Origin of the sequence: Burkholderia sp. Bp9016, from assembly GCF_003857765.1 — a bacterium.
In the GTDB taxonomy this organism is placed as follows: domain Bacteria; phylum Pseudomonadota; class Gammaproteobacteria; order Burkholderiales; family Burkholderiaceae; genus Burkholderia.
Map to the genome: position 1 here is coordinate 1 of NZ_QTPY01000028.1, position 56,427 is coordinate 56,427.

Here is a 56,427-nt window from a genome sequence, read left to right on the forward strand (position 1 = left end):
GCAGAGAAGCGAGATTATGAACCGCTTTTTCCAGATCGTCAACAACTTTTTTAACTGCTTCGTCGCAACGGCTGGGGGTTCAACTCCGTGTGCGCCAAGGCTTTGCAACAACCTCGACCGCACCGCTTCCCTTCTTCCCCCGCGCCGTGTTTCCGTTAGCGCGAAAGAGGCGTGATTCTATGCACTCACCGCCGATCGCGCAAGAGGTTTCTCGAAAAAATTCAAGGCCCCGCACGCTGCCGCGTGCGGGGCCTTGAATAGAGGCACCCGAATCGTCAGGCCGCTCGTACCTGGCGCGCAACTATCTCCATATAGTGATCGAGACTCGGCGTCGCCTTGCCTTCTTCCTTGGCCGTATCGTCCCAGCGACGCAGACGCAGCGCGTCCTCCGCGAACGGGCGCTGCAGGAATGCCGCCGTCTCCTCTTCACTGAAGATACCGCCCTGCAACCCGAGGCTGCGCACCGAGTCCGGCGACAGGCTCTCGAAGTATCCTGCGTCCGTCCGGCACAGACACCGCTTCGCATCGACATGCAGGCGGATCGGCTCCAGCACCGCATCGGGAAACAACGGTCGCAGGAACGGCAGCACATAATACTGATGCAGATCGTCAATCCCGCGCGCGCTCGGCGTCTCGCCCTGCCGATTCAGCAGATGCCCGAGGTCGTGCAGGAATGCCGCCGCGACCAGCGCTTCATCGGCGCCCGCCTCTTCCGCGAGCAAGCCACTCTGCAACGCATGCTCCAGCTGCGTGACCGGTTCGCCGCTATAGGCAACATGGCCGTGCTCGCGATACAGCCCGTGAATCTCTTCGACAGTCAGTGCCATCCGCTCACTCCCAAGGCAGCGAAAACGTCTTCAAGTTCGTGAAGCTTTTCATCGCCTCCTGAACGCCTTCCTTATAGCCAAGCCCCGAATCCTTGATCCCGCCGAACGGCGACAGTTCGATCCGGTATCCAGGCACCTCCCAGACGTTCACCGTGCCGACGTTCAACTCGTTCACGAACCGCACGACCGCGGCCGTGCTGTCCGTGCAGAGCCCCGACGACAACCCGAACGCCGTCCCGTTGCAGATCCGGATCGCATCGTCGATCGTGTCGAACGCGATCACGGGCGATACCGGGCCAAAAGTCTCCTCGCGCACGATCGTCATCGACGGATCGACGTTGTCGAGCACGGTCGGCGAATAGAGCGCGCCGCGCCGCACGTTGCCGGTCAGCAGGCGCGCGCCTTGCGCAACGGCCTCACTCACCCGAGCCTCGAACAGCCGCGCCGCCGCGTCGTCGATCACCGTGCCCATCTCGTTCGCGGAATCGAACGGATCGCCGTAAGTCCAGGCGCGCGTCTTCTCGACGAGCAGATCGGTGAATGCCGGCGCAATCGAGCGCTGCACCAGCATGCGCTTGACGGCCGTGCAGCGCTGGCCCGAATTCCGGTACGAACCGAGCACGGCCAGCGACGTCGCCCGCTCGAGATCGGCATCGTCGAGCACGATCAGCGGATCGTTGCCGCCCAGCTCCAGCACGATGCGCCGGTAGCCGGCCCGAGCGGCGATCGCCTTGCCGATCGACACGCCGCCCGTAAAGGTAATCAGCGACGCATGCGGATGCGTGACGAGTTCGTCCGCGATTTCGCGCGGATCGCCGGTCAGCACCTGCAGCATCGGTTTGGGCAAACCGGCCTCGTAGAGCAGGTCCGCCAGATAGAACGCCGACAGCGGCACTTTCTCGGACGGCTTCACGATCACCCGGTTGTTGGTCGCGATCGCCGGCGCGATCTTGTGCGCAACCTGGTTCATCGGATGGTTGAACGGCGTAATCGCGACGATCACGCCGTCGAGCGGCTGCCGCTGCGAAAACACGCGGCGCGCCTTGCCGTGAGGTGTCAGGTCGCACGAGAAGCTCTGCGCGTCGTCACGCAGCGCTTCGATCGACGCGAACTTCAGCACGTCGGCGACACGGCCGATTTCGTAGCGCGAATCCCGTTTCGACAACCCCGATTCGAGCGTGATCAGATCCGATGCTTCCTCGGTACGCTCGCGCAGCAGCGCGGCCGCGCGCTCGAGGATCTGCGAACGTTCGTAGCGCGTGAGCGTCGGCCGGTACGCCATCGCGTAGTCGAACGCGGCACGCACGTCGTCGACGCTCGCCAGCGGCGCCGTCCCGACACGCGTGCCGGTATACGGATCGGTGACGTCGAACACGCGCTCGCGCGTCGCGCGCGTGCCGCACCAGCGCAGCGCCTCGGCGCGAAACGCGGGGTGATCCTGTCGGGGATGAGCCATCATGATGGGATCCGGTTCAGCACGAAATCGAAAACGTCGAAGTTGCGCGGACGACGCGCAGGGTCGTCCCGCTCGATCCGACGGTTGAACAGCAACGGCACTTCCTGCTCGGACACGCCGCCGTGCGAACGCAGCGGGACGGTCAGGCCGGACAGATCGTGTTCGCGCTCGCGTGTGCCGAGCGTCATGTCGCGCCGTGCGATCACGACGAGGTCGCCGATCCGGTCGGGCGGCAACTCGAAGCGCGCGGCCGCTTCCGCGTTGTCGAGCACGAGCTCGACGCCGTCGAGCCCGCCCACGCGCCACATCGCGTCAGCCCGGTCGACGCCGGACGCCAGGTACACAGTGGCGAACGACCCAAGCGCGCCGTGGTGCACGACATACGGGTCGGTGATCGGCAGGATCACGCGCACGGCTTGCGCCCCATACCAGCCGTCGAACGCATCCTGCAGATAGATCACGTTCGGGCGGCCCGTCGCAGGATCGTGCTTCGCGTTCATCCCGTGATCGGCGGTCAGCCCGATCGCCCAGCCGAGTGCATCGAGTTGCGCGAGGTAACCATCCATCATCGCGTAGAACGCATTCGCGCCGGCGCTGCCCGGTTCGCACTTGTGCTGCACGTAGTCGGTGGTCGACAGGTACATCAGGTCGACCTGACGCGTCTGCGCGAGCCGCACGCCGGCCGCGAACACGAATTCCGACAACGCCGCGCTGTATACGTCGGGCGACGGCAGTCCGACCCAGTCGAGCACGTCGACGATCCCGTTTTCCGCGAGGTTGGCCTGCGCGGCCTTCTCCGCGGAGAAGCAGATGCCTTTCATCTGCCAGCCGAGCAGCCGGCGCAGCTTGTCCTTCGCGGTGACCACCGCAACCCGCGCACCTGCACCGGACGCCGCCGCGAGCAGCGTTCCGGCCCGCAGGTAGGCCGGGTCGTTCATCATCACTTCGGCGCCGCGACCACCGTCGGCGGCCGGATCCCAGAAGTAGTTGCCGCAGATCCCGTGGACCGACGGCGGCACGCCGCAGACGATCGACAGGTTGTTCGGGTTGGTGAAGGTCGGCACGACGCAGTCCGCGCGCCACGCGGTGCCTTCCGCGATCATCCGGCCGATGAACGGCGAGACGCCTGCTTCCACCGCACGTTCGAGATAGTCGTACTCGCAGCCGTCGACGCAGACGACGACGGTCGGTTCGACCGGCAGGCGGTAGCGCCGGCCGTTCACTTCGACGGAACGTCCCGCGAGATCCGTCGACGCCTTGCCCGTAGCGGCTTGCTCGCCGGGCTGCCGCAATGCGAACGCGGCGTTCATGATACCGCCCGCTTGCCGCGCGGCACGCGCGCAGCGATCAGGAGCAGCGCCGCGAGCGACGCGCCGAGCATCAGCAGCGACAACGCCGATGCGGGAAGGTAATAGCCGCGCTCCACCTGGCCGATCACGACGATCGGCACGGTCGCGAAACCGGGCGGATAGACGGTCAGCGTCGCACCGAGTTCGCCGAGCGACAGCGCGAAACCGAGCGCGAGGCTCGCGCGCAGCGCCGGCACGAGTTGCGGCAGCAGCACGCGACGCAGCACCATCGCGGGCGGCGCACCGAGGCTCGCCGCGGCTTCGCGCAGCACGGTCAGTTCGGGACGCAACGCGGCAGCCGCGCACCGATAGCAGAACGGCAGGATCAGCGCGAGCTGCACGAGCACGACGATCGCCGCCGAGCTCGACAGGTCGAGCGGCTTCTGGTGATACGCGATCAGCACCGCGAGCCCGAGCACGACGCTCGGCACGCCGTTCGGCACCATCACGAGCGCGTCGACAACCGCACCGAGGCCGCGCCGGTCGCGCCCTTCGAGCGCAAGCGCGAGCCACAGCCCGAGGATCGTGCCGATCGCCGACACGCCGAAGCCGATTTCGAGGCTCGTCAGCAGCGCGTCGTATTCCGGCGACCCGAGCCGTTCGAACCAGCGCAGGCTGTAGCCGGCCGGCAGGATCGTGCCCGACCATTGCGTCGATACGCTCGACAACGCGACGACCACCACCGGCAGCACGAACAGCCAGAAGCACGCGAACGCGGCCAGCGCGAGCGCCGCACGCGACGCATGCTTGAGCAGCGTGTCGCCCCAGCCGATCTGGTGGCGCGGCACGGCTTGCCCGATACGGAATTCAGCGGACATCGTTCCCTCCCGTCGCACGCCGGTTCACCCGGCGATAAACCGCATACAGCGCCAGCGACAGCGCCAGCATCACGACCGCGCCGGCCGACGCGGTCGGCAGATCCAGGTCGACGGTCGCGCTGCTGTAGATCGCGACCGGCAGTGTCACGAGCCGCGCGCTGCCGAGCACGAGCAGGATCCCGAACTCGTTGAGCGTCAGCAGGAAGCACAGCACGGTGCCGGCGGCGATGCCCGGCCACGCGATCGGCAACACGACGCGGCGCGCGAGCATCCAGCCGGACGCGCCGAGGCTGCGCGCCGCTTCGATCAGGCGCAGGTCGAGCGTCGCGAACGACGCGAGCGTCGGCCGCACGACGAACGGCGTGTAGAACACGGTCTGCGCGAGAATCACGCCGCCGATGCCGAACAGGAAGTCGAGCGGCGGATTCTCGAGATGGAACAGGTGCTGCAGCCCGATGCTGACCGAGCCTTGCGAGCCGTACAGGAAGATCAGCGTGAACGCGACGAGGAACGACGGGAACGCGACGTACAGTTCGAGGAAGCGCGTGACGAGCGACGCGCCCGGGAACGGCTTGAAAAACAGCAGCGCGGCGAGTAGCACGCCGAGCACCGACGCGGTGCCGGCGCTTGCGAACAGCACGCCGATCGTCGTCAGCAGCACGTTGCGCGTATCGGGGTTGTCGAAGAACGTCCGGTACGCGGCGAAACTCAGCCCGTGATCGCCCGACACGCTCAGCAGCACGAGCCGGATCAGCGGATAGACGACGAGCGGGCCCAGCACGACGATCGCGAGTGCGGCCAGGTGCAGGTCGCCCATGCGCTTGCGGCGCCGCGCGACGGCGGCGTGCGCCGCGGCCGACGCGAGCACGTGCGGCGGCAGGCCGGCTTCAGGGCTCGATAAGGACGACATCGTCTGCCTCGCAATGCAGGGAAACGCGCGCACCGCGCTCGGGAGCCGCACCGCGGCCGCGTTGCATCGTGACGCGCACGGGTTCGCCGGGCGCCGCGTCGATCACGACCGAGATCGACAGGTCCGCACCTTGCCACTCGACGGACGACACCGTGCCGTGCAGGCCGCCGGCCGCCGGCGGCATCACGGTCAGGCGCTCGGGGCGCACGCATGCCACCTTGTCGCGCACGTCGTGGCGCGGATCGCCGAGCGGGAAAATCACGCGCGGCGGCAACAGGTTGGCCGGGCCGAGATAGCGCGCGACGTAGCCATCCTGCGGCGCGTCGTACAACTGCTGCGGCGTGCCGAGCTGCGCGATGTGGCCGTCGCGCATCAGCAGCGCGCGGTCGGACAGCACGAGTGCGTCGTCGCGGTCGTGCGTCACGCAGACGACGGTCAGGTTCGGCAGGCGCTCGTGCAGCGCCTTCAGTTCGCTACGCACCGATGCGCGCAGGTTGGCGTCGAGCGCCGACAGCGGCTCGTCGAGCAGCAGCACGTCCGGCTCGATCACAAGCGCGCGGGCCAGCGCAACGCGCTGCTGCATCCCGCCCGACAACTGCGCGGGCAGGTGGTGGCCGGCATCGCCGAGCTGCACGAGCTTCAGTGCGTCGGCGACGCGGCGCGTCACTTCCGACGAGGCCATTCCGCGGGCGCGCAGCCCGAATGCGACGTTCTCGAACACCGACAGGTGCGGGAACAGCGCGTAATTCTGGAACAACAGACCGAGGTTGCGCTTGTGCGGCGGCGCATGGGTCAGGTCGCGTCCGGCCACGGTCAGCGTGCCGGTCAGGCCGTCGGCCTTCACGAACCCGGCGATGAAGCGCAGCAGCGTGGTCTTGCCGCAGCCGCTCTTGCCGAGCACGGTCAAAAATTCACCGGCGCCGATCGACAGCGACAGATCTTCCAGCACCGTGCGTGCGCCGTAGCGCACGCTCAGGTGTTCGATCCGCACGCCGCCCGGCGCGCCGGACCGCAGCGTTGCATGCGGCTCGGCGGCGCCGAATGCACCGGGATGGGTCAGGGTGGTTTCCACCGGGTTCATCCTCTCGCTCACTATTACAGGCGGCGTACGCCGATCACTTCGGCTTGACGACGTCGAGTTGCTTGCCCGAGCTGCCGATCACGTCCTTCTTCCAGCGCTCGATCCACTCCGGCTTCTTCGCCATCACCTGATTCCAGTCGACCGAGATCAGCTTCACGCCCGCAATCGCCTTCTTCACCGCTTCACCGTTCTTGCCTGTCAGCGGCACGTCGGTGCGGCCCGGGATGCCGTACATGTCCGGCACCTTCGACTGCACTTCCGTCGACATCAGGTAGTCGATCAGCTTCTTGCCGGCGTCCTGGTTCGGGCCGCTCTTGATCAGGCCGATGCCGTACGGCAGCTGGAACGTGGTCGGCTGGTCGCCAGCCTTCGCAGCCAGGAAGATCGGCTTGACGGACAGCGCGCCATGCTCGGCGTCGTCGAGGTCCATCTGCAGGTCGCCGTTCGCGACGCTGATCTCGTTACGCGACAGCAGCACGTTCAGATAGCCGGTGCCCTTGGTGTGGAACTTCACGCTCTGCGACAGCTTCGCGAGATAGTCGAACGCCTTGTCCTCGCCCATCAGCGTGGTCGTCAGGATCAGCACGGCCATCCCGTCGCCGGCAGTGGCCGGGTTCGAGTACGCGACCTTGCCGGCGTAGCTTGGCGACAGCAGGTCGGCGAACGTCTTCGGCTGGTTCTTCACGACGTCCGGGTTGATCGCGAACGAGAAGTAGTTGTTCACGAACGTGGCCCACGTGCCGTCTTCCGCCTTCGCGATCGCCGGCACGTTCTTGTAGTTCACGCTCTGGTACGGCTGCAGCAGGCCCATCTGGCCGGCTTGCTGGATGAACGGCGGCAGCGTGACGATCACGTCCGCCTTCGGCGAATTCTTTTCGATGTTCGCGCGGTTGACGACTTCGCCGCTACCCGCCGTCACGATGTTGACCTTGACGCCCTCCTTCTTCTCGAATGCCGGCAGCACGTCGCGATACAGGTTCTCGAGACCGTCCGCCGTATACAGCACGACCGCGTTCGCGGCATGGGCGGGCATCGCCACGCCTTGCAGCAGACCGGCGGCACAGGCGGCCAGCGCGAGCTTGCGGAACGCGCCGGCAGCGGCGCGCGAGGAATTCTGCAGTGTCATCTCACTTCTCCGTAGGCGGAACACCAAGCGGCCGGGGCACGATCCGGCTCTTTCAGTCGGGCAGACCGACAACCGGCCGGCCTCGCTGCCGCGCTGCAGGTGGTTTCGCGCGGCAACCGAAGGATCACAGCGTTCGATGACAAACCCGTGACGAGTGCCACAATTTCCAAAAAATGACACATTTTGCCAATATCATGCAAGTCATTCAGAAACGCCGACCGGCGTTTCGTCCGACCATTGCAGGAGAAAAACCATGTCAGCCCCGATTCTGCTCACGCCCGGCCCGCTCACCACCTCCGCCACAACACGCCACGCGATGCAACATGACTGGGGCTCGTGGGACGCCGCATTCAACGCGTTGACCGCCAGCGTTTGCGCGGATCTCGTCGCGATCGCGCGCGGTGGCGACGAGTATGTATGCGTACCGATGCAGGGCAGCGGCACGTTCTCGGTCGAAGCCGCACTCGGCACGCTCGTGCCGCACGACGGCGTCGTGCTCGTGCCCGACAACGGCGCGTATTGCGCGCGCATCCTGAAGATCCTCGGCCGGCTCGACATCGACGCGATCGCGCTCCCGTTCGGCGAGGACGCAGCCGTCGACCCGGCGGCAGTCGAAGCGGCGTTCGCGCGCGAGCCGCGCATCACGCACGTCGCACTCGTGCACCTGGAAACGAGCGCCGGGATCCTGAATCCGCTCGACGCGATCGCGGCCGTGTGCCGGCGGCACGGCAAGCGGCTGATCGTCGATGCGATGAGTTCGTTCGGCGCGCTGCCGATCGCGCTCGCGGACAGCGGAATCGACGCGCTGATCTCGGCAAGCGGCAAGTGTCTGGAAGGCGTGCCGGGGATGGGGTTCGCGATCGTACGGCGCGACGCGCTCGACGCCTGCGAAGGCAACTCGCCGTCGCTCGCGCTCGACCTTCACGACCAGTACGCGTATCTGCGCAAGACGGGCCAGTGGCGCTTCACGCCACCGACCCACGTGATCGCCGCGCTGCGCGCCGCGCTCGACCAGTACCTCGCCGAAGGCGGCCAGCTCGCGCGCGGTGCGCGTTATGCGGAAAATTGCCGGACACTGGTCGAATCGATGCGCGCACTCGGCTTCATGCCGTTCCTCGACGCGAGCGTGCAGGCGCCGGTGATCGTCACGTTCCACGCGCCCGACCATCCCGCCTATGATTTCCGCCGCTTCTACGACGCGGTGCGCGACGCGGGCTTCATCCTGTATCCGGGCAAGCTGACGCAACTCGAGACGTTCCGCGTCGGCTGCATCGGCGCGATCGATGCCGGCGACATCCGGCGCGCGGTGGCGGCGATCGCGCAGGCGGTCGAATCGCTCGGGATTGCCATGCAGCGCGCGTGACGCTCGTGCCAGCCGGACGCTCAAACAAAAAAGCCCGGCGGCCTTTGAGGCCGCCGGGCGAACGCACCGAGAGTGCGTGGAGCCGTACTTACAGTTCGATCCGCTTGATGTCGCCGACGACGAAGATGTACGACAGCGCGCCGATCAACGCGATCACGCCGATGAACACAAGCGCGCCGACGAACGACCCGGTCGATGCGACGATGAAGCCGACGACGAGCGGCGTGACGATCCCCGCGAGGTTCGCCGCGAAGTTGAAGATGCCGCCCGTCACGCCGAGCAGGCCGTCCGGCGCGATGTCCGACACGAGCGTCCAGCCGAGCGCAGCCATGCCCTGCGCGAAGAACGCGACCGACATGATCGCGATCACGGCCTCGTTGCTCTGCACGTAGTTCGCGAGAATGATCGTCGAAGCCAGCAGCAGGCCCGCGATGATCGGCAGCTTGCGCGCGAGGTTCGCCGACTTGCCGCGACGCAACAGCCAGTCGGAGAAGATGCCGCCGAACATCACGCCAACCGACGCGGCGATGAACGGCATCACCGCGAAGAAGCCGATCTTCAGCCAGCCCATGTGGCGTTCGGTTGCAAGATAGGTCGGAAACCAGGTCAGGAAGAACACGAGCGTCGAGTTGCCGGCGAACTGGCCGAGGCAGATGCCCGCGAGCTGGCGCTTCTTCAGCAGCCGGCCGGCCATCGACCAGCTGAACTGCTTCTGTCCGCCCTTGCCGCCCTTTTCAGCTGCGCCGCCCTTGCGTGCGCCGTGCACGAGACCGCCGCCCGCTTCGATGTACGCGAGTTCCTCGGCGTTCGCGCCCGGATGGTTGCGCGGCTCGTGATAGAACTTCCACCAGACGAGACCGAACACGATGCCGATCGCGCCGACGACCCAGAACAGCGAGCGCCAGCCGAACGCGCCCATCAGCGCGAACAGCACGGGGCTGAAGAACGCGAGGCCGATGTATTCGCCGACGGTATAGGTGCCCGTCGCCATCGCGCGCTCGCTCTGCGGAAACCACGTCGCGACGACGCGGCTGTTGGTCGGGAAGCACGGGGCCTCCGCGACGCCGAGGCCGAGGCGGCACGCGAGCAGCGTCCCGACGCCAGGCACGAAGCCCTGCAGGAACGTGCACAGCGACCACAACGTCATCGACCAGTAATAGGTGACCTTGCTGCCCAGGCGGTCGAGAAAGAGACCGCCCGGCACCTGCGCCGCGACATACGTCCACGAGAACGCGGAGAACATGACGCCCATCACCGCAGCGTTGATGCCGAGTTCCTTGGTGAGCTGCGGCGCAGCGACCCCCAGCACGGTCCGGTCGAGGTAGTTGATCATCGTGCCGATCGCGAGCAGCGCGAGAATCTTGTAGCGCGCCGACGTTCGCCGGACCGTGCCGGCCGCCTGCGCGGGCGGGGCGTTCGTGGGAGTGGTGTGCTGCATGGTCGTCTCCTGGTCTCTCTTTACGTATAGATAGGGTCAGCGTGCGACGAGCGACTGAAAGTGGTCGAACATCCGCTCGGCGTCCGGCGTGCGTCCGGTAAAGATCTCGAACGCGTCGACCGCCTGATACACGGCCATCCCGCCGCCCGGCAGCGTCGCGCAACCGGCCGCGCGCGCGGCACGGATCAGTTCGGTTTCGAGCGGGAAATACACGATGTCGGCCACCCACATCCCCGCGTGGAGCATCTCGGCCGGCAACGGCAGGCCGGGGTGCTTGGCCATGCCGGTCGGCGTCGCGTGGATCAGGCCCGTGGCCGCCTGCATCGCGGCCGCGAGATCGCTGCCCGGCGTGACGCGCGCCGCGGGAAAGCGCTGCTGCAACTCGGCCGCGAGGCCGGAGGCGCGCGTACCGTCGACGTCGAAAATCGTCAGCTCGGCCGCGCCCATCTGCAGCGCGGCATGCGCGACGGCCGCGCCCGCGCCGCCCGCGCCGAGCTGGACCACGCGCTCGAGCGTCGCGTCGGGCAGCCCGCGCCGGAACGATTTCGCGAAGCCCGACCAGTCGGTGTTGTAACCGATCCGCTTGCCGTCCTTGAACAGCACGGTGTTCACCGCGCCGAGCGCGCGTGCGTCGTCCGACAGCGCGTCGAGGTGCTCGATCACGCGCTGCTTGCACGGATGCGTGATGTTCAGTCCGTTGTAGCCCATCCGCTGCGCGGCATCGAGCAATTGCGGCAGTGCGTCGACGGTCAGGCCGAGCGCGTCGAGATCGATGCGCCGGTATACGTAGCCGAATCCCTGGCGGAATCCTTCTTCCTCATGCATCGCAGGCGACAGCGAGCCGCCGATACCCTGGCCGATCAGGCCGATCAGAAAGGACGGGCGGCTCATCGTGCGGCTCCTCGGGCAAGAAGGGTTGACAGGCGCTGCAGCGCAAACAGGTAGCCGTCGGTACCGCAGCCGCAGATCACGGCTTCGGCGACCGCCGATACGTACGAGTGGTGACGGAATGCCTCGCGGCGATGCACGTTCGAGATATGCACCTCGATCACGGGCTTCGCGATCGCGGAAAGCGCGTCGGCCAGCGCGACCGACGTATGCGTGTAGGCAGCCGGGTTGATCACGATGCCATGGGTGTCGTGGCGCGCGGCATGCAGCCAGTCGATCAACTGGTGCTCGGCGTTCGACTGACGAAAGTCGACCTCCAGCCCCAGCCCCTCGGCCGCCGCATGGCAGCGCTGCTCGACGTCGGCCAGCGTTTCCGCGCCGTAGATATGGGGCTCGCGGGTCCCCAGGAGATTCAGGTTCGGGCCGTTCAGCACCAGCACCTTGTACTTGCTCATGACGATTCTGCTCCAAAAACAGGGACTGAACATGATCGGCTCAGCCCCGTGACATCGGGAAGTGACGCTAGTGTGCGCCGGCACACGCACACTGTCTTTTCGGGTTTTCGCTAATTTGTACCATCTAGTTAGTTTGTATAATCCGTCTCACTTCCCTAGTAAATTCGGGATATGGCGCTTTCCCGGAACTCAACGACTGGTTCATTCGGGTCCGATTCCGCCGACGCCATACCCCGCTCATCCGCAGGATTCGCCCATGCAGCGCTCGATCGCCACCGTGTCACTGTCCGGCACGCTCGCCGAAAAGCTCGCCGCCATCCAGGCAGCCGGTTTCGACGGCGTCGAAATCTTCGAGAACGACCTCGTCTACTTCGACGGATCGCCCGCCGACGTCAGGCGCATGGCCGCCGATCTCGGTCTAGACATCGTGTTGTTCCAGCCGTTTCGCGACTTCGAAGGCGTGAGCGCCGCCCAGCTCGCCCGCAATCTGGACCGCGCCCGGCGCAAGTTCGACGTGATGCACGCGCTCGGCACCGACCGCATCCTGGTGTGCAGCAACGTGTCGCCCGACACGATCGCCGACGATGCGCTGCTGGCCGACCAGCTCGGCGCGCTGGCCGAGGCGGCGCGAGAAGCCGGCGTGATCGTCGCGTACGAGGCGCTCGCGTGGGGCCGCGTCGTGAATCGGTACAGCCATGCGTGGCAGCTCGTGAACGCGGTGAACAGCCCGCACCTCGGGCTCGCGCTCGACAGCTTCCATACGTTGTCGCTCGACGACTCGCCGGATGCGATCGCCGACATCCCCGGCGACCGGATCGCGTTCGTTCAGATCGCCGATGCGCCGAAACTGGTGATGGACGTGCTCGAATGGAGCCGCCACTACCGTTCGTTCCCCGGCCAGGGCGACTTCGACCTCGCGCGCTTTACGGCCCGCGTGATCGAGTCCGGCTACACGGGGCCGCTGTCGCTCGAGATCTTCAACGACGGTTTCCGCGCCGCGCCGACCGCGATCACGGCCGCCGACGGCCATCGTTCGCTGCTCTATCTGGAAGAGCTGACGCGCGCGCGGCTCGCACAGGACGGCCGTGCGCCGGCGGCCAGCCAGCCGCTGTTCGCGCCGCCGGCACCGGCCGCGCACGTCGGATTCCAGTTCATCGAATTCGCGGTGGACGCGCAGGCGGCGGCCACCGTCGGCGAATGGCTCGGCCGGATGCGCTTCCGGCTCGCGGGCCGCCATCGATCGAAGGATGTGACGCTGTTTCAGCACGGCGCCGCGTCGATCGTGCTGAACGCCGAGCGCGACTCGTTCGCCGATGCGTTCTTCCAGCAGCACGGGCTGTCGCTGTGTGCATCGGCGTTCCGCGTCGACGACGCAAAAGTGGCGTTCGAACGCGCGGCCGGCTTCGGCTACGCGCCGTTTTCCGGGCGCGTCGGCCCGAACGAGCGCGTGCTGCCGAGCGTGCAGGCGCCGGACGGCAGCCTCGAATATTTCGTCGACGAGGCGCCGAACGCGCCGACGCTCTATGAGTCGGATTTCGTGCTGACCGACATCGACGGCCCGAGCGAGGTCGGCCCGCTGACGGGTATCGACCACGTGTGTCTCGCACTGCCGGCCGACGCGCTCGACACGTGGATCCTGTTCTTCAAGACGGCATTCGGCTTCGAAGCCGAGCGCAGCTGGCTGGTGCCCGACCCGTACGGGCTGATGCGCAGCCGTGCGGTGCGCAGCGCGGACGGCTCGGTGCGGATCGCGCTGAATGCGTCGGTCGACCGCCATACGGCCGTCGCGGAATCGCTCGACCGCTATCACGGCACGGGGCTGAATCACGTCGCGTTCCGGACCGACGACATCGTGAAGACGATCGCCGCGTTCGCCGCCGACGGCGTGCCGTTCCTGCGGATTCCGGCGAACTACTACGACGATCTCGCCGCGCGCTACGCGCTGCCGGACGAACTGATCGACACGCTGAGCGCCCACCACCTGCTGTACGACCGCGACGAGCACGGCGGCGAATTCCTGCATGCGTACACGGAACTGGTCGACAACCGCTTCTCGCTCGAAATCGTCGAGCGGCGCGGCGGCTACGACGGCTACGGCGCGGCGAATGCGGCCGTGCGACTTGCCGCGCAGGCTCAGCGCAGGAAATAAGGGAATGAGTGGAGTGTCGTTTTGGCGCCGAACCGGACGGAAAAACGGTGCGGCCCGGCGACGCACGCCGCCTTGCGCACCATCATGGTGAATTCCGGGGTTTCGCCCGCCCGGCAAGGCGCCCCGCTTGCGGCCGGAGACGGCCGCCCGGCGGGGGTTACATCCGGTAACGCTCGCCGCAGTGCAGCATCCGCGGCAGCACCGCGGTTTTAAGAATCGCTTAAGTCTTCGTCGGCACCATCCGCAACCAGTACCCGATGGATATCCCGAAATGGAGGACAGCGATGAGCGCCGTAGAAGCACCCGCGGGCCGCCCGGCCGCACCCCCTGCGAAGAAGACGATGCTGCGTCGTCTCCTCAGCCATCATGAAATCGCGACGCTGCTCGTGCTGCTGCACGCGCCGATCAGCGCAAACGCCAAACCCGAATTGCCTGCGTTGCAGGAAGCCGGCCTCGTCGAGATGGTCAAGCTCGACGCCGATACGGCACCGAGCTTCCGGCTCACCGAAGACGGCACAGCCATCCTGAAAGGGCTCGGCTACCGCTGAGCCGCCGCTTTCCCGTTCCAGCCCTCCCCCCTTCCACGCACGCGGCCGGCGAGTCGCATCATCCCGACCGGTCCTGCAGCATCAGCCGGTATTCGGTCGGCGTCATGCCGACCGTCGCCTTGAACTGGCGCGTGAACGCGCTGTGATCCGTATAGCCGCATAACGCCGCGACGTCAGTCACCTTGTCGTGCGTGACGAGCAGCGCCGTGGCCGCGTCGAGCCGCGTTTTCAACAACACCTGACGCGGCGTCAGGTGAAACACCTTGTGGAAGTAGCGTTCCAGTTGCGCGACCGACATCCCGGCCATCTGCGCGAGCTGCTTCAGGTTCAGCGGCTGCACATAGTGATCCTGGATATGCTGGACCACGTCGGCGAGCTTGCTGTACGCCGGATGCGACCCTTCGTGCGCTTTCAGGTCGCGCGAGATGCCCGCGAGCCCGACCACCTTGCCGGCCGCATCGCGCAGCGGCTCCTTGCAGGTCAGGCACCAGCCCGGCTGACGCCCCGGGTACAGATGCAGCTCGAGCTGGTCCGTCAGTTGCTGGCCGGCGTTGATCGTCGCCATGTCCTGCTCGAAATAGGTGCGGCCGAAGCGGCGCGGAAACGCTTCGTCGGTCGTCTTGCCGAGCAGGTCGCGCTTGTCCTTGTAGCCGCAGCGCATCGCGAGCGTGCGATTGACGAGCGCGTAGCGACCGTTCGCGTCCTTCACGAAGAACGCGACGTCGGGCAGCGCGTCGAACACCGGTTCGAGCAGGCGGAAGTGCGCGAGCATCGCGCCGAAATCGGCATTGCCGGGCTGGTAGCGCAACGTGTCGGACAGGCTCATGGGCGGTACGGCAAGCAAGGTCGTCATCCCGGCATCTGAAAAGCGAGTGGCTGATGGCGTCGATTATAGGAGCGCCCCCTCGAACGCGTGGCGGCGATCCCGGGAGGCAATGCAATCCGCCGGCACGGCAGATCGCGGTGGATAGTCGTCGGCTGGCGATGGCTGACTGGGCCGGGTGCTGCATGCGGTTGTATGCGCAACGACTCCGCCGCGCGTGTGTCGAGCTTTGACGCACGCTTCGCACCTTCCGCACCTTCCGCACCTTCCGCACCTTCCGCGCGTTTCGCGCGTTTCGCGCGTTTCGCGCGTTTCGCGCGTTTCGCCGCGTCACACCACCTCTGCGCCGCGATGCCTGCGTACCGCATCGGCGCCCGGCCGCGCGCCCCCGAACCCGCCATCCTAAAAATGCCGACGCATCGCGTCTTGGCGCGTTTGCGCATCAAGGATGACGATTTAAGCATATATCAGGGTATTCGACGATATGCCGAAATCGTCGCCGGCTGCGTACCGAACGCGCAAGACGCGCGTATTTTCGCTACCTAGACTTCGCTCAACGGTCACGAGACGATATCCCGCCGCCGCCATGCACGCCGATTCCGGCACAGTGCGCAGCGTCCGGCGAGCCCGCACGGCTTTCATCCAGGCCGGCCAACCGATACGTCTCGCCCGGCTTACCGCACCGGCCAGCCAGCCGGCGGCGGCCCAACCACGCCATCAAGGGGAAGTGAAAGTGAAGCTGAAGGTATCGCACGTCGCGCTGGCCACCGCCTGCGCACTGTCGGGCGCACACGCCATCGCCGCCGACGTCGTCAAGATCGGTTTCGCCGCGCCGCTGACGGGGCCGCAGTCGAACTACGGCACCGACATGCAGAAGGGCGTGCAACTCGCGATCGCCGACTTCAACGCAACGCATCCGACGATCGGCGGCAAGGCGGTCACGTTCCAGCTCGACTCCCAGGACGACCAGGCCGACCCGCGCACCGGCACCACCGTCGCGCAGCGGCTGATCGACGACAACGTCAGCGGGATCATCGGCCACTTCAACTCGGGCACGAGCATTCCGGCGTCCGACCTGTACGATCGCGCGGGGCTGCCGCAGATCTCGATGGCGACGTCGCCGCAATACACGGCGCGCGGCTACAAGACCACCTTCCGGCTGCTCACGAGCGACGCGCAGGCCGGTCGCATCGTCGGCACATATGCGGTGAAGACGCTGCACTTCAAGCGCGTCGCGATCATCGACGACCGCACGGCCTACGGCCAGGGTATCGCCGACGAATTCGCGAAGGCCGTGCAGGCCGCGGGCGGCACGATCGTCAAGCGCGACTTCACGAACGACAAGGCGCTCGACTTCTCGGCGATCCTGACCAACCTGAAGGGCATCAACCCCGACGCGATCTTCTACGGCGGCGGCGATGCGCAATCGTCGCCGATGATCCGCAAGATGCGCCAGCTCGGCATGAAGTCGGCATTCGTGACCGGCGAGATGTCGCGCTCGCCGACCTTCCTGAAGGTGGGCGGCGAAGCGGCCGAAGGCGCGATCGTCTACATGGGCGGGCTGCCGAAGGAGAAGATGCCGGGCTTCGCCGGCTACGCGGCACGCTACAAGGCACGCTTCAACGAAGACGTGATCACCTACTCGCCCTACTCGTACGACGGCACGATCGCGCTGCTCACCGCGATGAAGAACGCGAACTCGACCGACCCGAAGGTCTATACGCCGTATCTCGGCAAGGTGTCGGTCAAGGGCGTGTCGGCGCCGAGCATCGCGTACGACGCGAAGGGCGACCTGAAGGATGCGCCGGTCACGATCTACAAGGTCGAGCACGGCGCGTTCAAGCCGGTCGACACGATCGCCGGCAACTGATCGCCAAACCTGGACCTCTGTCCTGCGCGGCGCGGCAAGCGGTTCATCCGCCTGTCGCGCCGCGTGCATTTCACGCTCGGCGAAGTCCGAAGCGTTCCTCGGCGCAGTCCCGCGCGCGCGTATTTCGCGCTCCTGTAGAATCCTCCCACCCGCTTTCACGCTTCGTCTGCGTTGCGCCCCATCCCGGTGCAATGGCGCGTGTCGCGTGCCCTATCCGGCGCCCGGCACACTTTCGACGACGCAGGCGCGCCTAGCCAGTCCAGCCAATAGCGGGCCCTGGAGACGCAGCACCGACAACAACATTCGAATACCGATCGTTCTGACCATGCAAGCTTCCGAATTGAGCGGCGTGCCTCGCGCCGCCGAACGCGCGCTCACGCGCAGCGACTACAAAACCCTTGGCCTTGCCGCACTCGGCGGCGCGCTCGAGTTCTACGACTTCATCATCTTCGTGTTCTTCGCGCCCGCGATCGGGCAGCTGTTCTTCCCTCACGACATTCCCGACTGGCTGCGCCAGTTGCAGACGTTCGGCATCTTCGCGGCAGGCTATCTCGCGCGTCCGCTCGGCGGCGTGATCATGGCGCACTTCGGCGACCTGTTTGGCCGCAAGCGGATGTTCACGCTGAGCGTGCTGATGATGTCGGTGCCGACGCTGCTGATGGGCCTGCTGCCCACCTACGACACGGTCGGCATCCTCGCGCCGGTGTTGCTGCTGCTGTTCCGCGTGCTGCAGGGCGCGGCGGTCGGCGGCGAAGTGCCGGGCGCGTGGGTGTTCGTGTCCGAACACGTGCCGTCGCGCCACACCGGCTATGCGTGCGGCACGCTGACCGCGGGTCTCACGGCCGGCATCCTGCTCGGCTCGCTCGTCGCGGCAGGCGTCAACAGCCGTTACTCTGGCGCCGAAGTCACCGCGTTCGCGTGGCGCATTCCGTTCCTGCTCGGCGGCGTGTTCGGTCTGTTCTCCGTGTACCTGCGCCGCTGGCTGCACGAGACGCCGGTGTTCGCCGAAATGAAGGCGAAGAAGGCGCTCGCGGCCGAGATCCCGCTGAAGGCCGTACTGCGCGACCACGGGCGCGCGGTGATCGTGTCGATGCTGCTCACGTGGATGCTGTCGGCGGCGATCGTCGTCGTGATCCTGATGACGCCCGCGCTGCTGCAGAAGCAGTTCCACCTGGCGCCCGCGACCACGCTGTTCGCGAACAGCATCGCGACGCTGTGCCTGACGGCCGGCTGCATCACCGCCGGCTCGCTTGCGGGCCGGATCGGCGCGAAGCGCGTGCTCGGCATCGGCGGCATCGTGCTGGCCGCGTGCTATTACCTGCTGTTCGTGCAGGTCGCGGCCGACGCGTCGACGCTGCCGCTGTACTACGGGATCGCCGGCTTCATGGTCGGCACGATCGGCGCGGTGCCGTTCGTGATGGTGCGCAGCTTCCCCGCCGTCGTGCGCTTCTCGGGCATCTCGTTCTCGTACAACGTCGCGTATGCGATCTTCGGCGGCCTGACGCCCGTGATCGTGTCGCTGATGATGAAGTCGAATCCCCTCGCGCCGGTGGTGTACGTCGCCGTGATCTGCGTGCTCGGCGGGATCGCCGTGCAGTTCTCGAAGGATGCGAAGGACCCGAAGGACACACGCTGAACGCCGGCGCGCACGCGCCGCTTCATGAACGAAGGGCCGAATCCCGCATGCTGCGGGATTCGGCCCTTTTGATTGGCTTCAGCGCGACAGCGCGGGCCGGCTCAGCTCAGCGCAGCATGCCGTACGACGAACTCGGACGGCGCAGCGCATCGATGCTCACGCCACCGGCGCCCGTGACGAACAGCAGCAGGAAACCGCCGGAGATCGCGACGTTCTTCCAAAAGTGGATCACCATGTCGTGCTGGACGGCGGCGTTGGTCGCGTCCCAGAAATTGTGCCCGACCATCGCGGTCGCGATCGTGTAGACCGCCATCAGCAGCGCGAGCGGCCGCACCTTGTAGCCGACGATCAGCAGCAGGCCGCCCAGCCCCTCGATCGCGACGACCATCGGCGCGACGACCTGCTGATAGGGCACGTTCAGCGCGTGCAGATACGCGACGAAGTCGCTGTAGCCGAGCAGCTTCATGATGCCGCCCCACAAGAACAACGCCGCCAGCGCCAGGCGTGCGAAAAAAATGACGCCGGAATCGACGGTACGCGTCATGCCTTTCTCCTCGTATGCAATTCGGCCGTCCGCCCGGAGCGTGCCCGTGCGGTTCGGGCCGCGCCCCCCTGCGGGGCCCGCGGCAAATGGGCCAGCATAGAGGGTCTTTCCGCAGTGTCCAAGCAAAAGGTTGTAGCAAATCTTTACACTGCGGCGGGCGGACCGGCCGGCGGGCGCGACGAAAATGGCGTTTAATCCGCGTCGCTCAACAGCACGCCCTTCTTGAACAGGAAGCAGCCGTAGCCGCGCAACTCGCCGGTGACGACCACCGCATACGCGCGCTGCGCTCGCTCGTAGAACGCGAACCGGTCGATGCCCGCGAGCGGCACCGCGCGCCCTTCCGCGCGATCGATCTCGGCCTGCACCTCGCGCTGCACAGGCGGCACCGCGGCCGGATCACCGACGACTTCCATCCGCCATGCGGGCGTGTCGACGAACGTGTCGAGCGGCAGCACGGACAGCACCGCGCGCGCGACGCGCGCCGAGTCCGCGCCGTCGATGCGCAACGCGCGGCCCACGACGGTGTGCTGCGCGACCGATTCGGCCGGAAAGTTCGCATCGCAGATCGCGACTTCATCTCCGTGGCCCATCGCGCGCAGCGCGTGCAGGATGTCGGCGTGCAGCAGCGGATCGAGATTCTTCAGCATGTCGGCAAGTCTCCAGGATCGGGAACGAATCGCATAACGTTACCCGATCCCGGCGGCGGCCGGGCGTGCATCGACGCCATTCGTTCGCGGCGATCCGACGGGTGACGTGCAAGCGCATCGCATACTCGCCGTGCGGGTACCATCGAGGCTCGCATTCACGTCCATAAAAAGCAAAAACAGCAACCATCGCGTCGAATGGATCGGAAACCGAATATTTCCGAGGGCGGCCGCAACACCAACGGTCGAACCGTCTGCCGTGGTCCGCGCCAAACCGAACAGGCATCCAATGAACCATGTCCAAAAAATCCGCCGAGCCCTGACTGCGATTGCGAGCGCGGATCAAGGCGCGTCGTTCAAGAGCATCATCGAATCCGATCGGGAGTGCTTTCACGGCCTGCACGTGATGTATGCCACGCGAGCCACGACACTCGACATCCAGGGCATACAGCTCGACAAAATCGAGCGTGAGTGCCCGCTACTAAAAAGTTTCTTCGACGGATCCGGGCTTTTGTTTTACACCGACGACATCTATCAGAAGTCATTGACCGGCAACGCGCCGATCAACATGGATTTTTCGGTCGGTCTCGACAAAAACGTAACCGATGCAATCCGCCTGTTTGTCGAAGGCAAGCAGCCGTCACAGCCGCATAACCTGTACACGCTGCTGCACCTCGTCTGCGGGCGCGGAGAACGAAGCTTCAACTTCGATTATTTTGCGTACCTCTCCGAAGAGTTCGAGCATTTCGCCAAGGAAGGGAACAATCGCCCGATTCAGACCTTGAGGGCACTCAAGAAACTCGATCACTTCGCACCGGGTGCGCTGGACGAGTCGCCGGGCAAGCCGATCTTCACCCTGTCCGAAGGCGAAATCGACACGATCGTTCAGCACATGCTCGATCCCGCCGTATTGGGCGCGGGCATGCGCCATCTGCAGACGCGCCGGCTGGTAACTTATGCCGTGCTCTTGAAAGCGGCATTGCTGAGTTGGCGCGGGAAGCATCGCAAGCCCGTCCAGGCGCTGGAAGAACTGGTGATGTTCAGTCTCGAGACCCTCGGAAGGTTCCCCAAAACGGATGTCTACTTCGCGTGGAAATTGCTGGGCGGTGGCGGGGAAGTCCCCCGATTCTTCACGCCGGTCACCCAGCCGACCTCGAAATCGCTCGAGCGCTTGCGAAGCATGTCATGGGATTTGACGTTGTTCAGAATGGCCGAACTCTCGTCCGCAACGCCGAGGACGATCGGAACGCACCAGGCCGACTTCTTCATCCCGTTCGTCGCCACCTACGACGGCAAGTTTCGCGATCTGGTCAGTGCATGCCCGCTGCGGGCGATCGTCATCGACTATTCGTTCAAGGCCGTCAATCTCGTGTTCCGCGACGAGATGCCGTTTCAGCTCGACCTGCAAGCTGCATCCGAGCGCGTCATGCATCAGCTCAACGATCCGCACGCGTCCGCACGTCGACTGCACAGCGATCTCGATCATGAACAACTCGAACGGGCGGTACGCACGCTCGAACAGGATGTCCTGGCTCACCTCGCCACTCGCTGATCCTGATAACGGCACGGAAATCGCGCACGGACAACCTTGATGCAATCGGTTGTCCGTGCGCGCATCGCCAACATCTCGTCGCCTGGCTGGTCGGAATCGAATCGACGGCGCCGGTTCATTCCCGCGCTTTCGACGGCAACGATCGGTCACGCGCGCCAGTCGCTCATTGCCCGGCGGCCGGCATTTCGTCGATGAAACCCGTGACCGATTCGAGACGCCCGGACGCATCGACGGTGCCGAAATCCGAGCCCTTCACGATCGCCGCGCCATCGGGCGACACGAGCGCCCACGAGAACCGCAGGTGCCGGCCGAATCCGTCGACGTCGGTCGTGCGGTGAAAACGGTACGCGGGAAAACGCTCCTGTACCGCGGCAATCATCGTGTCGATGCCTGCGTGGCCGTCGCCGGCCATCAGCGGATCGCGATAGGCCGCGTCGCTCGCGTAGGTCGCATCGATCAGCGCGCGACGGCGGGCGACGTCGGATTCGTTCCATGCATCGAAGTAGCGGTCGATCAGGTCGGCGTGAGCGGACCGGGCGGTTTGGGCGGTGTTCATGGCGAGGCTCCTTGTGTCGGTGAGAGACGATGTCGCGAACCCTTCGTGTCCGCGTGCCGCCATCGTCGCCGGCCTCGCGCGGGCGGTCGATTACGTGCGAGGTAACGAAATCGAAATCGCGCCCGCGCCGCCCGGCACGGTCAGCCGTCCGCGTAATCGACCGCGAGGCTCCACGCCGGATCGCCGTGCCTCGCCCAGTATGCGTCGGACAGCCGGCGCGTGAGCGCGCCCGGTCGTCCATCTCCGATCGCCACGTCGTTCAGTCGCGTGACCGGTCGGTCGCAGCCGATCGGCTGCGACCGACGAGCGCGGCCGTGGCCGCGCCGCAACGAAAAACGGGCGCCCGAAGGCGCCCGCATCGTCAGCCATGACCACCACGCGTATCAGGTCACCGGCGCCGGGTTGAACAGCGTCAGCGCGTTCGCGAGCTTCCATTGCTCGGCCCACGTGCGGCGCTTGCCGCTCGCGACGTCGAGCATCAGCCGGAACAGCTCCCAACCCACATCCTCGATCGTGGCCGCGCCGGTCGCGATCTGCCCCGCGTCGAGATCCATCAGGTCGTGCCAGCGGCGCGCGAGATCGCTGCGCGTCGCGACCTTGATCACCGGCACCTGGGCGAGACCGTACGGCGTGCCGCGGCCGGTCGTGAAAATGTGCAGGTTCATCCCGGCCGCGAGCTGCAGCGTGCCGCAGATGAAGTCGCTCGCGGGCGTCGCCGCGTACAGCAGCCCCTTCTGCCGCGCGCGGTCGCCCGGACGCACGACGCCGGAGATCGGCGCGCTGCCCGACTTCACGATCGAGCCCATCGCCTTCTCGACGATGTTCGACAGCCCGCCCTTCTTGTTGCCGGGCGTCGTGTTCGCGCTGCGGTCGACGCGGCCGCGCTGCAGGTAGCGGTCGTACCAGTCCATCTCGCGGATGATCTCGCGTGCGACGTCCTCGTTCGCCGCGCGCGACGTGAGTTGCGCAACGCCATCGCGCACTTCGGTCACTTCGGAGAACATGATCGTCGCGCCCGCGCGTACGAGCAGGTCGGCCGCGAAGCCGACCGCCGGGTTCGCAGTGAGCCCGGAGAACGCATCGCTGCCGCCGCACTGCACGCCGACGACGAGATCCGACGCCGGACAGGTTTCGCGACGGCGACGGTTCAGCCGCTCGAGATGCGATTCCGCCATCTTCATGATCGAGTCGATCATCGAATTGAAGCCGACGTGCGCGGCATCCTGAAGGCACACGACGCCGCCGTTGTCCGTCGCGCCGTCGGCCGCGACCGGAATCGCGCCGGGCGGCAGCAGGCGCTCGGGCTGCAGCTTCTCGCAGCCGAGGCTGACCGTCATGACCTCGCCGCCGAAGTTCGGGTTCAGACTGATGTTGCGCAGCGTGCGGATCGGGATGTCGGCATCGGGCGCATCGATCGCGACGCCGCAGCCGTACGTATGCTCGAGCCCGACCACGTCGTCGACGTTCGGGTAACGCGGCAGCAGTTCGTCCTTGATCCGCTTCACCGCATGCTCGACGACGCCCGACACGCACTGCACGGTCGTCGTGATCGCGAGGATGTTGCGCGTGCCGACGGAGCCGTCCGCATTGCGGAAGCCTTCGAACGTATAGCCTTCGAGCGGCGCGAGCGCCGGCGCGGCGCGCGTCGCGAGCGGCAGGTCGTCGAGCCCCGGCGGTTCGGGCATGCGCATCGTGCGTTCATTGACCCAGCTGCCGCGGCGCAGCTCGGTGAGCGCGTAGCCGATCACGACGTTGTAGCGGACGATCGGGTCGCCGGCCGCGAGATCGGCGAGCGCCACCTTGTGCCCTTGCGGCACGCCTTCACGCAGCGTGAGCCCGTCGGCGAACGTCGCGCCCTCGGGCAAGCCGCCGTCGTTGACGACGATGGCGACGTTGTCGTCCGGATGCACGCGAATATAGAGAGGGGAAGCAGTCATCGGAATTCCTGGAAGCTACCGGTGATATCGTTAGTCATCATACGACATTCAACACCAATCCGGGATAGTACGTAAACCCTTATCCGGAAAGACCCTACCTATAATCCGAGCGCAAACTGCTTGCGCCACCCTTTCCCTCGTTGTACGATGACATACAACGACATCGCCAATGTGGCTCGTATGCCGTTCCCGACGAACCCAGCACTCGCGCTAGACGGACGACCCAACCATGACCTCACCGCAAGAACTCAAACAGATCATCTCCCACGGCCTGCTGTCGTTTCCGCTGACGGACTTCGACGCAGATGGCAGCTTCCGCCCGACCACCTATGCCGAGCGCCTCGAATGGCTGGCGCCGTACGGCGCGACCGCGCTGTTCGCAGCCGGCGGCACCGGTGAATTCTTCTCGCTCACGCAGCGCGAATATTCGGACGTGATCCGCGTCGCGACGGAAACCTGCAAGGGCAAGGTGCCGATCCTCGCCGGCGCGGGCGGTGCCACGCGCGTCGCCATCGAATATGCGCAGGAAGCCGAGCGCCTCGGCGCGAGCGGCGTGCTGCTGATGCCGCACTACCTGACCGAAGCCAGCCAGGAAGGGATCGCCGAGCACGTCGAGCAGGTATGCCGTTCGCTGAAGATCGGTGTCGTGGTGTACAACCGCGCGAATTCGAAGCTGAACGCCGACATGCTCGAGCGTCTGGCCGACCGTTGCCCGAACCTGATCGGCTTCAAGGACGGCGTCGGCGAAATCGAGAGCATGGTCACGATCCGCCGCCGCCTGGGCGACCGCTTCGCGTACCTCGGCGGCCTGCCGACGGCCGAAGTCTACGCAGCCGCGTACAAGGCGCTCGGCGTGCCGGTGTACTCGTCGGCGGTATTCAACTTCATCCCGAAGACGGCGATGGAATTCTACGAAGCGATCGCGAAGGACGACCACGCAACGGTCGGCCGCCTGATCGACGAGTTCTTCCTGCCATACCTGAATATTCGCAACCGCCGCGCGGGCTACGCGGTCAGCATCGTGAAGGCGGGCGCGAAGCTCGTCGGCCACGACGCGGGTCCGGTGCGCGCACCGCTCGTCGACCTGACCGATGCCGAAGTGGCCGAGCTGGACGTGCTGATCAAGAAGATGGGCCCGCAGTAAGCGGGTACGGCCGGCGCGGCGCCCTCTGCGGCGCGGCGGCCGGCTGGTTTGCCTGTCAGGCATCGCGGCCGGCTTTTGCCGGCCGCAGTCGTTTGTAGCGACAGCCGCGCGACGCACCCCGCCGCGCAGCACGCCATTCACATCTGCGCGATGACGCCGATGATCCGGTGACGCACGTTGCCGAGCTTGATCCGGGTCGCCTCGATCCGGCCCTGCGCACCCGCACGCACGCGCGCGTTCGATTCGCCGCCGAGAATCTGCCCCAGCACGTCGCGGTCGACGACCGCATCGAAGAACCGACCGACCGTGATCGTCGCGGACTGCTTCGCGGTGGTGAGCTGGCTGTTGGCCTGCATCAGCGCTTCGGTGCGCAGGTTCTGGTCGCGTTCGTCGATGCCGCGGCGATGCTCGAGCGCGAACACCAGCGCCTCCATGTCCTGCCTGAAGCGTCGCACGGCAAGGCCGAACATGAGCGAATGCGCGTCCGAGTCCGTCACGGGCCGCCCCTGGTTGATCGTCACGTCGAATTCGCTGCCGCCCAGGTCGCGCTGGAATTCCAGCAGCGCATTCGCGAGCACGCGCCCTTCGCTGTACTGGCCGATCCGGCTGCGCACGGAATGCGCGACGTCGCCGATCGCTTTCCACAATCCGGCGGCGAACAGGTGATCGCCGCGCTTGCTGATGTTCATCGGATGGCTCCTCGTTAGTCTTTTGTCGGGCTCTCAGGCTCGCCCGCGGGCCGGCCGGCCCGAGGCTTCGCTACTGTAGGAGAAATTCCGGCGACGCGGAAGCCGCCATGAAAAAAGCGGAGGCAGCCAGCCGGCCACCCCCGCTTTCATTCGTCCGGCAAGCAGGCCCGGGCTTGCGCCCCGAGCCGCCGCCCCCTTACTCCGCGTTGCCGTCCCGCAGACGCGGAATCGCGAGCGGATTGCTTTCCTGCAGTCCTTCGGGGAGCAGATCGTCCGGGAAGTCCTGGTAGCACACCGGCCGCAGGAAACGCTCGATCGCGGTCGCGCCGACCGACGTGACGGCCGGGTTCGACGTCGCCGGGAACGGCCCGCCGTGCACCATCGCGTCGCACACCTCGACGCCGGTCGGGTAGCCGTTGACGAGCAGGCGCCCGGCCTTGCGTTCGAGGATCGGCAGCAGGCGGCGCGCGAGCGGCTTGTCGTCGGCGTCCATCTGCAGCGTAGCCGTCAGCTGGCCTTCCAGCGCGTCGAGCACGCGCGCGACTTCGTCGAGATCGCGGCAGCGCACGATCAGCGATGCCGGCCCGAACACTTCGTGGCTGAACGCCGGCTCGGCCAGGAACGCCTGTGCGGCGACTTCGTACAGCGCTGCGCCCGCCTGACATTCGGTCTGCGCCGCTTCGCCCGAGCCGATTTCACGCACGCCCGGCAGTTCGGCCAGCTTGCCGCGACCGTTGCGAAACGCGTCGGCGATGCCGCGCGTGAGCATCACGCCAGCCGGCTTCTTCGCGAGCGCCTGCGCGGCGACCGACTCGAAGCGGTCGAGATCGGGACCGTCGATCGCCAGCACGAGGCCGGGGTTCGTACAGAACTGGCCGACGCCGAGCGTCAGCGAATCGACAAAGCCCGTCGCGATCGCATCGCCGCGCGCGGCCAGCGCGGACGGGAACAGCACGACCGGGTTGATGCTGCTCATTTCCGCATAGACGGGAATCGGCTGCGGGCGCGCGTTCGCGAGTTGCACGAGCGCCATGCCGCCCTGCCGCGATCCGGTAAAGCCGACGGCCTGGATCGCCGGGTGGCTGACGAGCGCCGCGCCGATCACGCGGCCGGGGCCCATCAGCAGCGAAAACACGCCGGCCGGCATCCCGCATTTCGCGACGGCGGCGCGGATCGCGCGGCCGACCAGTTCGGACGTGCCGAGGTGCGCTTCGTGCGCCTTGACGATCACCGGGCAACCGGCCGCCAGCGCCGACGCGGTATCGCCGCCGGCCACCGAGAACGCGAGCGGGAAGTTGCTCGCGCCGAACACGACGACAGGCCCGAGTCCGACCTTCTGCAGCCGCAGGTCCGAGCGCGGCAGCGGCGTGCGCGCCGGCTGCGCGGGATCGATCGACGCGGCGAGGAAACGCCCGTCGCGCACGACGCGCGCGAACAGCCGGAGCTGGCCGACGGTACGGCCGCGCTCGCCCTGCAGGCGTGCGACGGGCAGGCCCGTTTCTGCGTGTGCGCGTTCGATCAGCGCATCGCCGAGCGCGACGATTTCGTCGGCGATCGCTTCGAGAAACGCCGCGCGGGCCGCGAGCGGCTGTGCGCGGTACGCGTCGAAGGCGTCGCGCGCGAGTTCGCACGCGCGCTCGACGTCGGCCTGCGTCCCGACGCCGAACGCCGGCGCATCGATCGGCGCGCCCTTCGTCGGGTCGAACGCGCGCAAGGTACCGGCCGAGCCGGCCACCGCGTCGGCGCCGATCAGCATCTCTCCAGTCAGTTGCATGAGGTGTGCTCCGTGGTTCGGGAATGATGGGCTCATTGTAGCTCAACAGATACGATGTCTGCCGACGACATTTCAATATTCGCATGGCGTGCCGAACCTGCCATCGCCATCGCGAAAGCCTTATATATCTAGTGTACCCGCGTGTTTCTTACCTTTTTGCGTCATCTTTCAAAGGGAAAACCCGAGGTTTCTGCATCCTGTCATTACTCATAAAATTCCCGCCATGTCATACGACGACGTACATTAAAGTGCCCAATCAGACCACCTCTCGCGATCTCCCGATCGATCTCGCCGGCACCGCGCGCCGCACCGCCGTGCGTTACTGGATCCTGGCGATGCTGTTCGTCGTCACGACGCTCAACTATGCGGACCGCGCGACGCTGTCGATCACCGGCACGCCGATTCGCAAGGCCTTCGGCATCGATCCGGTGACGATGGGCTACATCTTCTCGGCGTTCAGCTGGGCGTACGTGCTCGCGCAGTTGCCGAGCGGCTGGCTGCTCGATCGCTTCGGCGCGCGGCGCGTGTATGCGACGAGCATCTTCCTGTGGTCGGCGTTCACGCTGCTGCAGAGCACGATCGGCCTCGGCGGCAGCGCGGCGTTCGCGGTGACGGCGCTGTTCGTGATGCGCTTCGCGGTCGGCATCGCCGAAGCGCCCGCGTTTCCCGCGAACGCGAAGGTCGTCGCGAGCTGGTTCCCGACCGCCGAGCGCGGCACGGCGTCGGCGATCTTCAACGCCGCGCAGTATTTCGCGGCGGTGGTGTTCTCGCCGCTGATGGCGTGGCTCACGCATGCGTACGGCTGGCATCAGGTGTACCTGTGGCTCGGCCTCGCCGGCATCGCGCTCGCGTTCCTGTGGCTGCGCGTGATGAAGGATCCGGCCGACCATCCGGCGGTGAATCGCGCGGAACTCGAGCATATCGAGCAGGGCGGCGGCCTCGTGCGCACGACGAGCCGGCCCACCGGGGCCCGCGCCAACGGCACGGCGTCCGCGGGCAATCGCGTCGCGGGCTGGTACTACGTGCGCCAGTTGCTGTCGAACCGGATGCTGCTCGGCGTCTATCTCGGCCAGTATTGCGTGAACGTGCTCACCTACTTCTTCCTCACGTGGTTCCCGATCTACCTCGTGCAGGCGCGCGGGATGTCGCTGCTAAAGGCCGGTTTCATGACGTCGCTGCCGGCGATCTGCGGGTTCCTCGGCGGCGTGCTCGGCGGGATGCTGTCGGATACGCTGATCCGTCGCGGCGTGTCGCTGACGCTCGCGCGCAAGATTCCGATCGTCGGCGGGATGCTGCTGTCGATGGTCATCATCGGCTGCAATTACGTCGACAGCGAAGTGCTCGTGATCGTGCTGATGGCCGTGTCGTTCTTCGGCAAGGGGATCGGCTCGCTCGGCTGGGCGGTCGTCGCGGACACCGCGCCGAAGGAAGCGATCGGCCTGTCGGGCAGCCTGTTCAACATGTTCGGCAACACGGCCGGCATCGTCGCGCCGATCGCGATAGGCTACCTGGTCGGCGCGAGCGGCTCGTTCAACGGCGCGCTCGTGTTCGTCGGGCTGAACGCGCTCGTCACGGTGTTCAGCTATCTCGTGATCGTGAAGGACATCAAGCGCGTCGAACTGCGTCACCGCGACGCGTGAATGTCGCCGGAAGGGGAAAACGGCGGCGGCCGCGCATGAGCGCGCCGCCGTTTTTTACATCGATCAGATCGATGCATGCGCGACGCGCAGCATGTCGTGCACGCCGGACGTCATCAGCGCGAGAAACGCGAGCAGGCCGACGTAGCAGAGCGCGTAGGTTGTCTTCGTCTCGACCGACGTCGCGTAGTACATGCGGTTCACGCGCGCGTCGGGATCGTAGCGCCACGCGCAGGCACGCGCGGTCGGCAATGCCGACCGAACCGGAATGCTTACCTCGCAGGTCATGTCCGGGGCGCGCGGGATTGCCTATCATCGTGGGCATGAACCCGACCGCCGCCCTTCATTCGCTCCCCCCGTCCGCCGGCCGCGCGTCCGGCATCGGCCCGCTGCTGCGCACGTGGCGTCAACGCCGGCGCCTGAGCCAGATGGCGCTCGCGCTCGAAGCGGAGGTGTCCGCGCGACACCTGAGCTTCGTCGAATCGGGGCGTGCGCAGCCGAGCCGCGACATGGTGCTGCATCTCGCGGAACGCCTCGACGTGCCGCTGCGCGAGCGCAATGCGCTGCTCGTCGCGGCCGGCTATGCGCCGCTCTTTCGCGAGCGGCCGTTTTCGGATCCGCAGCTCGATGTGGCGCGCGGCGCGGTCGAAGCGGTGCTGCGCGGTCACGAGCCGTATCCGGCGCTCGCGGTGGATCGTCACTGGACCTTGCTCGCCGCGAACCGGATGCTCGGCGCGCTGGTCGCGCAGGCCGATCCGGCACTGCTGCAGCCGCCCGTCAACGTGCTGCGCCTGAGCCTGCATCCGGACGGCCTCGCGTCGCAGATCGTCAACTGGAACGAATGGCGCGCGCATATCCTGCATCGACTGCAACGGCAGATCGACGCGAGCGGCGACCGCACGCTGCATACGCTGCGCGACGAACTCGCCGCGTACCCGGCGCCGGCCGGCCAGCCCGACGACGCGGCCGCGCGCGCCGATTACGCGGACATCGCGGTGCCGCTGCGGCTGCGCACGGCGGCCGGCGAACTGACGTTCTTCAGCACGACGACGGTGTTCGGCACGCCGGTCGACGTCACGCTGTCGGAGCTGGCGATCGAGGCGTTCTTCCCCGCGAATCCGCAGACGGTGGATGCGCTGCGCGCGCTGGCGGCCGCGTTGCCGGCGCAGTGAGCCTCGTCAACGGCGCTCGAGCGCCAGCTTCATGCCCGGCGAGAGCAGCACCGTGCCGCTCACCCGGTGCATGCGGATCAGGCGGCGCGGTTTGCGCCGGATCGTCGCCGACCGCATCCCGGCGCGCAACGCGACCGGCCCCTTGACGAGAAACGTCGGCCCTCACGCAGATCGAAGGCGTGCGCAACGCCGAAGCCGGGATTCCGCCGAAGCGCATCAAGCAGACGGTGCGCCTGCCGATCCAGGCATCGGCAAAACGCGCGCCGCGCGCCGCTTTCGTCCGATCATTGGGCCGGGACACTACAATGACACCCGTTCGTACAAGCTCCTGACATGCCGCTTGCCATCCGGGCCACGCCGGCGGCGGCCCCCTTCACTTGACGATACCGGCTCGCCCCGCTCCACCGGGGCCATTCCGGCAACGATTCCGCTCGGTCGCTCGCCTGTCTCATGATTCCCGCTCCGATTTTCTCCGGCACCTTCTTCGTCGCTCTCGCCATTTCGTTTCTAGCGGCCGTCGCCATGCTGCTCTGGGCCGTCGCGCTCGCGCTGTTTCCGCGTGCACGGCAATCGTTTCGCGCGCATCGCGGACGCTCCACCGCCATCCTCGCCGCACTGGGCGTGACGAGCAGTTTCTTCGTCTTGATGTGCGTGATCAGCCTGCGGGTCGAGCTGAACACCAGGAAGGAAGAAGCCGCGAAACATCCCGTGCTCGAGAAGCGCGAGCATCTGCTCGGCATCGACATGCCGCCCGGCACCCGGCTGTCGCTCTTCAACGCCGGCGACATGAAATCGATCGAGAAGGTCGAGTTCCCGCACGTGGTCGATGTCCACGGCATTCCGGCGGTGGCGATGAACGTCGGATCGGAATTCGACGATGAAGCGCCGCGGAACGACCAATACCCGCCCAGCCTCACCGCACTGCGGCTGACCACCACCGGCCCCCGAACAATCGACGGATGGATCTGCGGCGCGAACGAGCCGCTGGAAATCGTGTTGCGCAACGACGCGCGGATCCGGACGCTCTGGTTGTGCCACCTGGCCGACGGCAATCGCGTGGCCGGTGTCGCCGTGCCGGCCGGCTCGCGACTGATGAGAAGCACGACCGCCTACGGGGACGGCCTGCGCGACAACGACTATTGGGAGATCCGGGTCGCCGACGGCGCCGTGTTCGAGCTGTCGTCGCTACCGCTGCGGCATCCCGACGTGAGACTCGACCGGAACCGCAACATTCTCGCATTCGATTACGCGACGCTGGCGCGCGCGGCGAGCGTCGGCGACCTCACCTACCCGGCCGGCACCGACGTCAGGTTCGGCGTGCGCGGACTGCGCGAACACTATCCGGGCGCATGGCTTTTCAAGACCGCCCGGGGGCAGCACGCGGTCAGCAAGATCATCGGCCCGCTCGCCGATGGCGCATCGGTCGCGCAGGCGCCATCGGGCAAGGTCTACGCGATCTTCCCGCCCGAAGCGGAATGATCGGGCGACGCGATGGCCGGCGTCGGCGCCACACCGGTGCGTAACGCCGAAACGCGTCAAACCGGCGGCGCGTCCGCATCCAGAAACGCAACCGGTCGCCCCGCCGGCTGCCCGTTCAGCGCCCCGTCGCGCACGGCAGCCTGCCCGCGCACGACCGTATGCACGGGCCACCCGGTAACTGCGCAACCGTCGTAAGGCGTCCAGCCGCTCACGCTCGCGATCCATTCATTGCGGATGATCCGGCGCGCACGCAGGTCGACGATGCTGAAATCGGCGTCGTAGCCGAGTGCAATCCGCCCTTTGCCTTCGATGCCGAAGATCCGCGCCGGGCCGGCACTCGTGAGATCGACGAGCCGTTCGAGGCTCAGGCGGCCGGCATGCACGTGGTCGAGCATCAGCGGCAGCAGCGTCTGCACGCCGGTCATCCCGCTCGGCGACTGCGGATACGGGCGGCCCTTTTCTTCACGCGTATGCGGCGCGTGATCGCTGCCGATCACGTCGACCAGGCCGTCGCGAACGGCCTGCCACAGCGCGTGCCGATGATGCCGCTCGCGCACCGGCGGATTCATCTGCGCGAACGTGCCCAGCCGCTCGTAGCAGTCGGGCGCATGCAGGCTCAGGTGATGCGGCGTGACTTCGACCGTCACGCGCCGCCGATGCCGCGCGAGAAACGCCATTTCCTGCGCGGTGGAGACATGCAGCAAGTGCAGACGCCGCCCCGTCTGCGCAGCCAGTCCGACGATCCGCCGCGTCGCGATCAGCGCGCTTTCGTCGTCGCGCCAGCGCGGATGGTCGCGCACGTCGCCGCTCGCTTCGACGATCGCCTTGCGTGCGCGCAGCCGCGCTTCGTCCTCGGCGTGCACGGCCATGCGCCGACGGCCGTGCCGCAGGATGCGGCGCAATACGGTGTCGTCGTCGGCCAGCAGGTCGCCGAACGAACTGCCCATGAACACCTTCACGCCCGCGCAGCCGGGCAGGTTTTCGAGCAACGGCAACCGTTCCGCGTTCACGGCCGAGCCGCCGACGTAGAACGCGTAATCGGACCACGCCCGGCCGCGCGCAAGATCCAGCTTCGCTCGCAGATCGTGTTCGTCCAGCGTCAGCGGCTGCGTATTGGGCATCTCGAAGACGGTCGTGACACCGCCGAGCACCGCGCCGCGCGTGCCGGCCTCGAACGTCTCCTTGTGCATCAGGCCCGGTTCGCGGAAATGCACCTGGCTGTCCACGACACCCGGCAGCACGTGCAGTCCACCGGCATCCAGCAATACATCAGCGCCCCAGCTTCCGCGCAATGCGCCCAGCGCGACCACGCGGCCGCCCGCACACGCCACGTCGATCCGCTCGGCGCCGCAGGGCGTCATCACCGTGCCGCCGTGAACGAGCAGATCCGCATGACGCCGCGCTGCCGCGTCGAATGCGTCACCGTCGCCGGCTGGCTGTCGCATGCGCTCGGTCATCGGTCAGAACTCGTTCTGGATGTGCTTGTAGCCGAGCACCAGCGCATTGTTCGTGCGCGCGACGTCCTCGGAGAAGTCGCTCGCATCGGCGGTGACCTGCGGCAACGCCGCGAGGTCGGTTTCCGGCCCGATGCGCTCGGTCGAGCGCACATAGAAGCCCGGCGGCAGACGGCAGCCGTCGACGACCGCGTTGTAGCGCACGACGCAACCGTCGTCGATCGTGCAGTTGAACAGCACACTGTTGAACCCGACGAACACGCCGTCGCCGACCTTGCATGGCCCGTGCACGATCGCGCGATGCGCGATCGACGTATGCCGGCCGATGGTGACGCTCGCACCCGACTTCGAATGGATCACGACGCCGTCCTGGATGTTCGAATGCGCGCCGATCACGATCGGCGCGATCTCGCCGTCGGCATCCGTTTCGTCGGCGCGGATCACCGCGTACGGGCCGATGAACACGTTCTCCTCGACGATCACGCGTCCGCACAGAATGGCGGTCGGATCGACGAACGCGTTCGGGTGGATTTGCGGCAGGTCGCCGCGCGGGTTCTTTCTGATCATCTGGATTCCTGCGTTGAATGGATGCGATCGCGCGCGAGCCGGTCGAGCAGGCCGGGATCGCGCCACTGCGCGGCGATGGCCGGCGAGAACACGATCGCGTCGAGGTCGATGCGGCCCATGCGCGGATTGAACGCATCGTCGTGAAAGCACTGCGCGTAGCCCGTCTCGGTTTCGTGAACGATCACCGAGTGCAGGCGCACGTCGGCCTCGCCATTCGACATCGCGGCGCCGGACAGCACTGCATCGACAAGACGAAACAGCACGCGCGAGAACTGCTCGGCGCTCGGCGAAACGGGCAGCAGCACCCAACGCTCCGAGTGCCGGCGCATGCTGTCGACGTAATCGCGATCGTCCCCGGACCACAGCGTCACCGCATGGTCGAACGCGTCGATCAGGTCGCGCACGTCGCCTTTGAGAAGCCCGAAGTCGTACACCATCTGCCCGTTGTCGAGCGCATGCGCTTCGAGCAGCAGTTCGACCTTGTACGAGTGGCCGTGGATCGAATGCGAGCAGCGCCGTGTGCTGCAGCCGCGCACGATGTGCGCGTTCTCGAACCGGAACAGCTTGCGGATCAGCATGCGGGAACCCCGTCACGCGCCGGCGCCGCCCACGCGACCGCATCGTGCGGATGCAGGCTCTCCAGATGGCGCACGTGAACGCGCGGATTCGCATAAGCACTGTCCAGCGCCGCCTGTACGCGCCGCGCGGCATCCTCGACGAACATCAGGTTCTGGCCGTTCAGCACCGCGAACGCCTGTTCGTCCGCGCGCTTCACGGCGGTCTGCACCGGCGTGCCGAGAGCATGCTCGACGCGATCGATCAGCGCGATCAGCCCGAGGGGCGCGTGGCCGGCAGCAAGCCCGACGTCGACGACCGCTTCGCTGCGCTGACTGTGCGGCGTCGCTGCGGTTGCGTGTCGCTGCAGCCATGCGGCGACCGCGGCCGGTTCCACGCGATCGTCGCGGCCGAACGCGGCGAGAAACGCCTGTTCGACCCAGTGCCGCGACAGTGCGGCCGAGCACGGACACGTCGACGCATAGACGATCGTCACCTGCGCGTGCAGCGCAAACATATCGCCCGTCAGCGTCGCGTCGAGCCGCACCGGATACGACTTCCAGCCGGCCAGCCCTTCGGTAACGAGCGCCGGGCGGCGCGCCAGCAGGTCGAAATGCAGCCGCAGCCGTGCGCTGCGCGTGCCGCAGTCGCGATGACTGTCGACCATCTCGTGCAGCAAGTGTCGCAGGCAGGCCGCCGACAGCGCTTCGCCGTCGCCCAGCGTGTCGAGCAGCCGGTACAGCCGCGACATGTGGATGCCTTTCACGTGCGGCGCGGGCAGATCGACCTGTACGCCGGCGCGCGCATGCACGTCGCGCCGGCAGCCGGGCTCGGCCACCGCAACAGGGAGGTCGATGCCCTGCATGCCGACCCAGTCGAGCGGGCGGTGCCGCGGCGCGGCGTCGGTCACGGAAATATCGGGAAGCGGTGCATTCATGCTCGGAGTCCGGTGGAGCGCCTTCTCCATCCGGTTCGATGCAGGAAGCGCGTTCGGGTCAGGTCCAGTCGTGAAACGGGTTGTCCCACGTGATCCATCGTTCGGGGCCGGCGGCCATCTCGGTGTCGGTCAGCAGACACGCATCGAAGCGGGCACGCAGCGCCGGCTCGTCCATGTCCATGCCGATCAGCACGAGCTCCTGGCGCGCGTCGCCGACGCGCTCGTCCCACCGCGCGCGAATCTGCGCGACGGCCTCCGGATCCTGCGGCCAGCGCTCGGGCGGCACGGCCGCCCACCAGTGACCGGCCGGCCCGTGCCGCGCGACCGCGCCGGCCTGCGACCACGAACCCGCGATAGTCGGATGGGTGGCCATCCAGAAGAAGCCCTTCGAGCGGACGACGCCCGGCCATTCGCTTTCGACGAGATCGAAGAAGCGCTGCGGATGAAACGGCCGCCGCGCCCGATAGACGAAGCTGCGGATCCCGTATTCGTCGGTCTCGGGGGTGTGCGTGCCGCGCATTTCCTGCAGCCAGCCCGGCGCGAGCGACGCCGCATCGAAATCGAACAACCCGGTGTCGAGCACGCGCTCGAGCGGCACCTTGCCGAATTCGGCGATCTCGATCCGCGCGCGCGGATTCAGGCCGCGCAGCAGTGCGATCAGCCGCTCGCGGGCCGGCGCGTCGATCAGGTCGACCTTGTTGACCACGATCACGTCGCAGAACTCGATCTGGTCGATCAGCAGATCGACGACCGTGCGCGCATCCTCGTCGCCCATCGATTCGCCGCGCGCCTGCAGGCTGTCGCGCGACGCGTAGTCGCGCAGGAAGTTGAACGCGTCGACCACCGTCACCATCGTGTCGAGCCGCGCGACTTCGCCGAGGCTGCGGCCGTCCTCGCCTTCGAATGTGAACGTCTCGGCCACCGGCAGCGGCTCGGAGATGCCGGTCGACTCGATCACGAGCTGGTCGAAGCGCCCTTCGCGCGCGAGCCGGTCGACCTCGATCAGCAGATCCTCGCGCAGCGTGCAGCAGATGCAGCCGTTGCTCATCTCGACCAGCTTCTCGTCGGTACGCGACAACCCGGCGCCGCCGTCGCGGACGAGCGCGGCGTCGATGTTGACCTCGGACATGTCGTTGACGATCACCGCGACGCGGCGGCCTTCGCGGTTGTTGAGGATGTGGTTGAGCAGCGTGGTCTTGCCCGCGCCGAGGAAGCCGGACAGGACGGTCACGGGAAGCCGCGCGGACGGCGGGTGGGCGGTGTTCATCGGGCGATTCCGGAAGCGGGACGTTGGATAGGAAATGATATATTGTATCGCTACGATATAACATATCATTTCAGGCGTCCAGCATATGACGGCAAGGCGGCAACGAAAGCGCGGCCCTGGCGCCGCCCGCGGCATGCCGTTTGAAAGGTGGGGTTGATAAGCTGCCCGGCGAGACCGTCGGCCCTCTCCAAACACCATGAAAAACAAAACGCTTGCCACGCTGTTACTGTGCGCCGCCGTCCCCGGCGTCGCACTCGCCCAATCGGTCGCGGCGCCCGCGCTGAAGCCGGGCGATACCTGGACCTACATCGACACGGTCGAAATCGGCCCGAACGGCTGGCGCCAGACGCGCGACCAGATTTCCGTGCAGCGCACCACGTCAGATCACATCTACGTCGAAACCCGGCAGAGCGGCACGACGCAGGCGCCGCGCGAATTGATCGTCGACGCGGACTGGAGCCGTTCGCGCAACGTCAACGGCACCGAAACCGTGGTGAACCGGCCGCTTGCGTTTCCGCTGACGGCCGGCAAGATGTGGACGGTCAAATACAGCGAAGCGCACCCGAATCCGCAGCACGCATCGGAAGCGTACGACACGCATTACAAGGTGGTCGGCCCCGATACTGTCACCGTCGCCGGCGGCAAGTTCGATGCGATCAAGATCGAGGCCGAAGGGACGTGGAACGCGCAAACCGCGCCGGGGCAGTCGATCACGTCCGGCGTATCCCGCAACGCAGGCGGTTCGACGATCGTGATGCAGAGCCGCAACAACGGGACGGTGGAACTGACCGGCAAGACCTACAAGGCGTTCTGGTACGTGCCGTCGGTGGGCCGATGGGTCAAGTCGGTCGAGGAGTACTACGACGTGAACGGCGTGCGGACAGCACGCTATTCGAACGAACTGGCGTCGTACCAGCGCGCCGGGACAGCCAGCGGCGCGCCGTTGGCCGGCGGGCCGGCGACCGTGTCGCCGGAAGGCCCGCCGCCCGGCGATCAATGACGTAGCGCGCTCGGTTACGTATAAAGCGACGCCTGCGGCAATTCCCCCGTCAGCGCAAACCGGCCGACATCGCGCAACCGATAGTCGAGCGGATCGTGCAGCGTATGCGTGCGGGCATTCCGCCAGAAGCGGTCGAGGCCGAGCGTCGCGGCCGTCGCGCGTGCGCCGCACGCATCGAACAACGCCTCGCCGTTCTCGAGCGCCGCGCGTTGCGCGACGATCTTCGCTTCCGACACGGCGAGCGCCGCTTCCGCGCGTTCGTCGGCCGTCAACGCGTGCCGGCGCGTCCACGCGCGCTGCAGTTCGGCGGCCGCGCGATCGGCCAGCGACGCGGCGGCAACGGCCCGCACGCGCATGTCGCCGAAGCGCTGCAGCGTATACGGATCGTCGCTCGCCTGTGCGACGCCCGAATGTATCCACGGCCTGCCCTGCTGGCGCACGTAGTCGCGCGCCTCGGCGAGCGCGCCTTCCGCGAGCCCGACGAACAGGTTCGTCAGCACGAGCTGCGACACCAGCGTGCGCAGCGTCGCGCGCGGCGTCGGCGGCGCTTCGGAGCGATGCAGCACTTCGTCCGGCGCGAGCGTCACGCCGTCGAAGCGTACGCTGCCGCTGTCGGTCTGGCGCTGGCCGATCGGATCCCAGTCTTCGTTGACGGTGATCCCGTCGCGATCGGTCGGCACCACGCCGAACACGGAGCGGCCGGTTGCCGGATCGTGCGCGGACACCGTCATCCGCTGCGAACCGCGGGTGCCGGAGCAGAAGCCCTTCACGCCGTCGAGCCGGTAGCCGCCGTCCGGCGTCGCGGTAGCGACGAGACGCGTGTCGAGCGGATTGACCGCATTGCCCCACCACCAGCGATGCTCGACCGTGCCGCGCAGATAGCGTTCGCGCTGTGCGGCGCTGCCCCACACGTCGACGCTCACCACTTGCAGGACCTGGAACCCGACCAGATGCGCAAGCGCGCTGTCGACGCGCGCGATTCGCCGGATCGTGTCGTAGATCTCGGGCCACGCGGCTTCCTGTCCGCCGAATTCGCGCGGCACGGCGAGCGTCAGCAGGCCCGCATCGGCGAGCCATTGCTTCTCGTCGGCCGCATGACCGCCCGCGCGATCGCGCGCGGCGGCCGTCACGCGCAGCGCGTCGACGGCACGCGCCAGCGCATCGGCGTCGATGCCGTGCGCCCCGGTATCCGGCGCAAGCGTCGCCGGGCCACGTGGATCGTTCATGTAACGATTTCCTGTTCAATGGTTTCGTGCGCAACGACCGCGCCCGACAACGGCACGAGCGCGTCGAGCCGGCGGCCGGTCAGCCGCGCCAGGATTTCGCGCCGCCAGTCGTCGTAAATCGCGCGGTATTCGGCGATATCCGCGCCGAACACATGCGCAGTATGCGCGTATTCGTCGTGAAGATAGCCGTCGAGCCGCGCCTGCGTTTCCTCGTCGGCGGCGATCACGCGGTCGATCAGCGCATCGCGCTCCACGGCCGGCAGCGCCTTCAGCGTATCGAACCACCACTGGACGATCTGCACGCGATGCCACTCCTCGTCCGGCCGGATACGGTTCTCGCCGTGCTCGCGCATCGCGCCGTCGGCGATGCGGCCGGTCTTGCGCTGGATCCACAGCTTCGCGAGGATGTGCAGCTCGTAATGCCATTCGAACGCGAGGAAGCCGGCCACGTCGCGCACCGCGATATCGCCGATGCGCTCCCAGTGCGCGGCGACGAGCTGCTCGACTTCCGGCAGCGGATCGCGGCCCGTCAGTTCGGTCACGCGCTCGCGGCCGATCACCGCGTGCGCGCCGTCGTCGCCGAGCTGGCGCGACAGGATCAGCTGGAAATGCGGATCGTCGCGAAACAGCGTGTCGATCGCTTTCGCGACGACCTGCACGATGAACAGGTCGTGCGACGCCATCTTCGTGTAGTAGTCGGCGACGGCAGCGAGTTCGTCGTCGTTGCGCGGCTCGCGCGGCGGCGTGGCGAGCTTGTCCGGAAAGCCGGGACGATGGCGTCGCGCGACCTCCAGAAACAGCGCTTCCTCGAATTGTCCGTTCCACTCGCGCGGCGCGCCGATGGGCAAGGTCATGGGTATCGTTCTCTCAGGGTCGTCGATGAAAAGAGCCGGCGCTCGTGGCGCCGCTCAGGTACGCCGGGTCACGTGTCGGACCAGGCGGTCGCCGGTGATTTGCACGGCGGAAACGAGGGCGATCAGGATCACGATCACGGTCGCCATGACGGTGGTGTCGAAACGCTGGTAGCCGTAGCGGATCGCAAGATCGCCGAGCCCGCCCGCGCCGACGGCGCCCGCCATCGCGGTCGAGCCGATCAGCGCGACGACGGTGATCGTGAAGCCGCCGAGCATGCCGGGCAGCGCTTCGGGCAGCAGCACGTGCCACACGATATGGCGGCGCTTCGCACCCATCGCGAGCGCGGCCTCGATCAGCCCGCGATCGACTTCGCGCAGGCTCACTTCGGCGATCCGCGCGAAGAACGGAATCGCGGCGATCGACAGCGGCACGACGGCCGCCCAGACGCCGATGGTCGTGCCGATCAGCACGCGCGTGAACGGCAGCAGCGCGACGAGCAGGATGATGAACGGCGTCGAGCGGAACACGTTGACGAGCGCGCCGAGCACCGCGTTCACGCCGCGTCGCTCGTAGATGCCGCCGGGCGCGGTCGTCACGAGGATCACCGCGAGCGGGATGCCGATCAGCGCGGCGATCGCGGCCGATGCGGCGACCATCGACAGTGTGTCGCGAATCGCGTCGAGCAGTTCGGGCCACCAGAGATCAAACATAGCCGAGCACCTCCGCGTGATTCGCGTGGCGACGCGCCCGTTCGAGCAACGCGGCGACCGCGCCGCCACGTGCCGACGACGGGCCCGCTTCGTCCATGCGCGGCGATGCCGCGATCACGAGACGCCCCTGCGCATGCCCCTGGATGCGTTCGATCCCGCCGTGCAGGAAATGTAACGAGCCGCCGAGCGCCACCGCGAGCGCGCCGACGTCCGGCTCGCCGCCGCTTTCGCCCGTATACCGGAGGTCGAGCACGACCTGCGCGCCGTCGGGAAGCGCGGCCAGCCCGGACAATGGCTGCACGCGCGCGGCCAGTTCGGCCGGCAGGTCATGCACGAGCGTACTGAGCAGCGCGCGCGTCGCGCCATGTTGCGGCGCGCCGAACACGCGCCACACGGGGCCGGTTTCGACGACCTCGCCCTGTTCGATCACCGCGACGGTGTCGCACACCGCACGGATCACTTCCATCTCGTGCGTGATCAGCACGATCGTCAGACCGAGCCGGCGATTGATGTCGGCGAGCAATGCGAGGATCGACTGCGTCGTCTCGGGATCGAGCGCCGACGTCGCCTCGTCGCACAGCAGCACCTCCGGATCGTGCACCAGCGCCCGCGCGATGCCGACGCGCTGCTTCTGGCCGCCCGACAGGCTCGCCGGATACGCGTCGCGCTTCGCGGCGAGCCCGACGAGTTCGAGCAAGGCATCGACCTTGCGCACGCGCTCGGCCTTCGGCACGCCGGCGATCTTCAGCGGCAGCGCGACGTTCTCGAATACCGTCTTCGCCGACAGCAGGTTGAAATGCTGGAACACCATCCCGGTGCGGCGGCGCAGCGCGACGAGCCCGTCCTCGTCGAGCCCGCCGACGTCGACGCCCTGCACCCGCACGCTGCCCGAGCTCGGGCGCTCGAGCCCGTTCACGAGCCGCAGCAGCGTCGACTTGCCTGCGCCGCTGCGGCCGATGATGCCGAACACCTCGCCGCGCCGCACGTCGAGCGTCACGTCGCGCAGCGCGGCGGCCTGGCCGCGCGGCGTCGCGAACACCTTGCCGACATGTGCGAGCGACACGGCCGCGCCGCCGGCCGGCGCAACCGCCTCGTCATGGGCAGCCAGCCCCGCGGTGGCCCGCACGGCCGAGGCCTCGACGAAACCCAGCGTATCGAACAATTGCGTCATTGCTTCGCTCCGTCACGTTCATGCATGCGCGGGATGCGCAGCGGAATGGGCGGCGTCACGCGCGCGGGCCGGCCGGTGCTGCGCACCGGTGTGCCACGCAGGCAGTCGCGCGCCGCCGCCGAACAGCTTCTCGCGCAGCGTCGGCGCGGGGTCGTAGTCTTCCTTGTAGACGCCGCGGTTCTGCAGCTCGGGCACGACCCAGTCGACGAAATCCTCGAACGACTCGGGCATCACGGTGCGCGTCAGGTTGAAGCCGTCGATGCCGGTCTCGTCGATCCACGACTGCAGTTCGTCCGCGACCTGCGAGGGCGAACCGACGATCGGCGCATAGCGGCCGCCGAGCGACATCTGTTCGAGCATCCGGCGCACGGTCCAGGTGCCGGTCGTGCTCTTGCGCGAGATCGCGTCGACGGCCGACTGGATCGAATCGGTCTTCACGTACGAGATCGGCTCGTCGAGGCCGTACTTCGCGAAGTCGATGCCGGTCGAGCTCGCGAAATGCGCAAGGCCGGCTTCCGGGCTCGCGTAGCGCCGGTATTCGTCGAACTTCTCGCGGGCGAGCAATTCGGTCCCGGCCGTCACGACGCTCACGCCGGCAAAGATCTTGATCGACGCCGGATCGCGGCCCTGCCGCGCGGCAGCCGCGCGAATGTCGAGCGCGGCCGCACGCGCGGCGGCCTTGCTCTGGCCGTTCACGAACACGCACTCCGCGTGCCGCCCCGCGAACTGGACGCCGCGCGCCGACGAACCGGCCTGGTACAGCACCGGCGTGCGCTGCGGCGACGGCTCGCTCAGATGAATCGCATCGACCGAATAGAACGGCCCGTCGTGCTTCACGCGCCGTACCTTGGCCGGCTGCGCGAACACGCGTGCGTGCGCGTCGCGGATCACCGCGTCGTCGTCCCAGCTCTGCTCCCACAGCTTGTAGACGACGTCCATGTAATCGTCCGCGCGCTCGTAGCGGTCGTCGTGGCCGATCTGTTGCGCGAGGCCCATCCCGCGCGCGGCGCTGTCGAGATAGCCGGTCACGATGTTCCATCCCACGCGCCCCTTGGTCAGGTGATCGAGCGTCGACATCCGGCGCGCGAACAGATACGGCGGCTCGTAGGTCAGGTTCGCGGTCACGCCGAAGCCGAGATGCCGCGTGACTTGCGCCATCGCCGGCACGAGCAGCAGCGGATCGTTGACGGGCACCTGCACCGATTCGCGCAGCGCGGCGTCGGGGCCGCCGCCGAACACGTCGTACACGCCGACGATGTCCGCGAGAAAGATCCCGTCGAACTTGCCGCGTTCGAGCGTCTTCGCGAGATCGGCCCAGTAGTCGAGATCGGTGTAGTGCGCGGAGCGGTCGCGCGGATGGGTCCACAGCCCGTGGTTGATGTGCCCGACGCAGTTCATGTTGAACGCGTTGAGCAGGATCTTCTTGCGGTTCGCCGTCGTCATGTTCGCCTCCGTCACCACGCGATCGCGTACAGCGAGCCGAACGCGTTGTCTAGCGCACGGCGCACCGCCGGCGAATGCTGGTAGATCGCGATGAACTTGCGGATGCGCGGATCGTTCACGCTGTCGGGACGCACGACCCACTGGATCGCGAAGTTCTTGTTCTCGGTGCCGTCGAACAGCAGCGCGCTGTTCGGGTCGGTCGTGCCGGCGAGCTTGATGAAGCTCGGGTAGCCCTGCGCGAGATCGACGTCGTCGAGCGAGCGTGCGAGCTGCGACGCTTCGAGCGGAATGATCTTCAGGTGCTTCGGATTCGACACGATGTCGTGCGTGGTCGCGCGGTAGTCGGCGCCCGGCTTCAGCGTGATGAGGCCCGCGCGCTGCAGCAGCAACAGCCCGCGCCCGCCGTTGACCGGATCGTTCGCGATCGCGACGCGCGCGCCGTCCTTCAGCTCGGCGAAGCTTTTCACCTTCTTCGAATAGAGGCCGATCTTCATGATCGTGCCGGGCGCGATCGACACGAAGTCGTAGCCGCCCTGTTTCTTGGCGTTCTCGAGAAACGGGATGTGCTGGAAGTAGTTGACGTCGATGTCCTTGTTCGCGAGCGCCGCGTTCGGCGTATTCCAGTCGGTGAATTCGATGATCTTCACGTCGAGCCCCTGCGCCTTCGCCTCCTTCGCGGCAACCTTCAGCGCTTCGATCTGCGGGCTGGTCGAGATGCCGACCTTCAGCGGCGCGGTGTCGGCGCGCGCGCCGCTCGGCAGCGCGAGGCCGAGCGACACCGCGAGCAGCGCGGCCGCGAACAGGCGGGCCGGCCGGATCAGCCGCGCGATGCGGCCGGAGGAAAAGCGGGCGGGAAACACGGGATGCAGCATGGGAACCACTCTCCTGTCCAAAGACGGTGTCGACGGATGAGCGACGCCGCGGCGAACGCGCGGGCGTTCTCCGGACAGTCGTCGTCGCGTCGGAAAAGGATCAGCCGATGATAGAGAGCGGCGGGAAGGTGGTCTACGAAGCGATTGTGCGAAGAAAATCGCGCGCGGCGATATGGCGCGCAAATCAGGACGCGATCAGGGCGCAAGCAAGCCCCCGGCCGGCGCCAGGCCGAAATCTCGGCCTGGGCGCCGGGCCGATTCCGAGATCTCGGCCAGCCCGCTGCGCCCGGCCTTTCGGCAGACAAAATAAATCCCTTACGAATCAATGAATTGAAAATATTCCGGCAGGCCGGATTTCTGGCACGGGGGTTGCGTAATAGACGGCACACGATGCCGCGAAGCAAAGCAGGCATTCCAACATCAGGAGACACGTCTTGCAGACCTCTATCCATACCCAATCCCATCCGGAGCCGATGTCCGAAGCCGGTCCCGCCGTGCGCGAACGCTTCTGGCCGGAAGGCTGGTGGAAGCTGATGGAAATCCGCATCGGCATCATTCCGCTGCCGGTCTACGTGATCCTGTTCGCGCTGATCGTCGGGTTCGTGGTGACGGGCAAGGTGCCCGGCGAGATCTCGATGGCGATCGCCGTGCTCGCGTTCTTCGGCTTCACGTGCGCGGAACTCGGCAAGCGCCTGCCGCTCCTGCGCAACATCGGCGCGGCCGCGATCTTCGCGACCTTCGTGCCGTCGGCGCTCACGTACTACCACGTGCTGCCGAAGCCGGTGCTGAACCTGACGGTCGAGTTCACGAAGTCGACCAACTTCCTGTACCTGTTCATCGCGTCGATCATCGTCGGCAGCATCCTGAGCATGGACCGGCGCGTGCTGATCCAGGGCTTCGTGAAGATCTTCATCCCGCTCGCGGCCGGTTCGATCGCCGCGGCAATCGTCGGCACGGCCGTCGGCACCGCGCTTGGCCTGGGCGCGCGCCACACGCTGCTGTACATCGTCGTGCCGATCATGGCGGGCGGTGTCGGCGAAGGCGCGATTCCGCTGTCGATCGGCTATTCGGAACTGATGCACCTGCCGCAAGGCGAAATGTTCGCGATGGTGCTGCCGCCGGTGATGCTCGGCAGCCTGACCGCAATCATCCTGTCGGGTGCGCTGGACATGCTCGGCAAGCGCATGCCGCACCTGACCGGCAACGGCCGCCTGCAGGTCGGCGAAAGCGGCGACATGACGCCGGAAAGCGAAGAAATCCGCGGCCATGTCGACGTCACGCACATCGCGGGCGCCGGCATCACCGCCATCACGCTGTACCTCGTCGGCCTGATGGCGCACAAGCTGTTCGGCCTGCCCGCGCCGGTCGCGATGCTGTTCCTCGCGGTGCTGGTAAAGCTCGCGCGCGCGGTGTCGCCGCCGCTGCAGGAAGGCGCGTTCGTCGTCTACAAGTTCTTCTCGACCGCCGTCACGTATCCGCTGCTGTTCGCGATCGGCGTGGCGATGACGCCGTGGGACAAGCTGACCGCCGCATTCACCGTCGTCAACGTCGTGACGATCGTGTCGACCGTCGCGACGCTGATGGGCACCGGTTTCGTGGTCGGCCGCCTGCTGAAGATGTACCCTATCGACACCGCAATCGTGAACGCCTGCCACAGCGGGCAAGGCGGCACCGGCGACGTCGCGATCCTGACCGCCGCGAACCGGATGCAGCTGATGCCGTTCGCGCAGATCGCCACCCGCATCGGCGGTGCGATCGTCGTCACGGTGACGCTGATCCTGGTCGCGCACTTCGGATGATGCGCGGCCGCGCGCACCGTCGCGCAGGCTGCCTCGCACGCGCCGCCGCCGGCTCTGCCGGCGCGCGGCGCGCGTCGTTCCGGGCCCGGGCCTGTTCACGCTGACCGCTGACAACAGGCCCCGGCGGCGGGCTTCGATGAGGACGAACGTGCAGAAGAGCTTCAAGGGAATCCCGTGGTGGGGCTGGGCGTCGGCCGCCGTGCTGTATGTCGGCGTGACGGGCGCGGCCGTCGATTTCGCGTGGGAACGCGCGATCGACGCGCTCGAGGAAACAGGCGCGCACCGGCTCGACCTGTATGCGTCGAGCCTGAAGAGCGAACTCGGCCGCTTCGAGATCCTGCCGGGCCTCGTCGCGCGCCAGGACAGCGTGCGCGCGATGCTGAAGGCCGCGCCGCACGACGCGCTCCCGCTCGTGCACACCGTCGACACCTACCTCGAAGCCGTGAACCGCGACGCGGGCAGCGGCGCGGTCGACGTGATCGACCTGCAGGGCGAAGTGATCGCCGCCAGCAACTGGAACGAGACGATCAGCTTCGTCGGCACGAACGTGTCGTACCGGCCGTACTTCAAGGATGCCCTCGCGCACGGCAGCGGCCGCTTCTTCGGGATCGGCACCAATACCGGCGTGCCGGGCGTCTACTTCGCGAGCGCGGTACGCGACGACGGCGTGCCGATCGGCGTGGCCGCGGTGAAGATCAGCGTCGACCCGCTCGAATCCGCGTGGCGCGCGCCGGGCGTCGCCGCGATGGTGGTCGACAGCAACGGCGTGGTCGTGATCTCGACCGAACCGGCGTGGAAATTCACCGCGTTGCGCCCGATCACCGCGCAGCAGCAGCGCGACATCCAGGCGTCGCGCCAGTACGCGGGCCGCACGGTCGACGCGCTGCCGTACCGCCGCATCGGCGATCGCAGCGCGGCCGCGTGGTTCGGCACGTTTCCCGACCCGCACCACGCCGGCCGCAACACGCGCTATCTCGTGATGTCGCGCCCCGCGCCGCAGGCCGGCGATTCGCTGATGGTGTTGCTCGATATCGCCGGTGCGCGCCGCCAGCAGCAGACCGCGTTCGTGTTCGTCACCGGCGCGTTCCTGATCGCCGCGCTGCTCGCCGGCTACGCGATCCAGCGGCGCCGGGCGATCGCCGCGCGGCTGAGCGTGCAGGATGCGCTGCGCCGCGCGAACGACCGGCTGGAGCTGACGGTGGCGCAGCGCACGGCCGCGCTGACGGCCGCGAACGAACGAATGCAGCGCGAGATCGTCGAACGCGAGCGCACCGAACAGCGGCTGCGCGATTCGCAGCAGGAAGTGGTGCACGCCGGCAAGCTCGCCGTGCTCGGGCAGATGGCCGCCGGCCTCACGCACGAGCTGAACCAGCCGCTCGTCGCGATCCGCACGCTGTGCGACAACGCGCGCACGTTCTTCGAGCGCGGCCAGCCGGCGCCGGCCTACGCCAATCTCGAACGGATCGGCAAGCTCGTCGACAGCATGGCCGTGCTCACCGGCGAGCTCAAGACCTTCGCGCGCAAGCCCGACGTCGAGCGCGTCGCCGTGTCGCTGAGCGAGGCCGTCGCGCATGCGCGGCTCATCTACGACGCGCGGATCCGCGACGAAGGCGTGCAGCTCGACGTGAACATCGCGCCCGGCACGGCCGTGTCCGCCGAATCGAGCCAGCTGCAGCAGGTGATCGTGAACCTGCTCGGCAACGCGCTCGACGCGGTGCACGACGCGCCGGTCCGCCGCATCGTCATCGACGCCGCCGGGCCGGACGACGAAGGCCGCGTGCGCGTCACGGTCGCCGACAGCGGCGCGGGCATCGCGCCCGAGGTGCTGCCGCACCTGTTCGAGCCGTTCGTCACCACCAAGCCGCGCGGCCAGGGCCTCGGACTCGGCCTCGCAATCACGTCGCGCATCGTCGAGGCGTTCGGCGCGAAGATCGCCGCGACGAACCGCGACGAAGGCGGCGCGCAGTTCACCATCGAATTCGCGGCGGCAACGCCGCAACAAAGGACAGAGCATGGAAGATGAGATTCGGGTGCTGGTCGTCGAGGACGATGAAAACGTCCGGATCGGCGTCGAGCAGGCGGTCGAGCTCGCCGGGTTCCCGGTCGACGCCTTCGCTTCGGCGGCCGACGCGCTCGCGCACGTCGCACCCGGCGCCCCCGTCGTGATCGTGTCGGACGTGCGGATGCCGGGCATCGACGGGCTGCAGCTGCTCGAACGCGTGATGGCCGTCGACGCGCAGATTCCGGTCGTGCTGATCAGCGGCCACGCCGACATTTCGACGGCCGTCGGCGCGATGCAGGACGGCGCGTACGACTTCATCGAGAAGCCGTTTTCGTCGGACGTGATCGCCGGGCGCGTCGCGCGCGCGGTCGAGAAGCGGCGCCTCACGCTCGAGGTGCAGGGCTTGCGCGCGGCGCTGAACAACTGGCACGGCATCGAGGCGTTCGTGCTCGGCAAGTCGCCCGCGATGGCCGACGTGCGCAAGAAAATCCTGCGCCTCGCCGATACGTCCGTGTCGGTGCTGATCACCGGCGAAACGGGCACCGGCAAGGAGCTGATCGCGCGCAGCCTGCACGACTTCGGCGGGCGGCGCGATGCGCATTTCGTCGCGCTGAACTGCGGCGGCCTGCCCGAGCAGATCTTCGAGAGCGAGCTGTTCGGGCATGAAGCCGGCGCGTTCACCGGCGCGATCAAGAAGCGCATCGGCAAGATCGAATGGGCGCACGGCGGCACGCTGTTCCTCGACGAGATCGAGACGATGCCGATTCCATTGCAGATCAAGATGCTGCGCGTGCTGCAGGAGCGCGTGATCGAGCGGCTCGGCGCGAACGAGCTGATTCCGGTCGACTGCCGCGTGATCGCCGCGTCGAAGGCCGATCTCGCGGAACTCGCGACCGACGGACGCTTCCGCGCGGACTTGCTGTATCGCCTGAACGTCGCGCAGATCGAGCTGCCGCCGCTGCGCGAGCGGCGCGAGGACGTGCCGCTGCTGTTCGAGCATTTCGTACTCGCGGCCGCTCGGCGCTTCGGGCAGCCGGCACCGGTCGTCACGGCTGCGCAGGTGTCCGAACTGATGACGCATGCATGGCCCGGCAACGTGCGCGAACTGCAGAACGTCGCGGACCGCTTCGTGCTCGGCCTGACCGGCGACAGCCTGCTGTCCTCCGGCGGCACGGCCACGGCCGGCGGCACGCTCGCCGAACAACTCGCATATTTCGAGCGGATGCTGATCGAGGACATGCTGCGGCGTCACAACGGCAACGTTGCGGACGCAAGCGATGCGCTCGGCATGCCGAAGAAAACGCTTTATCACAAGCTGCGCAACCTGCGGATTCCCGCGCGCGGCGACGCGGCGGCCGACGGCGGCGAATGACGCGAACGAGGATACGCACAACAGCATGGATCGCATCGATATCGCCGCCCACGGCAGCGTCACGGGCCAGCCCCGCGGCCACCTGATCCGCGGCGTCACCCGCGCAAAGAAAACCTTCCGTCCGAGCGACTGGCCCGAACGGCTCGCGGGCGTCATCACGCTGTTCGTCGGCGAGCGGCGGCCCGGCTATCCGTGCGCGCTGTCGCGGCTCGCGATGCCGGTCGTCAACGGCGGCGTCAAATGCCTGTTCGTGTCGGACGAATTGCGCGACGTGTGCGCCGATGCATTCGACTTCGCGATGCAGTTCGCCGCCGACAACGACCTTCCCGTCGAACTTCAGGCCGCGCCCGCGCCGGCGGCGCGCTGACGCACGGGCCGCGTCCAGCGGCCTTTTTTCCGCTCGTTTCCCGCTGCGATGCGCGCGTGCGCAGGCGCCCGCAAATGCTTTCGATTCCCAAACAAACCGTCAGACGATTGAAGGATTCGGCATGGCGACCACGCTGCGACAAGGGTTTTCGGCCGAACCATCAATAAAATTGATCGTCACGATGAAAATTATGCATTTTCCTTGCAGCTCGCCATGATGCATAGTTGCGTCGAGTTGACGCACCTTTGAGTCTTTTAGTCATGAACATGCGAATCGAGCCGTCCGTGCTCGCGAACCCCGACCTGCAATTTGCGACGCTTTCGTCGGGTATCAGCCTGCCGTATGTCGAGCGGGGCAGCGGCGCGCCGATGGTCTTCGTACATGGATCGTTGTGCGACTACCGTTACTGGGATCCGCAACTCGCATCGCTGTCGTCCCACTACCGCTGCATCGCGCCGAGCCTCAGCCACTACTGGCCGGCCGTCGAAGCAGGCATTCAGGACGACTTCAGCTGGCAGAACCACGTCGACGAGCTCGCCGAATTCATCGACGCGCTCGATCTCGGCCCCGTGCATCTCGTCGGCCACTCGCGTGGCGGCAGTGTCGCGTTCAACGTCGCGCGCCAGCATCCGCATCTCGTCGACACGCTCACGCTCGCCGATCCGGGCGGCCCGCTGCAACAGCCGGGCGTGCGCGAAGCCGTGCTGCCGGCCGCCGCGATCGCGCTGCGCACGCAGGCCGTGAACCTGATCGATCAAGGCGAAACCGAAGCCGGCCTCGAGATGTTCGTCGATTCGGTAAGCCTGCCCGGCGCATGGAAGAAGAGCACGTCGCGCTTCCGCACGATGGCGATCGACAACGCAAGCACGCTGCCGAAGCAGCTGCGCGATCCGCTGCCCGCGTATTCGCAGCACACGGCCGGCGACATCGCATGCCGCACGCTGCTGATCGACGGCCAGCGCAGCCCGAAGATGTTCCGCAACAACGTCGAGACGCTGTCGCAATGGATCGGCGACGCGCAACGCCAGACCGTCGCCGGTGCGTCGCACGGCATGAACGCGGCGAGCCCGACGGTGTTCAACCGTTACGTGCACGAGTTCGTCGCGGCGTAATTTCACGGGCGGCGTTCGTTCCGCCCGATCTTCCCCGGTCCATTTCCCCGACGATGCGGGCGCCTGCCCGCATCGAGCCGCCCGGCTACGCAGCCGACTCCGCGTTGCGCGTGACCGCATCCGGCAACCCGAACACGCAATCGAACGACCAGTTGTACACGAACGTGAAGATCGGGAAGAACACGATCAGCACCGCGTCGAACAGGAACGCCTGCCACAGCGACACATCGAGCCGCCACGCGATCAGCGGGATCAGGAACGTCACGAGCACGACCTGGAACCCGACCGCGTGCAGCACGCGCCGTCCCACGGTGCGCGTCGTCGCCGCACGCCGCCGCTCCCACGCCTCGAATGCGAGGTTGTAGAGGAAATTGACGGTCACGCCCGTCGTCGAGATCATCACGCCCAGCAGGCCGCTCGTTTCGGCGTTCGCGCCGCTCAGCATGCCCAGCACCGTCGATGCGATCAGGATGCCGAGCACCTCGAACATCACGACGTAAACTACGCGTCTCTTCCAGCCTTGCATGAGCATCCCCCTTCGAATCGAACAAGGGGGCGAGACTAGCAGCGGGTACCCTGTCCGCCAAAGTCAGGTCCTTTCAATTTTTCTGACAGGAGGCAACGCATGCTGACCAGCGACCACATCGACATGCTGCTGACCGTCATCGACCAAGGCTCGTTCTCGGCGGCCGCGCGTGCACTCGGCCGCACGCCGTCGGCGGTCAGCATGGCGATCGCGAACCTCGAGGCCGAACTCGATCTCGTGCTGTTCGACCGCGGCACGCGCGAACCGACGCCGACCGCTGCAATGGTCGCGCTGTTGCCCGACGCACGCTCGATCGCCGAACGGCTGCACGCGCTGCGCGCGCATGCGCAGCACCTGTCCGAAGGCGTCGAGGACACGCTGCGGCTCGGCCTCGCGGCCGAGATCGACGGCGCCCCCGTCGCCCGCGCGCTAACGGCCGTCGCCGCGAAGTATCCGGCGCTCGCGATCAGCGTCGTCACCGCGCCGCAGGACGCGATCGTCGATGCGCTGCATCGTGGCGCCGTCGATCTGTGCGTCGCGTACGGCGGCCTCGACCTGCATCCGCAGGAACAGATTCACGCGCTGTGGACCGAGACGCTGATCGCGGTCGCCGCGCCCGACCATCCTGCGATTGCCGATGCCGCGCATCCGGAGGCGATCGAGCGGTTATCCGGGTTTCGGCAGATCGTGATCGCCGATCCGGAACGGCCGTTGACCGACGTGCGGCCGCTGATCGGCAGCCGCACGTGGAAGGTGACCGACATGGCGACCGCGATCGCGCTCGTGAAAGCCGGTCATGGCTGGGCGAATTTGCCGGAATCGGTCATTGGCCGGTATGCGGTCGATGGGGAACTGGCGCCTCTCGTGTTCGCGAACATCCGTAACGGGTTGCCGCTGCCCGTGTATTTGCGGCGGCCGAAACATACAGGGCTCGGCAAGGCGGCGAGCGAACTGGTGCGGGCCCTGCGGGCCGGACGCGCCGAGGACCGAGCGCTGCCGGCGGCGACAGCACTCGTCAACGCGTGCGCTTCGCCACGCGCGGCCGTTTCCCGGTCGGGCTCCGCCCCGTAGCCGCCCCCGCGAACATCGTCATGTCGTGCAGCAGGCAATTCAGCAGCGTATCAGCCGCAACGCCGAGCGGCCGCCCCACCTTCACGAGCAGGCGCGCTTTCGCGGAATCGAACAATGGATGCGCGATCGGCAGCGCGACGAGTTCGCCGCTCTCGAGTTCGCGATATGCCGCGAATGCGCCGATCAACGTAATTCCGTCGTGGCGCTTCACGAAATGGCGCAATACCGCGAGGGAGTTGGTCGTCAGCGTCGGACGGATCGGCAGGTTCTCGGTATAGGCGAGCATCTGCGCGACCTGGCCGAGGCCGAACGCCGGCGGCATCAGCGCGAGCGGATATTCGCCAAGTTCGTGCGCGCGCACCGCGCCGCCACGCACCGCGAGCGGATGGCCGGCATGAACGAGCGCCACCACCGGCTGCGACGACGTGGCGAGATACTCGATCTCCGGATGGGCTGGCGGGTTGTAGGCGAGCCCGATGTGCGCGCGGCTCTCCGCCACTTCCTGCAGCACGTTGTTGACCGGGAGGACGTCGACGATCACGTCGAGCTTCGGATAACGCATGCAGAAATCGGTCAGCACCTCGTCCATCAGCACATCGACATAACCCTCGCTGGTGACGATGCGCACCTGGCCGGATTGCAGCCGCCGCAACGCCTGCAGGCGCTCCTCGAACAATTCCTGCTGCGAGCGGCACCCGCGCCAGTACTCGAGCAGATGCGCGGCCGCCTCGGTCGGCCGCAGGCCGCGCGCCTGCCGCTCGAACAGCTTGACGCCGACCTCCTCCTCGAGCAGCCGGATCTGCCGCGTGATCACGGACGGCGCGGTATTGATGCTGTCGGCCGCGCCGCGGATGGAGCCGTGAGTCAGCACCTCGTGGAAGTAGCGCAAGCGGCGCTGGTTGAGTTCGCGCATGGAGTATCCCGGTTCGCCCGATCGTTGCCTGTTGAGCAACATTAGATCACTTAAGTTGCTCTTGCTCTGCTTTTTCGGCTCTCCGACGATGCGGCAATCGGAACCCATTCCGCAAGACGCTCACGCCACTGGAGAGAGACATGTCCGCCGTCCCATCCTCCCGCCTTTCGGTCGCGCATGACAGCGCGCCGGTGCAGGCGCTGTACCGCAAACTGAACTGGCGCCTGCTGCCGCTGCTATTGCTCTGCTATACGTTCGCGTATCTGGATCGCGTCAACATCGGCTTCGCGAAACTCCACATGCAAAGCGCGCTCGGCCTCTCCGACGCGGCCTACGGCCTCGGCGCGGGCATTTTCTTCCTCGGCTACGTGCTGTTCGAGATTCCGAGCAACCTGATGCTGCCCCGGATCGGCGCGCGCAAGACCATCAGCCGGATCATGGTGCTGTGGGGGCTGACGTCCGCCGCGATGATGTTCGTGCACGACACCACGTCGTTCTACTTGCTGCGCTTTCTGCTCGGTGTGTTCGAGGCCGGCTTCGCGCCGGGCATGATTTTCTACCTGACCTACTGGTACGGCCCGCGCCGCATGGCCGGCGTAATGGCCGTCGTGATGCTGGCCGGGCCGGTCGGCGGCATCGTCGGCTCGCCGTTGTCGACCTGGCTGATGACGGCCCTCGATGGCGCACACGGACTGGCCGGCTGGCAGTGGATGTTCGTCGCGGAAGGTTTGCCGTGTGCCGTGCTCGGCCTGCTGGTACTGAAGGTACTGGCCGATCGCCCGGACGATGCGGCGTGGCTGAGCGACCGCGAGAAAAGCCTGCTCGCTACCGAACTACAGGTGCCCGCGGCCGGCCACCACGCGTTCGGGCAGGCCGCGCGCGACCCGCGCGTCTACCTGCTGGCCTTCGCGTACTTCACGATGATCTGCGGAATCTATGCGGTCAGCTTCTGGCTGCCGTCGATTCTCAAGGCCAACGGTGTGACCGACACGATGCAGATCGGCTTCTATTCGATGATTCCGTATATCGGCGCCGCGTGCGCGATGCTCGTCATCGGCCGGCACTCCGACCGTCGCGGCGAGCGCCGGTTGCACAGCGCGGTGTCGGCGATCGTCGGTGCCGCCGCGCTGGCCGCCGCGACCTGGGCCGGCGGCAATCTCGCGGTATCGCTCGCCTGCATGACGATCGCAACGGCGCTGTTGTGGGCGGCCTATACCGTGTTCTGGGCCATCCCGTCGCAATACCTGACGGGCAACGCGGCCGCCGGCGGCATCGCGCTCATCAACACGATCGGCCTGCTCGGCGGCTTCCTCAGCCCGACGCTGATCGGCGAGATCCGCACCGCGACCGGCAGCATGCAGGCGGGATTGCTCGTGATCGTCGCGCTGATGATCGCGGGCGCCGTGGCGCTGATCATGAACCGCCTGCCCGCCGCGGCGCGATGACCGATCGCGTCGCGACGGCGCCGTATCGCCCATGGACCACGTACACCGACCTGCTTTACTGGACTCAGCCTCATGACCCGACGCATTCTCGTTGCCGGTTTCCAGCATGAAACCAACACCTTCGCGCCCACCAAGGCCGCCTATGCCAACTTCGAACGCGGCGAAGGGTTTCCCGCGCTGGTGCGCGGCGCCGACGTGCTCGCCCTGCGCGACGTCAACATTCCGGCCGGCGGCTTCATCAACGCAGCCGAGCGGCGCGACTGGCGCTTGGTGCCGGTGATCTGGGCCGGCGCCAGCCCGTCGGCGCACGTCACCGAGGACGCCTTCGAGCGCATCGCCGGCGAGATCGTCGATGCGGCACGACGCGGCGGCTGCGACGCGGTGTATCTCGACCTGCACGGCGCGATGGTCGCCGAGCACACGGACGACGGCGAAGGCACCCTGCTCGACCGCGTCCGCGCCGCGGTCGGCCCGGACGTGCCGGTGGTCGCGTCGCTCGACCTGCACGCGAACGTGACCGACCTGATGCTGAGCCGCGCCGACGCGTTGGTCGCCTTTCGCACGTATCCGCACGTAGACATGGCGGAAACCGGCGAACGCGCGGCCGCGCTGCTCGAATGCCTGCTCGAACGCCGGCTCGCAGGCCGCGGCCCGCTGCGTCGCGCGGCGCGGCGGCTGCCGTTCCTGATCCCGATCAACGGGATGTGCACGCTGCTAGATCCCGCACGCTCGATGTACGCACGCCTCGCGGCACTCGAAACCGGCGGCGTGATGTCGCTGTCGTTCGCGCCGGGCTTTCCGGCTGCGGATTTCCCGGAATGCGGGCCGGTCATCTGGGGCTATGGCGACACCGACGCGGTGGAAGCCGCCGTGCAGACACTGCACGACGCGATGCTGGCCGACGAGGCGAAATGGCAGGTCCCGTTCCTGTCGCCGGACGACGCCGTACGCGAAGCCATGCGGCTTGCCGCGGATGCGAGCAAGCCCGTCGTGATCGCCGACACGCAGGACAACCCCGGCGCGGGTGGCGATTCGAATACGACGGGCCTGCTTCGCGCGTTGCTGCGTCATGGCGCGCGGGACGCGGCGCTCGGCCTGCTGTGGGACCCGGCGGCGGTGGCCGCGGCATGGCACGCAGGTGTCGGCGAAAGCATCGACCTGTCGCTCGGCGGCTCGGGCGTGCCCGGCGACGAACCGCTTCGCGCGCGCTTCGAGGTCGTCGCGCTGTCCGACGGTATCTGCCGCTACGACGGCCCGATGATGAACGGCATGCAGGCCGACGTCGGGCCGGTCGCATGCTTGCGGATCGACGGCGTGCGGATCGTCGTGAGCGCCGGCAAGGCGCAGATGCTCGATCGCAATCTGTATCGGGTGGGCGGCGTCGAGCCGGAGGCGATGAAGATCCTCGTCAACAAGAGCTCGGTGCACTTCCGCGCCGATTTCCAGGACATCGCGCACGCGGTGCTGGTCGCCAAGGCGCCGGGGCCGATGCAGGCCGACCCGGCAGACCTGCCGTGGACCCGACTCGCGCGCGGGATGCGTATGAAGCCGTTGGGGCGCGCGTTCGGCGGCGCGTGATGCGGTGACGCGGCGGCGTGCGGCGGGACGCCGCCGCACCGTCGGGAGGTGCGGGCGGAACTGACCGTTAGTTGCGACACGCGATGCAATAAAAAGGATTCTTCGTGGATTTCCGTGGACGCCGCTTTCCGACGCGGAGCTGCCGTTCGCGTTTCGATGGCCAATGTCTGCTATGAAGTGCTTACCGGCTGTTGCCCACATGCAAGCTGGCCGGATGCGCGGAAAGAGGCGTTTGCATATAACCCGATGAACCACATCCAGCGCCTGTAAAGCTCAGCCGGCCGCTCGGCTTTCGTCACGGCGGACATGACTTTCCATCC

At 67.1% G+C, this 56,427-nt stretch carries 49 protein-coding genes and 3 pseudogenes; 20 read left to right on the plus strand and 32 right to left on the minus strand.

What is annotated here, in order from left to right:
* Nucleotides 1–275: 275 nt before the first annotated feature.
* From DIE13_RS27075 to phnS, 7 genes are read right to left on the minus strand one after another with little or no spacing between them, the layout of a single operon-like run.
* On the minus strand, nt 276–827 hold the full coding sequence (locus tag DIE13_RS27075; RefSeq protein ID WP_124830142.1) for a phosphonate degradation HD-domain oxygenase: 552 nt from the start codon (nt 825–827) through the stop codon (nt 276–278).
* Nucleotides 828–831: 4 nt separating this feature from the next.
* Entirely contained in the window at nt 832–2,286 is a 1,455-nt protein-coding gene (gene phnY / locus DIE13_RS27080) for a phosphonoacetaldehyde dehydrogenase (RefSeq protein ID WP_124830143.1), read from the minus strand.
* Nucleotides 2,283–3,593, minus strand: coding sequence for a phosphonoacetate hydrolase (gene phnA / locus DIE13_RS27085; protein ID WP_124830144.1), 1,311 nt, complete (start codon nt 3,591–3,593; stop codon nt 2,283–2,285). The genes phnY and phnA overlap by 4 nt, the downstream gene beginning before the upstream one ends.
* A complete protein-coding gene (gene phnV, locus DIE13_RS27090) occupies nt 3,590–4,450 on the minus strand; it encodes a 2-aminoethylphosphonate ABC transport system, membrane component PhnV (RefSeq protein ID WP_124830145.1) in 861 nt (286 codons plus the stop codon). Before phnV ends, phnA begins: the two co-directional genes overlap by 4 nt.
* Nucleotides 4,440–5,360: a 2-aminoethylphosphonate ABC transporter permease subunit gene (locus tag DIE13_RS27095; RefSeq protein ID WP_124830146.1), complete on the minus strand. Its 921-nt coding sequence runs from the start codon at nt 5,358–5,360 to the stop codon at nt 4,440–4,442. The genes phnV and DIE13_RS27095 overlap by 11 nt, the downstream gene beginning before the upstream one ends.
* Nucleotides 5,338–6,441 carry a 2-aminoethylphosphonate ABC transport system ATP-binding subunit PhnT gene (gene phnT / locus DIE13_RS27100; protein WP_124830147.1) on the minus strand — a complete coding sequence of 368 codons (1,104 nt, stop codon included), beginning with the start codon at nt 6,439–6,441 and terminating at the stop codon, nt 5,338–5,340. The genes DIE13_RS27095 and phnT overlap by 23 nt, the downstream gene beginning before the upstream one ends.
* A 34-nt stretch (nt 6,442–6,475) precedes the next feature.
* Complete coding sequence (gene phnS, locus DIE13_RS27105; protein WP_124830148.1) at nt 6,476–7,567, minus strand: 2-aminoethylphosphonate ABC transporter substrate-binding protein; 1,092 nt, start codon at nt 7,565–7,567, stop codon at nt 6,476–6,478.
* 253 nt (nt 7,568–7,820) lie between these two features.
* Here phnS and DIE13_RS27110 point away from each other — a divergent pair, with 253 nt between their 5' ends.
* Nucleotides 7,821–8,930, plus strand: a complete 1,110-nt coding sequence (locus DIE13_RS27110; protein WP_124830149.1) for a 2-aminoethylphosphonate--pyruvate transaminase — start codon at nt 7,821–7,823, stop codon at nt 8,928–8,930.
* Nucleotides 8,931–9,018: 88 nt separating this feature from the next.
* Here DIE13_RS27110 and DIE13_RS27115 read toward each other — a convergent pair whose 3' ends face one another.
* The 3 genes from DIE13_RS27115 to aroQ are packed head-to-tail and all read right to left on the minus strand — an operon-like array spanning nt 9,019 to nt 11,711.
* Nucleotides 9,019–10,368 carry an MFS transporter gene (locus DIE13_RS27115; RefSeq protein WP_124830150.1) on the minus strand — a complete coding sequence of 450 codons (1,350 nt, stop codon included), beginning with the start codon at nt 10,366–10,368 and terminating at the stop codon, nt 9,019–9,021.
* Between the two features lie 36 nt (nt 10,369–10,404).
* Nucleotides 10,405–11,259: a shikimate dehydrogenase gene (locus DIE13_RS27120; RefSeq protein ID WP_124830151.1), complete on the minus strand. Its 855-nt coding sequence runs from the start codon at nt 11,257–11,259 to the stop codon at nt 10,405–10,407.
* Entirely contained in the window at nt 11,256–11,711 is a 456-nt protein-coding gene (gene aroQ, locus DIE13_RS27125) for a type II 3-dehydroquinate dehydratase (RefSeq protein WP_124830152.1), read from the minus strand. Before aroQ ends, DIE13_RS27120 begins: the two co-directional genes overlap by 4 nt.
* Nucleotides 11,712–11,967: 256 nt before the next feature.
* On the opposite strand from aroQ, the gene DIE13_RS27130 reads away from it, so the two are divergent.
* Entirely contained in the window at nt 11,968–13,860 is a 1,893-nt protein-coding gene (locus DIE13_RS27130; RefSeq protein WP_124830153.1) for a bifunctional sugar phosphate isomerase/epimerase/4-hydroxyphenylpyruvate dioxygenase family protein, read from the plus strand.
* A 284-nt stretch (nt 13,861–14,144) separates the two neighbouring features.
* The gene (locus DIE13_RS27135; RefSeq protein ID WP_124830154.1) at nt 14,145–14,408 is read left to right on the plus strand and encodes a hypothetical protein; all 264 of its coding nucleotides are present in this window, start codon (nt 14,145–14,147) and stop codon (nt 14,406–14,408) included.
* A gap of 58 nt (nt 14,409–14,466) precedes the next feature.
* Here DIE13_RS27135 and DIE13_RS27140 read toward each other — a convergent pair whose 3' ends face one another.
* Nucleotides 14,467–15,261 carry an AraC family transcriptional regulator gene (locus DIE13_RS27140; RefSeq protein ID WP_124830155.1) on the minus strand — a complete coding sequence of 265 codons (795 nt, stop codon included), beginning with the start codon at nt 15,259–15,261 and terminating at the stop codon, nt 14,467–14,469.
* A gap of 165 nt (nt 15,262–15,426) precedes the next feature.
* Between DIE13_RS27140 and DIE13_RS27145 the strand changes: the two genes are divergently transcribed.
* From DIE13_RS27145 to DIE13_RS27155, 3 genes are all read left to right on the plus strand, one after another.
* The gene (locus DIE13_RS27145) at nt 15,427–15,777 is read left to right on the plus strand and encodes a hypothetical protein (RefSeq protein ID WP_124830156.1); all 351 of its coding nucleotides are present in this window, start codon (nt 15,427–15,429) and stop codon (nt 15,775–15,777) included.
* A gap of 187 nt (nt 15,778–15,964) precedes the next feature.
* A complete protein-coding gene (locus DIE13_RS27150) occupies nt 15,965–17,101 on the plus strand; it encodes a branched-chain amino acid ABC transporter substrate-binding protein (RefSeq protein WP_124830157.1) in 1,137 nt (378 codons plus the stop codon).
* 325 nt (nt 17,102–17,426) lie between these two features.
* The gene (locus DIE13_RS27155; protein WP_124830158.1) at nt 17,427–18,737 is read left to right on the plus strand and encodes an MFS transporter; all 1,311 of its coding nucleotides are present in this window, start codon (nt 17,427–17,429) and stop codon (nt 18,735–18,737) included.
* A 106-nt stretch (nt 18,738–18,843) separates the two neighbouring features.
* Here DIE13_RS27155 and DIE13_RS27160 read toward each other — a convergent pair whose 3' ends face one another.
* Together DIE13_RS27160 and DIE13_RS27165 are read right to left on the minus strand one after the other, a co-directional pair.
* The gene (locus tag DIE13_RS27160; RefSeq protein WP_124830159.1) at nt 18,844–19,281 is read right to left on the minus strand and encodes a DoxX family protein; all 438 of its coding nucleotides are present in this window, start codon (nt 19,279–19,281) and stop codon (nt 18,844–18,846) included.
* A gap of 191 nt (nt 19,282–19,472) precedes the next feature.
* Nucleotides 19,473–19,928, minus strand: coding sequence for an RbsD/FucU family protein (locus DIE13_RS27165; RefSeq protein WP_124830160.1), 456 nt, complete (start codon nt 19,926–19,928; stop codon nt 19,473–19,475).
* Between the two features lie 286 nt (nt 19,929–20,214).
* On the opposite strand from DIE13_RS27165, the gene DIE13_RS27170 reads away from it, so the two are divergent.
* Nucleotides 20,215–21,477: a hypothetical protein gene (locus DIE13_RS27170; protein ID WP_124830161.1), complete on the plus strand. Its 1,263-nt coding sequence runs from the start codon at nt 20,215–20,217 to the stop codon at nt 21,475–21,477.
* 163 nt (nt 21,478–21,640) lie between these two features.
* Here the strand turns inward: DIE13_RS27170 and DIE13_RS27175 are convergent, their stop codons facing one another.
* Entirely contained in the window at nt 21,641–22,033 is a 393-nt protein-coding gene (locus DIE13_RS27175; protein WP_124830162.1) for a nuclear transport factor 2 family protein, read from the minus strand.
* Between the two features lie 383 nt (nt 22,034–22,416).
* Nucleotides 22,417–23,970 carry a galactarate dehydratase gene (gene garD / locus DIE13_RS27185; protein WP_124830163.1) on the minus strand — a complete coding sequence of 518 codons (1,554 nt, stop codon included), beginning with the start codon at nt 23,968–23,970 and terminating at the stop codon, nt 22,417–22,419.
* 229 nt (nt 23,971–24,199) lie between these two features.
* Between garD and kdgD the strand changes: the two genes are divergently transcribed.
* A complete protein-coding gene (gene kdgD, locus DIE13_RS27190) occupies nt 24,200–25,114 on the plus strand; it encodes a 5-dehydro-4-deoxyglucarate dehydratase (protein ID WP_124830164.1) in 915 nt (304 codons plus the stop codon).
* A 137-nt stretch (nt 25,115–25,251) separates the two neighbouring features.
* On the opposite strand, the gene DIE13_RS27195 is transcribed toward kdgD, so the two are convergent.
* Together DIE13_RS27195 and DIE13_RS27200 are read right to left on the minus strand one after the other, a co-directional pair.
* On the minus strand, nt 25,252–25,803 hold the full coding sequence (locus DIE13_RS27195) for a hypothetical protein (RefSeq protein ID WP_124830165.1): 552 nt from the start codon (nt 25,801–25,803) through the stop codon (nt 25,252–25,254).
* A gap of 196 nt (nt 25,804–25,999) precedes the next feature.
* Nucleotides 26,000–27,577 carry an aldehyde dehydrogenase (NADP(+)) gene (locus tag DIE13_RS27200; RefSeq protein WP_124830166.1) on the minus strand — a complete coding sequence of 526 codons (1,578 nt, stop codon included), beginning with the start codon at nt 27,575–27,577 and terminating at the stop codon, nt 26,000–26,002.
* A 248-nt stretch (nt 27,578–27,825) separates the two neighbouring features.
* Here DIE13_RS27200 and DIE13_RS27205 point away from each other — a divergent pair, with 248 nt between their 5' ends.
* On the plus strand, nt 27,826–29,217 hold the full coding sequence (locus DIE13_RS27205; protein WP_124830167.1) for an MFS transporter: 1,392 nt from the start codon (nt 27,826–27,828) through the stop codon (nt 29,215–29,217).
* A gap of 63 nt (nt 29,218–29,280) precedes the next feature.
* Here DIE13_RS27205 and DIE13_RS27210 read toward each other — a convergent pair.
* A pseudogene (locus DIE13_RS27210) lies at nt 29,281–29,445 on the minus strand (site-2 protease family protein); the annotation flags it as partial.
* Between the two features lie 92 nt (nt 29,446–29,537).
* Between DIE13_RS27210 and DIE13_RS27215 the strand changes: the two are divergent.
* Nucleotides 29,538–30,386 carry a helix-turn-helix domain-containing protein gene (locus tag DIE13_RS27215; protein ID WP_124830203.1) on the plus strand — a complete coding sequence of 283 codons (849 nt, stop codon included), beginning with the start codon at nt 29,538–29,540 and terminating at the stop codon, nt 30,384–30,386.
* A 6-nt stretch (nt 30,387–30,392) separates the two neighbouring features.
* Here the strand turns inward: DIE13_RS27215 and DIE13_RS33560 are convergent.
* Nucleotides 30,393–30,548, minus strand: a pseudogene (locus DIE13_RS33560) (LysE family translocator); the annotation flags it as partial.
* A gap of 360 nt (nt 30,549–30,908) precedes the next feature.
* Here DIE13_RS33560 and DIE13_RS27230 point away from each other — a divergent pair.
* Entirely contained in the window at nt 30,909–31,865 is a 957-nt protein-coding gene (locus tag DIE13_RS27230; RefSeq protein WP_124830168.1) for a hypothetical protein, read from the plus strand.
* A gap of 56 nt (nt 31,866–31,921) precedes the next feature.
* Here DIE13_RS27230 and DIE13_RS27235 read toward each other — a convergent pair whose 3' ends face one another.
* The 5 genes from DIE13_RS27235 to zigA are packed head-to-tail and all read right to left on the minus strand — an operon-like array spanning nt 31,922 to nt 36,645.
* Entirely contained in the window at nt 31,922–33,322 is a 1,401-nt protein-coding gene (locus DIE13_RS27235) for a dihydroorotase (RefSeq protein WP_124830169.1), read from the minus strand.
* 3 nt (nt 33,323–33,325) lie between these two features.
* Complete coding sequence (locus DIE13_RS27240) at nt 33,326–33,886, minus strand: carbonate dehydratase (protein WP_124830170.1); 561 nt, start codon at nt 33,884–33,886, stop codon at nt 33,326–33,328.
* The gene (locus tag DIE13_RS27245; RefSeq protein WP_124830171.1) at nt 33,883–34,464 is read right to left on the minus strand and encodes a 6-pyruvoyl tetrahydropterin synthase family protein; all 582 of its coding nucleotides are present in this window, start codon (nt 34,462–34,464) and stop codon (nt 33,883–33,885) included. Before DIE13_RS27245 ends, DIE13_RS27240 begins: the two co-directional genes overlap by 4 nt.
* Nucleotides 34,458–35,378 carry a GTP cyclohydrolase FolE2 gene (gene folE2, locus DIE13_RS27250; RefSeq protein WP_124830172.1) on the minus strand — a complete coding sequence of 307 codons (921 nt, stop codon included), beginning with the start codon at nt 35,376–35,378 and terminating at the stop codon, nt 34,458–34,460. The genes DIE13_RS27245 and folE2 overlap by 7 nt, the downstream gene beginning before the upstream one ends.
* A 58-nt stretch (nt 35,379–35,436) precedes the next feature.
* Nucleotides 35,437–36,645: a zinc metallochaperone GTPase ZigA gene (gene zigA / locus DIE13_RS27255; protein WP_124830173.1), complete on the minus strand. Its 1,209-nt coding sequence runs from the start codon at nt 36,643–36,645 to the stop codon at nt 35,437–35,439.
* 196 nt (nt 36,646–36,841) lie between these two features.
* Here zigA and DIE13_RS27260 point away from each other — a divergent pair, with 196 nt between their 5' ends.
* Nucleotides 36,842–37,645, plus strand: coding sequence for a hypothetical protein (locus tag DIE13_RS27260; protein ID WP_124830174.1), 804 nt, complete (start codon nt 36,842–36,844; stop codon nt 37,643–37,645).
* Between the two features lie 14 nt (nt 37,646–37,659).
* Here the strand turns inward: DIE13_RS27260 and DIE13_RS27265 are convergent, their stop codons facing one another.
* The 6 genes from DIE13_RS27265 to DIE13_RS27290 are packed head-to-tail and all read right to left on the minus strand — an operon-like array spanning nt 37,660 to nt 43,922.
* A complete protein-coding gene (locus DIE13_RS27265) occupies nt 37,660–38,871 on the minus strand; it encodes an acyl-CoA dehydrogenase family protein (protein WP_124830175.1) in 1,212 nt (403 codons plus the stop codon).
* Nucleotides 38,868–39,725, minus strand: coding sequence for a hypothetical protein (locus tag DIE13_RS27270; RefSeq protein WP_124830176.1), 858 nt, complete (start codon nt 39,723–39,725; stop codon nt 38,868–38,870). Before DIE13_RS27270 ends, DIE13_RS27265 begins: the two co-directional genes overlap by 4 nt.
* 54 nt (nt 39,726–39,779) lie before the next feature.
* Nucleotides 39,780–40,436, minus strand: a complete 657-nt coding sequence (locus DIE13_RS27275; protein WP_124830177.1) for a methionine ABC transporter permease — start codon at nt 40,434–40,436, stop codon at nt 39,780–39,782.
* Nucleotides 40,429–41,607, minus strand: coding sequence for a methionine ABC transporter ATP-binding protein (locus tag DIE13_RS27280; RefSeq protein WP_124830178.1), 1,179 nt, complete (start codon nt 41,605–41,607; stop codon nt 40,429–40,431). Before DIE13_RS27280 ends, DIE13_RS27275 begins: the two co-directional genes overlap by 8 nt.
* An 18-nt stretch (nt 41,608–41,625) precedes the next feature.
* Complete coding sequence (locus DIE13_RS27285) at nt 41,626–43,050, minus strand: LLM class flavin-dependent oxidoreductase (RefSeq protein ID WP_124830179.1); 1,425 nt, start codon at nt 43,048–43,050, stop codon at nt 41,626–41,628.
* A gap of 11 nt (nt 43,051–43,061) precedes the next feature.
* Nucleotides 43,062–43,922 (minus strand): MetQ/NlpA family ABC transporter substrate-binding protein, encoded by an 861-nt coding sequence (locus DIE13_RS27290; protein ID WP_124830180.1) that lies wholly within the window; start codon nt 43,920–43,922, stop codon nt 43,062–43,064.
* 434 nt (nt 43,923–44,356) lie between these two features.
* On the opposite strand from DIE13_RS27290, the gene DIE13_RS27295 reads away from it, so the two are divergent.
* The 5 genes from DIE13_RS27295 to DIE13_RS27315 all read left to right on the plus strand — a co-directional run bounded on the left by DIE13_RS27295 (nt 44,357) and on the right by DIE13_RS27315 (nt 50,574).
* Nucleotides 44,357–45,721: a 2-hydroxycarboxylate transporter family protein gene (locus tag DIE13_RS27295; protein WP_124830181.1), complete on the plus strand. Its 1,365-nt coding sequence runs from the start codon at nt 44,357–44,359 to the stop codon at nt 45,719–45,721.
* A 136-nt stretch (nt 45,722–45,857) separates the two neighbouring features.
* On the plus strand, nt 45,858–47,744 hold the full coding sequence (locus tag DIE13_RS27300; RefSeq protein WP_124830182.1) for an ATP-binding protein: 1,887 nt from the start codon (nt 45,858–45,860) through the stop codon (nt 47,742–47,744).
* A complete protein-coding gene (locus tag DIE13_RS27305) occupies nt 47,734–49,095 on the plus strand; it encodes a sigma-54-dependent transcriptional regulator (protein ID WP_124830183.1) in 1,362 nt (453 codons plus the stop codon). Before DIE13_RS27300 ends, DIE13_RS27305 begins: the two co-directional genes overlap by 11 nt.
* Nucleotides 49,096–49,120: 25 nt before the next feature.
* Entirely contained in the window at nt 49,121–49,462 is a 342-nt protein-coding gene (locus tag DIE13_RS27310) for a DUF3579 domain-containing protein (RefSeq protein ID WP_124830184.1), read from the plus strand.
* A gap of 260 nt (nt 49,463–49,722) precedes the next feature.
* Nucleotides 49,723–50,574: an alpha/beta fold hydrolase gene (locus tag DIE13_RS27315; RefSeq protein WP_124830185.1), complete on the plus strand. Its 852-nt coding sequence runs from the start codon at nt 49,723–49,725 to the stop codon at nt 50,572–50,574.
* A gap of 85 nt (nt 50,575–50,659) precedes the next feature.
* Here DIE13_RS27315 and DIE13_RS27320 read toward each other — a convergent pair whose 3' ends face one another.
* The gene (locus DIE13_RS27320; RefSeq protein ID WP_124830186.1) at nt 50,660–51,100 is read right to left on the minus strand and encodes a PACE efflux transporter; all 441 of its coding nucleotides are present in this window, start codon (nt 51,098–51,100) and stop codon (nt 50,660–50,662) included.
* Between the two features lie 99 nt (nt 51,101–51,199).
* Here DIE13_RS27320 and DIE13_RS27325 point away from each other — a divergent pair.
* Nucleotides 51,200–52,072 (plus strand): annotated as a pseudogene (locus tag DIE13_RS27325) (LysR family transcriptional regulator); the annotation flags it as partial.
* 43 nt (nt 52,073–52,115) lie between these two features.
* Here DIE13_RS27325 and DIE13_RS27330 read toward each other — a convergent pair.
* Nucleotides 52,116–53,084: a LysR family transcriptional regulator gene (locus DIE13_RS27330; RefSeq protein ID WP_124830187.1), complete on the minus strand. Its 969-nt coding sequence runs from the start codon at nt 53,082–53,084 to the stop codon at nt 52,116–52,118.
* A gap of 140 nt (nt 53,085–53,224) precedes the next feature.
* Between DIE13_RS27330 and DIE13_RS27335 the strand changes: the two genes are divergently transcribed.
* Together DIE13_RS27335 and DIE13_RS27340 are read left to right on the plus strand one after the other, a co-directional pair.
* Nucleotides 53,225–54,529 (plus strand): MFS transporter, encoded by a 1,305-nt coding sequence (locus DIE13_RS27335; protein ID WP_124830188.1) that lies wholly within the window; start codon nt 53,225–53,227, stop codon nt 54,527–54,529.
* Between the two features lie 72 nt (nt 54,530–54,601).
* Nucleotides 54,602–56,107: a M81 family metallopeptidase gene (locus DIE13_RS27340; RefSeq protein ID WP_124830189.1), complete on the plus strand. Its 1,506-nt coding sequence runs from the start codon at nt 54,602–54,604 to the stop codon at nt 56,105–56,107.
* Nucleotides 56,108–56,427: the final 320 nt, after the last annotated feature.

Excerpts from the sequence above, each read along its gene's own strand:
- DIE13_RS27200 (WP_124830166.1), bottom strand. The coding sequence starts at position 27,577 with ATGCAACTGACTGGAGAGATGCTGATCGGCGCCGACGCGGTGGCCGGC.
- DIE13_RS27340 (WP_124830189.1), top strand. The coding sequence starts at position 54,602 with ATGACCCGACGCATTCTCGTTGCCGGTTTCCAGCATGAAACCAACACC.
- DIE13_RS27215 (WP_124830203.1), top strand. The coding sequence starts at position 29,538 with ATGAACCCGACCGCCGCCCTTCATTCGCTCCCCCCGTCCGCCGGCCGC.
- DIE13_RS27095 (WP_124830146.1), bottom strand. The coding sequence starts at position 5,360 with ATGTCGTCCTTATCGAGCCCTGAAGCCGGCCTGCCGCCGCACGTGCTC.
- DIE13_RS27120 (WP_124830151.1), bottom strand. The coding sequence starts at position 11,259 with ATGAGCCGCCCGTCCTTTCTGATCGGCCTGATCGGCCAGGGTATCGGC.
- DIE13_RS27290 (WP_124830180.1), bottom strand. The coding sequence starts at position 43,922 with ATGCTGCATCCCGTGTTTCCCGCCCGCTTTTCCTCCGGCCGCATCGCG.
- DIE13_RS27260 (WP_124830174.1), top strand. The coding sequence starts at position 36,842 with ATGAAAAACAAAACGCTTGCCACGCTGTTACTGTGCGCCGCCGTCCCC.
- phnV (WP_124830145.1), bottom strand. The coding sequence starts at position 4,450 with ATGTCCGCTGAATTCCGTATCGGGCAAGCCGTGCCGCGCCACCAGATC.
- garD (WP_124830163.1), bottom strand. The coding sequence starts at position 23,970 with ATGACTGCTTCCCCTCTCTATATTCGCGTGCATCCGGACGACAACGTC.
- DIE13_RS27310 (WP_124830184.1), top strand. The coding sequence starts at position 49,121 with ATGGATCGCATCGATATCGCCGCCCACGGCAGCGTCACGGGCCAGCCC.
- DIE13_RS27285 (WP_124830179.1), bottom strand. The coding sequence starts at position 43,050 with ATGACGACGGCGAACCGCAAGAAGATCCTGCTCAACGCGTTCAACATG.
- DIE13_RS27230 (WP_124830168.1), top strand. The coding sequence starts at position 30,909 with ATGCTGCTCTGGGCCGTCGCGCTCGCGCTGTTTCCGCGTGCACGGCAA.
- aroQ (WP_124830152.1), bottom strand. The coding sequence starts at position 11,711 with ATGAGCAAGTACAAGGTGCTGGTGCTGAACGGCCCGAACCTGAATCTC.
- DIE13_RS27245 (WP_124830171.1), bottom strand. The coding sequence starts at position 34,464 with ATGCTGATCCGCAAGCTGTTCCGGTTCGAGAACGCGCACATCGTGCGC.
- DIE13_RS27160 (WP_124830159.1), bottom strand. The coding sequence starts at position 19,281 with ATGACGCGTACCGTCGATTCCGGCGTCATTTTTTTCGCACGCCTGGCG.
- DIE13_RS27265 (WP_124830175.1), bottom strand. The coding sequence starts at position 38,871 with ATGAACGATCCACGTGGCCCGGCGACGCTTGCGCCGGATACCGGGGCG.
- DIE13_RS27170 (WP_124830161.1), top strand. The coding sequence starts at position 20,215 with ATGAACCATGTCCAAAAAATCCGCCGAGCCCTGACTGCGATTGCGAGC.
- DIE13_RS27075 (WP_124830142.1), bottom strand. The coding sequence starts at position 827 with ATGGCACTGACTGTCGAAGAGATTCACGGGCTGTATCGCGAGCACGGC.
- DIE13_RS27130 (WP_124830153.1), top strand. The coding sequence starts at position 11,968 with ATGCAGCGCTCGATCGCCACCGTGTCACTGTCCGGCACGCTCGCCGAA.
- folE2 (WP_124830172.1), bottom strand. The coding sequence starts at position 35,378 with ATGAATGCACCGCTTCCCGATATTTCCGTGACCGACGCCGCGCCGCGG.
- DIE13_RS27305 (WP_124830183.1), top strand. The coding sequence starts at position 47,734 with ATGGAAGATGAGATTCGGGTGCTGGTCGTCGAGGACGATGAAAACGTC.
- DIE13_RS27240 (WP_124830170.1), bottom strand. The coding sequence starts at position 33,886 with ATGATCAGAAAGAACCCGCGCGGCGACCTGCCGCAAATCCACCCGAAC.
- DIE13_RS27195 (WP_124830165.1), bottom strand. The coding sequence starts at position 25,803 with ATGAACATCAGCAAGCGCGGCGATCACCTGTTCGCCGCCGGATTGTGG.
- phnA (WP_124830144.1), bottom strand. The coding sequence starts at position 3,593 with ATGAACGCCGCGTTCGCATTGCGGCAGCCCGGCGAGCAAGCCGCTACG.
- phnY (WP_124830143.1), bottom strand. The coding sequence starts at position 2,286 with ATGATGGCTCATCCCCGACAGGATCACCCCGCGTTTCGCGCCGAGGCG.
- DIE13_RS27235 (WP_124830169.1), bottom strand. The coding sequence starts at position 33,322 with ATGACCGAGCGCATGCGACAGCCAGCCGGCGACGGTGACGCATTCGAC.
- DIE13_RS27165 (WP_124830160.1), bottom strand. The coding sequence starts at position 19,928 with ATGCTGAAGAATCTCGATCCGCTGCTGCACGCCGACATCCTGCACGCG.
- DIE13_RS27315 (WP_124830185.1), top strand. The coding sequence starts at position 49,723 with ATGAACATGCGAATCGAGCCGTCCGTGCTCGCGAACCCCGACCTGCAA.
- DIE13_RS27275 (WP_124830177.1), bottom strand. The coding sequence starts at position 40,436 with ATGTTTGATCTCTGGTGGCCCGAACTGCTCGACGCGATTCGCGACACA.
- phnS (WP_124830148.1), bottom strand. The coding sequence starts at position 7,567 with ATGACACTGCAGAATTCCTCGCGCGCCGCTGCCGGCGCGTTCCGCAAG.
- DIE13_RS27270 (WP_124830176.1), bottom strand. The coding sequence starts at position 39,725 with ATGACCTTGCCCATCGGCGCGCCGCGCGAGTGGAACGGACAATTCGAG.
- kdgD (WP_124830164.1), top strand. The coding sequence starts at position 24,200 with ATGACCTCACCGCAAGAACTCAAACAGATCATCTCCCACGGCCTGCTG.
- DIE13_RS27175 (WP_124830162.1), bottom strand. The coding sequence starts at position 22,033 with ATGAACACCGCCCAAACCGCCCGGTCCGCTCACGCCGACCTGATCGAC.
- DIE13_RS27300 (WP_124830182.1), top strand. The coding sequence starts at position 45,858 with ATGAGGACGAACGTGCAGAAGAGCTTCAAGGGAATCCCGTGGTGGGGC.
- DIE13_RS27110 (WP_124830149.1), top strand. The coding sequence starts at position 7,821 with ATGTCAGCCCCGATTCTGCTCACGCCCGGCCCGCTCACCACCTCCGCC.
- DIE13_RS27140 (WP_124830155.1), bottom strand. The coding sequence starts at position 15,261 with ATGACGACCTTGCTTGCCGTACCGCCCATGAGCCTGTCCGACACGTTG.
- phnT (WP_124830147.1), bottom strand. The coding sequence starts at position 6,441 with ATGAACCCGGTGGAAACCACCCTGACCCATCCCGGTGCATTCGGCGCC.
- DIE13_RS27155 (WP_124830158.1), top strand. The coding sequence starts at position 17,427 with ATGCAAGCTTCCGAATTGAGCGGCGTGCCTCGCGCCGCCGAACGCGCG.
- DIE13_RS27145 (WP_124830156.1), top strand. The coding sequence starts at position 15,427 with ATGCGCAACGACTCCGCCGCGCGTGTGTCGAGCTTTGACGCACGCTTC.
- DIE13_RS27115 (WP_124830150.1), bottom strand. The coding sequence starts at position 10,368 with ATGCAGCACACCACTCCCACGAACGCCCCGCCCGCGCAGGCGGCCGGC.
- DIE13_RS27135 (WP_124830154.1), top strand. The coding sequence starts at position 14,145 with ATGAGCGCCGTAGAAGCACCCGCGGGCCGCCCGGCCGCACCCCCTGCG.
- DIE13_RS27320 (WP_124830186.1), bottom strand. The coding sequence starts at position 51,100 with ATGCAAGGCTGGAAGAGACGCGTAGTTTACGTCGTGATGTTCGAGGTG.
- zigA (WP_124830173.1), bottom strand. The coding sequence starts at position 36,645 with ATGAACACCGCCCACCCGCCGTCCGCGCGGCTTCCCGTGACCGTCCTG.
- DIE13_RS27330 (WP_124830187.1), bottom strand. The coding sequence starts at position 53,084 with ATGCGCGAACTCAACCAGCGCCGCTTGCGCTACTTCCACGAGGTGCTG.
- DIE13_RS27335 (WP_124830188.1), top strand. The coding sequence starts at position 53,225 with ATGTCCGCCGTCCCATCCTCCCGCCTTTCGGTCGCGCATGACAGCGCG.
- DIE13_RS27280 (WP_124830178.1), bottom strand. The coding sequence starts at position 41,607 with ATGACGCAATTGTTCGATACGCTGGGTTTCGTCGAGGCCTCGGCCGTG.